The sequence below is a fragment of the Acidovorax sp. GW821-FHT10A04 genome (assembly GCF_059415825.1).
The window spans coordinates 53,722-106,273 of the sequence record NZ_JBWKNZ010000010.1; the positions used below are offsets into that span (position 1 = coordinate 53,722).

Genomic DNA, 52,552 nt, shown 5'->3' on the forward strand with positions numbered 1-52,552 from the left:
AGGGCAGACGGATCCCGGGGAGGCAGATCTTTTTGCGGTTCGCTGCCTGCCTCACCAGACCTTGACGCAATGCCCCGTGAGCACGAACGGCCCCGATGGCGCCCCCCCGGCCTGCACCGGCGCGGGCTCGAAGCTCACGGCCAGCTGCGATACCGTGAAGAACAGCTTTTCCGACGTGTCGGGCAGAGCGATGCGGGCCGAGCCACTGGCCGGCACCACGCCGACCGCGAAGGGGGCGCCGCCGTCCTTGGGCAGGGCCCACAGCTGGGCCACCTGCCCGGCGGGCACGGCCAGCGGCTGCAGCAGCTTCACCGTGAGCTGGCGCCCCTGGCGGCGCGAGCTGGCCACCAGCGTGGGCTTGCCGCCGCCATCGAGCAGCAGGCCCACATAGCTGGCGGGCAGCGCATCGGCCCGGGGCTCCAGACCCAGCATGCCCGGTGCCACGCGCACCAGCACCGCGCACAGCAGCAGGCCGGCCAGCGCGCCCGCGATGGTGCGCCCCGACAGCACGCCCAGCAGGGCCTGCACCGCACGCTGCCAGGCCGATGCTGCTGCCGACGAATGTGCTGGCTGGGGCGTGCCGAACAGGCGCTGCTCGATCTTCTGCCAGGTCGCCTCGGGCGGCTGCTGGGGCACAGTGGACAGGTCCAGCACCGCCAGGCGCTGGCGCCAGGCATCGACGGCCTGCACTGCGGCGGGCGATGATTGCAGCACGCGCTCGAAGCGGCGCCGCGCGCGGCCGGCCAGCGTGCCCAGCGCGTACTCGCGGGCCAGCCGGTCCAGGCGTTCGGGCAACAGGTAGTTCATGGCTGCGTCACCCCCGCGGCTTCGAGGCAGGCCCTGAGCTGCTCCAGCCCGCGCCGCACCCAGCCCTTGGCCGTGCCCAGCGGGGCATTGAGCGCCTGGGCAATCTCGGTGTGCACCATGCCCCGGTAGTAGGCCAGCGCCAGCGCCTGGCGCTGCGCGGCCGGCAGCGCACCCATGCAGCCGTCGATCTTCGCCTTCACCAGGCTGTCGTCCAGCAGCTGCTGGGGCCCGTGCGCGGCATCGGCCGCCAGGCCGTCCCGGGCGTCCTGGGCCTCGTCGCCCAGGTCGGTGGTCAGCGCCAGCTCGGCCTTGCGCGCGCGCAGCGCGTCGATGGCCTTGTTGCGCACGATGTTGATCATCCAGGTCATCGGCGCGCCCGCACCTGGCTTGTACGCGGCCGCGTTGTGCCAGATGTTCACGTAGGCTTCTTGCAGCACGTCGTCTGCCCAGTTCTCATTCCTCAATATACGCAGCGCCACCGCAAACAGACTCCCGCAGGTGGCCTGGTACAGGGATTTGAACGCGGCGCGGTCCTGTAGCGCGACGCGCGCCATCAGGGCGGGCAGGTGGGTGTCTGGGGCCATGGGTGGTGCGAGCGGTGGGTGTCCCGAATGCGGAGGGGGCCGCCCGCGCAGAATACCAGCGCGGCGCTAAGGGTTCGCCCTGGTGGCCCGGAGGGCCTGCTCTGAACCGCCAGGTCGGCCCTTGCCGGCCTACCAGGTCGACGGCACGAACCGGTTGCCCGCCGCCTTGTAGCGCTCGATGGCGGCATGCAGTTGTGCGTGCTGCTGGCAACCGCTGGCGCCACATTCTCCCGACAGCGTGGCCAGTCGCGCCTGCGCCTTGCCGAGCTGGCCTTTCACCAGGTACAGCTCGCCCGAATACTCCAGCGTGTTGCGGTGGCGCGGGTCGATGCGCAGCGCCTCGTCGTAGTGCCTGCCGGCCGCGGCCAGGTCCGGCGCCTTGCCGTGGCGCAGGGTGTAGCCCATCAGGTTGTGCCAATCGGCGCTGGCCGTGTCGTTGACACGCCGGAGTTCATCCAGCGCCGCGGACCACTGCAGCGACCGGGTGAAATAGCGTGCCTGGGCCAGCCTGTCCGCTGCCGGCGCCGGTGCCTGCGCAGCCGGCTGGCTCGCGGGGCGGGTGGGGGCGGGCGGTGGCGGTGGAGGTACTGGCGGCAGGTCTGCCGCATGGGCGGCAGTGGTGGCCGCCACCTGCACCAGCAGGGCAGCGGTGGTGGCAGACAGGGAAAGCAGCGTTCGTCCGGTCGAGGTGGTCATGGTGTCCCTTGGATTGGAGCCGCAGCCATGCAGCGGCGCGCCAGCATGCCCTGGTCCGCGGCTTTGTGCAATGGCCGCCCGCTTCAACCCGGGATGCGCGCGATGACCTTGATCTCGAAGTCGAACCCCGCCAGCCAGTTGACCCCGACCGCCGTCCAGTTGGGGTAAGGGGCGCTCGGAAAGATGTCGTTCTTCACGGCCATCATGGTCTCGAACTGGTTTTGCGGATCGGTGTGGAAGGTGGTCACGTCCACGATGTCGTCCAGGGTGCAGCCGCCGGCCTGGAGGGTGGCCTGCAGGTTGGCGAAGGCCAGGCGCACCTGGGCCTCGAAATCGGGCTCGGGCGAGCCGTCGCCGCGGCTGCCGACCTGACCGGACACGAACAGCAGATCGCCGGACTGGATGGCTGCCGAATACCGGTGGTTGGCATACAGATCGTGGCGATCGGCAGGAAAAATGGGTTTGCGCTGGCTCATTGGGGGCTCCATGGGTTGGTTGATGGAGCCACTGTAGTCCTGGCGATTGTTTGGATAAAGCCACCATCTCCTGCATCACTGTTTGTAAAATGCAGACAATCCAAGGAGAACTTGCATGGACAGGTTTGACGGCATGCGGGCCTTTGTGCGGGTGGTCGAGTCGGGCAGCTTCACCCGGGCGGCCGACAACCTGGGCTGGAGCCGCACCACGGTGACCCAGCTGGTGCAGCAGCTGGAGGCGCGGCTGCAGCTCAAGCTGCTGCACCGCACCACGCGCCGGGTCAACGTCACCACCGATGGCGCCGCGTACTACGAGCGGGTGGTGCGCCTGCTGGCCGAGCTCGACGACATCGAGGGCAACCTGCCCGGTGCCCCCACGGCACCGCGCGGCCTGCTGCGCGTGGACGTGCCCAGCCCCCTGGCCAACATCCTGCTGGTGCCGGCGCTGCCCGCGTTCCATGCGCGCTACCCCGACATCCAGCTCGACATGGGCGCCAGCGACCGCAAGGTCGACCTGATCGGCGAGAACGTCGACTGCGTGGTGCGCGGCGGCGAGATCCGCGACCAGGGCCTGGTAGCGCGCCAGGTCGGTGACCTGCAGCTGGGCGTGTATGCCGCGCCGGCCTACCTGGCACAGGCCGGCACGCCCCGGCACCCCGATGAACTGCGCGACCCGCGCCACCGCATCGTGCGCTACCGGTGGGACGGGGACCTGCCTTATGCCATGCGCAAGGGCCGCGAGACGGCCCAGGTCGGCGGGCGCTACATGCTTGCCATCGACGACGGCAACGCCTACCTTACCGCGGGGCTTTCGGGGCTGGGCGCGCTCTGGCTGCCCGATTACATGGCCCGGCAGCATGTGGCCAGCGGCGCGCTGGTGCCGCTGTTCACGGACTGGCGCATCGATGCCATGCCGCTCTATGTGGCCTACCCGCCCAACCGCTATGTGAGCAAGCAGCTGCGGGTGTTCATCGACTGGGTCGTGGAGCTGATGGCGGTGCATGCGCCGCGCCAGCAGCAGCCGTTGGCGTGACCGGCAGCCGCACCTTTTCAACGCCAGTCGTCATCCGGTTTTTCCAGGCGGCCGATCGGCCGTCCGTGCCTCGCCGCATGCCCGGATGGTCCCGTTGGCCTGGCCCATCAAAAAGATCTTGAACAGGTTCTAAGCCTTGGGAGCCAGTTGCTGGAACAGGAAGCTGTAGAGCAAGGCCTCTCTTCGCGCGTGGATGTTGGGGTCGGTCCGCCCCGAGTGGCCGCCGGCGATCTCTTCATACAGCCACACCCTGGCATGGCCCAGCGCCCGCAGATGTGCCACCATCTTCCGTGCGTGCGCAGGGTGCACCCGGTCATCGTTGCGATTGCCCAGAAAGAGGATCGGGGGGTAGGCAACCGCCTCACTCGCGGGCTTGGCATTCTGGTAGGGCGACCAGCGTGCCAGCGATTCGCGATCGGCCGGCTTGTCTGGATCGCCGTATTCCTCCATCCAGGATGCGCCGGCAAACAGCCTCGAGAAGCCCAGCATGTCCGTCAGCGGCACCCTCGACACCACGGCGCCGAACAGTTCGGGGCGCTGCACCATCACCGCCGTGACCAGCGCTCCGCCATTGCTGGCACCGTAGATGCCCAGCCGCGCGGGCTGCGCGATGCCGCGTTGCGCCAGATCCGTAGCCACCGCGATGAAATCGTCGAAAGCGCGCTGCCGCCCTGCGCCCTTGGCGGCCAGTGCCCAGGCCGGCCCGAACTCGCCCCCGCCGCGGATATGCGCCATCACATAGACACCGCCGTACTGCAACCAGTTGATGCCCGGCATGCGCTGGTAGTCCAGCTCCAGCGCGATGCCGAAGCCGCCATAGCCGTACAGCAGCACGGGCGCGTCGGCGGCCGGCTGTGCGGGCCCGATCACCGTGTAGGGGACCATCGTCCCATCGCTCGAGCGGGCCTGCAGTTGGCGCACCACCATGCCATCGGCCTTGAATGCCTCAGCCTGGGTTTTCAGGGGGGCGGGCCACGACTGCGGCGCGGAGACATCCACCAAGGCCAGGGCCTGCGGGGTGACCGGCGCCTGGGTGGTCAGCCAGACCCGGTTGTCTTTTGCCCCCTGGTCGGCACGCACGTGCAAAACCCCCGCTTCGGGCGCAGGCAGCGGCTCCAACGCAAAAGCCTTGCCGTCCCAGCGCGCAAAGGTCAGGCGGGGGCGCATGTCCTCACCCGAGGCGATCACGATGCCGTCGCGCACCGCATCCGTCCAGGCCAGGCGCTTGCGCGGCTCACCTGCAAACAGCAGGTGCAGCTCACGGGTCGCCTCTGTGGCCTGTGGCAACGCCACGGCGATCAGGCTGCCTTCGCTGAACGTGCGGCCGCTCGTGGTCCAGGGCGTGCGCAGCAGCACCAGCAGCCAATCGCGCTCGATCCAGGCATCGGCGTCATCGGGCACGTCGATCTTGGCCAGCGTGCCGTCCAGGTGCAGCAGGTGCCGCTCCGTCTGGTGGAACTGCTTGCTTCGCCGCACCAGCGCCACGGGGGGCAGGCCGTCGCGCCCGCCCGACCGGACGGAGACCGACACATCCGAAGCCTGGCCGCGCAGAAGCTCGGGCGCGGCGGCCACAGGCGTGCCACGCTTCCAGCGCCGCGCCGTCATCGCGTAGCCGCTGCTGGTGGTGGTGCCCGGTCCAAAATCGGCCGCAACCAGCACCTCGTCGGCGCCGAACCAGCCAGCCGTCATCTTCGCCGCCGGAAGGTTGAAGCCACCCGCGACGAAGGCGCGGTTTTCCAGGTCGAACTCTCGCATCTCGACCTTGTCCTCGCCGCCCGAAGACAGAAAGATCAGCGCGCGTTGCGTCGGTGCATGCACGGCCATGCCGGTGTAGACCAGGTTCCGCGATTCGTCGCGCGCCAGGTCGTCGAAGTTGATCAGCACCCGCCAGGAAGGCCGCTCCTTCGAGAACTCTTCCAGCGAGGTGCGCCGCAAGATGCCGTGGGGCTGCCGCGCGCTGCGGTAAAAGTTGTAGAGGTGGTCACCGTGCCGGGTGGGATACTGGATATTCGCCGGATTCGAGAGGCTTGCCAGTACGTCTCTGCGGCGCCGTGCGAAATGCGACTGGCGCTCGATCAGCGCCATCGCTTCGCTGTTGCGTGCGTTGACCCACTCCAGTGCGCGCGCCGAATCGACATCCTCCAGCCATGCGTGCGGGTCCGTGGCAACGGCCTGCGCATGCACTGCTGCGCCCGATGCCAGCAACCCCCATCCCAACGGCCATGCGGCCAGATCCCTGCGCTTGATGTCCATCGCTCCTCCCTGTTGTGCCTGCATTGTGCATGCGTGCGTCCAGGGTCTTTCCCAGCGCCCGATGGCCTGGCTCGGCCTCGCATTTCACGCCGACAGGCGGCGGTCGAGGAACGCCGGAAGTGACACCTAGCTGCGGCTATGCCGATGCATTGAAGACCACTGAGGTTCGCGCCGAACCATCCAGCTGTAGCTGGCTCCATCGACTTCAACGAACCTTTGGACGGGGCGACGGGTTTGCATCGGACTTGTTGCCAGCAGCGCAGCAAAATCTCCCTGCTTACGCCTTTGCCCCCACTTGGGGATGGGGGCGGAGCAGGCGGCCGTACACAGAAGGAGCAAGCCACAGGGATGCGGGGCCCAGGATGACCAGCGATACCCCCAATGCGCCCAGGTACGAGCCCGTGAGGGCTCCCAGCAGCAGCACAATGGCCAGCTCAACCGCGATGCAAATGCATGCAGTCTGAAGTGCGGCAAGGGCTTTTTCTCGTCCGGTAGTGATAGTCATCGTGCGGTCCTGAACAATGCAGCCCCGCAAATGGCGGGGAGGGCATGGGTCTACGGTTGGTGCCGGCAACCCTGTGCCTCAGTCTAGGCCCATGGCAGATGCCATTCAGGAGAGTCGGGCATTGCCCTGCGTGTCACTCCCCAAGCCCGCCCTCAATGCCCCGCAGCCCCGTGCGCCGTCCAGCCCTTGGCCACGCACTCCGCGTCGAACTGTTTGGCCAAATCTGCCAGCGCAATCGACCCCAGCCGCGCGATCAGCAGTGCCTCGGCCTGGCGCAGGGCGTCGTCCAGCGCGGCATTGACCACGCGCTCCACCGCGCACTCGGGGTTGTCGCTGCCATTGCCGATGGCAAACAGGTGCGGCCCGCCCACGGCGTGGTGGATGTCGAGCAGCGTCACCTCTTGCAGGTCGCAGGCAATGGTCCAGCCGCCGCCATGGCCTTTTTCCGAGCGCACATAGCCTGCCTCGCGCAGGCCCGCCATCGTGCGGCGCACCACCACGGGGTTGGTGCCCAGCATGGTGGCGATCTGCTCGGAGGTGAAGGGCGCATCGTGCCGGGCCATGTGCAGCAGCACGTGGAGCATGCGGGAAAGGCGGCTGTCACTGCGCATGAAGGTGGGGTCCTTTTGTGGTCTTGAATCATTGTAAGTTGCATGAAATGCTTTGCGGGGCTATCATGAAACTTCAAAAGTATCGTGATTCGTGAAAGGAACCCAACATGCACTACGACGCCATCGTGATCGGCGGCAGCTATGCCGGCCTGGCCGCCGCAACCCAACTGGCGCGAGCGCGCCGGCGCATCCTGGTGGTGGACGGCGGCCAGCGCCGCAACCGCTTTGCCGAGCACTCGCACGGCTTTCTCACGCAGGACGGCACGCCCGCTGCCGACATCGCGGCCCAGGGGCGCGCGCAGCTCATGGCCTACCCGACCGTGCAGTGGCGCGAGGGCCAGGTGACCACGGCCGAGCGGGCAGGGCAGGGCTTTCGCATCGAGGTGGATGGTGCGGTTGAGGCCATCGAGGCCCGCCGCTTGGTGCTGGCCACCGGCGTCATCGACCACCTGCCCGAGGTGCCCGGCCTGGCCGAGCGCTGGGGCCGCCATGTGTTCCACTGCCCGTACTGCCATGGCTACGAGCTCAACCAGGGCCGGCTGGGTGCCCTGGGCGTGTCCCCGCTGTCCATGCATGTCGCGCTGATGCTGCCCGACTGGGGCCAGGCCACGCTGTTCCTCAACGGCGCCTTCGAGCCCGATGCCGATCAACTGGCCCAGCTGCAGGCGCGCGGCGTCGCGCTGGAGCGCGGGCTGATCGACCGCATCGAGGGCGCCATGGACATCGTGATGCGCGATGGCCGCCTGGTCCCGCAGGACGGCCTGTTCACCCTGAGCCGCGTGGAGGTGGCCAGCCCCGTGGCCGCGCAGCTGGGCTGCGAGTTCGAGGACGGCCCGCTGGGCCGCACCATCAAGACCGACTTCATGAAGGCCACCACCGTGCCCGGCGTGTATGCCTGCGGCGATGCGGCGCGCCAGGGCGGCTCGCTGCCGCTGGCGGTGGGCGACGGCACGATGGCCGGCGCGGCCACGCACCAATCGCTGATCTTTGGAGGGCACTGAAAACGCGCTCATGTATCCGAAAGAAACCAATTGGTTTTAATAAAACTAAATAGTAGAAATTATTACCAAGCGGTCATACAATCCGGTCGCGCCCATCTTGGCGTGTGAGTTCCATCCCTGGATTGAGGAATGAAATCATGAAAAAGACCCTGGTTGCCCTGGCCCTTACCGCAGGCGCCACCTTCAGCGCAATGGCGCAAGACATCGTCGACACCGCCGTGAAGGCCGGCAACTTCAAGACCCTGGTCGCTGCCGTACAGGCGGCCGGCCTGGTGGACACGCTCAAGGGCCCCGGCCCGTTCACCGTGTTTGCGCCCACCGATGAAGCCTTTGCCAAGATCCCCAAGGCCACGCTCGACGGCCTGCTCAAGGACAAGGCCGCGCTCACCAAGGTGCTCACCTACCACGTGGTGCCTGGCAAGGTCATGGCCAAGGACGTCAAGGCCGGCAAGGTCAAGACCGTGCAAGGCCAGGAGATCACCGTGGCCACCAGTGCAGGCGTGATGGTCGACCAGTCCAAGGTCATCGCCACCGACGTCAACGCCAGCAACGGCGTCATCCATGCCATCGATACGGTGCTGATGCCCAAGTAAGCGGCCCGTCGTTTGCGCGCCTGCCCGTGCACAGGCACCGGGCGGCGCCCATGCAAAAGGGGGCCTGCAAGGCAGACCCCCTCTCTTTTCATCCACTGTCTGACAGCGAGGAGAGATTCCCATGAACACTGCATTCAACCGCCGTACCGTCCTTCTGGCCGCCGCCCTGGGGGCCAGCACCAGCGTGCTCCAGGCCTGCGGGGGCAGCGACGACGAACCACAGCGCAACATCGTCGAGCTGGCGCAGAACACCCCGGAACTGAGCATCCTGGTCGAGGCCGTGGTGGCCGCGGGGCTGGCGCCCACGTTGAGCACGGGCAGCCTCACCGTCTTTGCACCCACCAACGCGGCCTTCGCTGCACTGCTGGCCGAGCTGGGGCTGAGCAAGGAGGCGTTGCTGGCCAACAAGCCCCTGCTCACCGCCGTGCTCACCTACCATGTGCTCGGCAGCCGGGTGGTGCGTGCCGATGTGCCCCTGGGCAAGGCCATCACCCCGGTGTCGGGTGGCTTCTTCAAGATCGAGTCTGCCAACGGCCTCAAGATCACCGATGGCCGAAACCGCGTCACCAGCATCACCAGCACCGATATCCAGGCCAGCAATGGCGTGGTGCACCTGGTAGACCGCGTGCTGCTGCCGGCGGACAAGGACATCGTGGCCACTGCCATGGCCGTGCCCGATTTCAGCATCCTGGTCGAGGCGGTGGCCGCCGCCGGCCTGGTGGCCACCCTGAAAGGGCCTGGCCCGTTCACCGTGTTCGCGCCCACCAATGCCGCCTTTGCGGCGCTGCTGGCCGAGCTGGGCCTGACCAAGGAGGCGCTGCTGGCCAACACCGCCTTGCTGACCCGCGTGCTCACCTACCATGTGGTGCCGGCACGGGTGCTGAAGGCCGAGGTGCCCGTCAACACCGCCATCGCCACCGTGCAGGGCCAGAGCTTCACGGTCAACCCCAGCCTCGTGATCACCGACCAGAGCCTGCGCACCAGCCGCATCATCGGCACCGATGTGTTTGCCAGCAATGGCGTGGTGCATACGGTGGACCGGGTGCTCTTGCCCAGGTAGCCCGGTCCTTCGTTCCTTCAGCGCCGCTCTCCAGAAGCCACGCCCCGCGGGCTTCTGGGGGCCGCGACAGCTTCCTTGCGTTCATTGTCCATGCCCTCCATCCCGTCCTCCTGGCTTCGCCGGGCTGCACTGGCCATCCTTGCCACCCTGGCACTCGCAGTGGTCCTGGCCGGCTGTTCCTCCACAAACCCGCCGGCGGGCATCACCCCCGTCACGCCTTTCGACCTGTCGCGCTACGAGGGCCGCTGGTACGAGGTGGCTCGGCTCGACCATTCTTTCGAGCGCGGCATGACCGACGTGAGCGCCACGTACCAGCGCCAGCCGGACGGCAGCGTGCGCGTCGTCAACCGGGGCTTTGACACCACCAAGGGCAGCCAGGGCGGCGAATGGCGCCAGGCCGTGGGCAAGGCGCTGTTCACGGGCGATGCACAGACCGCCTCGCTCAAGGTGTCGTTCTTCGGGCCGTTCTATGGCGGCTACCACGTCGCTGCGCTCGATGCCGACTACGGCTGGGCCCTGGTGGTAGGGCCCGATCGAAGCTACTGCTGGATCCTGTCGCGCAGCAGGCAACTGGCCCCGGGTGTGCGCGAGCAGCTCGTCGCCCGCGCCAGTGCGCTGGGCATCGATACCCAGGCGCTGATCTGGGTAAGCCAGCAACGCACCGACCCACAGCCATGAGTGCCACACTGTGGCCGGCCTGATGGCCCCGTGTCACCGATCGCCCCCCATGCGCATGCGCAAGAAGCACGACCTGCCGCAGAAAGTCTGCCTGCACTGCGGCCTGCCCTTCACCTGGCGCAAGAAATGGGAGAAGGTGTGGGACGAGGTGAAGTACTGCTCTGACCGCTGCCGCAACGGGCGCAAGCGATCCGGCGGCACGCCATGAGCACCAGCCCCACCGTGCTCCTCTGGTTGCGCCGCGACCTTCGCCTGCACGACCAGGGCGCGTTGGCCGCTGCCCTGGGCGGCGGCGCCACCCACCTGGTGCCCGTGCATTGCCAGCCCGTGGCCGACGAAACCACGCCCTGGGGCTTTGCGCGCCGGGGCCCGCACCGCCGTGCCTTCGAGGGCGCCGCACTGCGCGACCTGGCGGCCGGCATGGCCGGGCTGGGCAACCCGCTGCGGCAGTGCCAGGGCCAGCCCGCCGCCGTGCTGCCCGTGCTGGCCCGCGCCGTGGGCGCCACCACCGTGGTGTGTGAAGAAATTGCGGCCCCCCAAGAGCAGGCCGAGGTGGCCGCCCTGCGCGCAGCCGGCCTGCAGGTGCAGACCGTGTGGCACAGCAGCCTGCTGCAGCCGTGCGATCTGCCCTGGCCCGTCGGCGACCTGCCTGGCGTGTTCACCACCTTTCGGCAGACGGTGGAGCAGGCGGGCATCCAGCCGCCGCAGCCCTTGCCCGTACCCGCGGCCTTGCTGCCGCCGCCCGCAGCGCTGACCGATGCAGCGTGGCAAGAGGTGTTGCACACGACCGGTGCCGTGGGTGCTGCGCAAGGGCAGGGCGGGCATGATGCCGAGGCAGGCGAGGGCGCCGGATGCGACGTGCGCTCCTCCTTCCCCTACGGCACCCCCGCCTGCGATGGGGGCGAAACCGCCGCACTGGCCCATGTGCAGCAGTACCTGGCCAGCGGGCAACCCCACAGCTACAAGGCCACCCGCAACGGGCTCACGGGGTTGGGCTACTCCAGCAAGTTTTCGCCCTGGCTGGCCGCGGGCGCGCTCTCGGCCCGGCATGCCATGGCCGCGCTGCGCCGGTTCGAGGCCGCGCACGGAGCCAACGAGGGCACCTACTGGCTGTGGTTCGAACTGCTGTGGCGCGACTATTTCCGGCTGCTGCACCTGCAGCACGGGCGCACCCTGTACCGCGCGCGCGGCCTCTCGGCCCAGGCGCTGGCGCCCCACAACGCGGCCGGTTTTGCGCGCTGGTGCGCTGGGCAGACCGGCGAGCCGCTGGTGGACGCCGCCTTGCGCGAGCTGGCCGCCACCGGATACCTGAGCAACCGCCTGCGCCAGGTGGCAGCCAGCTACCTCATCCACGACCTGCAGGGCGACTGGCGCGCGGGCGCCGCCTGGTTCGAATCGCAACTGCTGGACTACGACCCCTACAGCAACCAGGGCAACTGGCTCTACATCGCCGGGCGCGGCACCGATCCGCGCGGCGGCCGCCGCTTCAACCCCGCCAAGCAGGCGCAAGAGCACGACGCCGACGGCAGCTACCGCCGCCTGTGGGGCACGGCATGAGCAGCCGCGAGCCCGCACCGGCCCACACCCTGCGCCTGGTGCTGGGCGACCAGCTCAACCCCGGGCACAGCTGGTTTGCCACGCGCGATGCCGGCGTGGTCTATGTGCTGATGGAGGTGCGGCAAGAGACCGATTACGTGCTCCACCACGCGCAAAAGATCCTCGCCATCTTTGCGGCCATGCGCGACCTGGCGCGCCACCTGCGCAGCGCCGGCCACCGCGTGCGCTACGTGGCCATCGACGACGCCAGCAACCGCCAGTCCCTGCCCGGCAACCTGGCCGCCCTCATGGCGCACTACGGCGCGCAGCGGTTTCAGTACCAGCACCCCGACGAGTGGCGGCTCGACGAGCAGTTGCGCCACTGGTGCGCAGAGCAGCCCTTTGCCACCCAGGCCGTGGGCAGCGAGCATTTCTACACCAGCCGTAGCGAGGTGGCCGAGGTGTTTGCGGGCCGAAAGCAGTGGCTCATGGAGCACTTCTACCGCCGCATGCGCCACCAGCATGGCGTGCTGATCGACGAGGCCGGCGAGCCCGAAGGCGGCCAGTGGAACTACGACCACGACAACCGAAAGCCCTGGCCCGGCACGCCCGCCACCCCGCCCGACGCGCGGCCCGTGCACGACCACAGCGCCCTGTGGGCCACCATCACGGCCGCCGGTGTGCAGAGCTTTGGCAACCCGCAGGCCGCGCAACTGCGCTGGCCGCTGAACCGGGCCGAGGCCCTGGCCGGGCTCGACCACTTCATCGCCACCACGCTGCCGCACTTTGGCGAGTACGAAGACGCCATGAGCACGCACAGCCCGCACCTGTTCCACTCGCTGCTGTCGTTCGCCCTCAACACCAAGATGCTGCACCCGCGCGAGGTGGTGCAGCGCGCCCAGGGCGCATGGCAGGCCGGCACTGCGCCGCTGGCGGCGGTGGAAGGCTTCATCCGCCAGATCCTGGGCTGGCGCGAGTACGTGCGCGGCATCTACTGGGCCCACATGCCCGGCTACGACGGGCGCAACGCCCTGGGCCACAGCACCCCACTGCCGCAGTGGTTCTGGAGCGGCGACACCCGCATGCGCTGCCTGCAGCATGCCGTGGGGCAGTCGCTCGATGGTGCCTACGCCCACCACATCCAGCGGCTCATGGTCATCGGCAACTTTGCCCTGCTGGCCGGTCTGGACCCTGCCGCCGTGCACCGCTGGTACCTGGGCGTGTACGTCGACGCCTTCGAGTGGGTGGAGTTGCCCAATACGGTGGGCATGAGCCAGTTTGCCGACGGCGGCTTGCTGGCCACCAAGCCCTATGTGAGCAGCGCCACCTACATCGACCGCATGGGCGATTACTGCAAGGGCTGCCACTACGACAAGAAGCTGAAAGTGGGGGAGCGCGCCTGCCCCTACAACGCCTTGTACTGGGACTTCTTTGCCCGCCACGAAGCCACCTTGGGCCGCAACTTCCGCCTGGGCACGGTGTACCGCCAGCTGCTAAAAATGCAGGGCCCGCAGCTGCAGGCGCTGCGTGGGCATGCCAGCCACCTGCGCAGCACGCTGGACAGCCTGTAGCGCGCAGCGATTCAGGTCGGCGCAGCGCCCCCGCAGACCTCCAGCACCAGTGCCCGCAGCCAGCGGTGCGCCGGGTCCGCATGCAGGCGCGGGTGCCACAGCAGCGACACGGTGATCTCGGGCACCGGCACGGGCAGGGCAAAGGTGTGCAGGCCCGCGCGCAGGCCGGCGGTGTGCCGCTCGGGCACGGTGGCGATCAGATCGGTGGCGCGGGCCAGCGCCAGCGCCGTGGCAAAGCCGCTCACGATGGTGGCGATGTCGCGCACCAGGCCCAGCGGGCCCATTACCTGCTCCACCGGCCCCTGGTCCAGTCCGCGGCGCGACACGGCGATGTGCCGGCCCGCGGCATAGCGCCTGGCCGTGATGCGGCCGCCCGCCAGCGGGTGGCCCATGCGCACCACGCCCACGAAGCGGTCGCGCAGCAGCGCCTGCACGCGCACCTCGGGCCCCATGGCGGGGCCGAGCACGCCGGTCTCCAGGTCCACCTCGCCATCGCGCAGCGGTGTGCTGTCCTTGTCGGGCTTTTGCACGAAGCGCAGGCGCACGCCGGGCGCCTCGGCCGCCACGCGGGCGATCAGCGCCGGGCCGAAGGTCTCGGCAAAGCCATCGCTGGTGCGCAGCGTGAAGACGTGCGTGAGCTGTGCCAGGTCCGGCGCCCGGGCCGGGCGCAGCACCGCCTCGGTGTCGTGCACCAGCTGGCCCACGCGCTCGCGCAGTTCCAGCGCCCGGGGTGTGGGCACCAGGCCGCGGCCGGCGCGCACCAGCAGCGGGTCGCCCACCGTCTCGCGCAGCCGCGCCAGCGCCCGGCTCATGGCCGAGGGGCTCAGGTGCAGGCGCTTGGCGGCGCGCGCCACATTGCCTTCGGTCAGCAGCACATCGAGGGTGACGAGCAGGTTCAGGTCGGGGCGGGACATACGCTCGCCATTATGGGTCGGCATGGCGTCTGGTGCACTGATTGAATGCAAATGCTGCGCCTTCCGCCATGGCTGGCAAATGCCTACGCTCACTGCATCGATCAGTTGTCTGCCGCTGCACCATGACCACCACCACTGCGAACCCGTCTTCATCTTCCGCCACGCCACGCGGCGTTCTGGCCAGCCTGTCGCTGGCCATGCTCCTGTCCTCACTGGGCACCAGCATCGCCAATGTGGGCCTGCCCACGCTGGCACAGGCCTTGGGCGCCACGTTCCAGCAGGTGCAGTGGGTGGTGCTGGCCTACCTGCTGGCCATCACCACCGCGGTGGTCGGCGTGGGGCGCCTGGGCGACCTGTGGGGCCGCAAGCGGCTGCTGCTAGCGGGCATTGCGCTGTTCACCGCGGCCTCGGCGCTGTGTGCCCTGGCGCCGTCGCTGGCCTGGCTGGTAGCGGCGCGCGCCGTGCAGGGCCTGGGTGCTGCCGTCATGATGGCGCTGGCCATGGCCCTGGTGGCCGACGCCGTGCCGCCAGGGCGCACCGGCAGCGCCATGGGCCTCCTGGGCACGATGTCGGCCGTGGGCACGGCGCTCGGCCCCACGCTGGGCGGGGCGCTGATCGCGGGCTGGGGCTGGCCGGCGCTGTTTGCCATCAACCTGCCGCTGGGCGGGGCCGCATGGTGGGCGGCGCGCCGCTACCTGCCTGCAGACAATGCCCGTACAGGCGTGCAGCGCCCGCGCTTCGACGTGGTGGGCATGCTGCTGCTGGCCGCCACGCTGGCCGCCTATGCGCTGGCCATGACCCTGGGCCGGGGCCGGTGGGGCGTGCTGAACGCGGCGCTGCTGGCAGGTGCCGGGCTGGGGCTGGCGCTGTTCATTGGCGCGCAGCGCCGGGCAGAGCAGCATGGCGCCGCACCGCTGGTTCCCCTGGCGCTGTTCCTCAACAGCCCGGCCCTGGGCGCCGGCTTTGCCATGGGCGCGCTGGTCACCACCGTGGTCATGGCCACGCTGGTGGTGGGCCCGTTCTACCTGTCGGGGGCGCTGGGGCTGGGTACTGCCCAGGTGGGGCTTGCCATGTCGTGCGGGCCGCTGGTCTCGGCGCTGGCGGGTGTGCCGGCCGGCCGGCTGGTGGACCGGTTGGGCACGCAGCGCACCACGCGGGCGGGGCTGATCGCCATGGCCGTGGGCTCGGCTGCGCTGGCGCTGCTGCCGGCAGGCCTGGGCGTGGCCGGCTATGTGCTGCCGCTGGCCGTTGTCACCGCCGGCTATGCGCTGTTCCAGGCCGCCAACAACACGGCCGTGATGGCCGCCACGGTGCAGCAGCCGCAGCAGCGCGGCGTGGTGTCCGGCCTGCTCAACCTGTCGCGCAACCTGGGGCTGGTCACCGGTGCATCGGCCATGGGTGCCGTGTTCGCCTGGGGCGCAGGCGGGCAGGGCGGTGCCATGGTGCAGCCCGGCGCGGTGGCGGCGGGCATGCAGGCCACCTTTGGCGTGGCGGCGGCGTTGGTGGTGGCGGCGCTGGGGATTGCGCTGGCGGCGCGGCCGTCTTTCCGCCCGGGGGCTGGCAGAACGGCGGAACCTCCTGCCGGGCAATGAGTCTGGTAGCGTGTCACCCTTTCATCGCATTGCATGAACCTCATCCAGCGCATTCCCGCCGTGATTGTTGCGGCCGCGGCCAGTGGCTGCACCATGGCGGCAGACACCTTGTCGGGCTGCATGGCGGTCGGGCCGGGCCGGTTTGATCTGCGCACGGCCCCGGACCAGATCTATTTTGTCGAGGTCAGCCGCGAGGTCATGGAGCAGATCAAGGCGCTGCAGGGCGATGCACCGTTGTGGGTGGCACCCGTTCGGGTCAAGGCGTCGGTGCGCAAGCACGACCAGGCCGGCCCCGCCGGCAAGTACGGGGCCATCGCCAAGGTCACCGAGCTGGCGGTATCGGGCGACAGCAGCCTGTGCAATTGAATGGACCTTGCCCGCATGGGCAGTGGACATTGCCCGCTTGGTATCCGGCGGCGGTGTGCGGTATGCTTTTTCGCATGACCGCCACACCCCTCCTGCCCACGCTCCGCTCCCTGGCCGCCGCTGCGGCGCTGCTGTGCTGCCTGCCGGTGGCTGCCCTGGCCCAGGCGACGGCCCCCGCAGCAGCAGCCGAGCCTGCCACCATCTACACCCACGGCGAGTTCCGCGCCGTCTCGCAGGAGCAGGGGAGCCGCGACACCTTTGCGCACATCAAGGTGGCGCCGGGCGTGAAGATTCCGTTTTCCACCATCACCTACCGGGTGCGCGATGCGGCACTGCTCAAGGGCCTGCAGCCCGGCACACGCGTGGAGTTCCGCGCCGAGCGGGTGGAGGGCGAGAACGTGCTGGTGGCCATCCGGCCGCGCCAGCCGTGATGGACCCAGACATCACCGCCCTGGTCGAGCAGGCCATCGATGCCCTGGGCAACCCCGAACTGTCCGCTGCTGAGATAGAGGCCGCCGTGCTGGCCCTTGCGGGCGGCGATGCCACGCTGGCACGCCGGCTCATCGACGTGGTGCCCGAAGGCTTTGGCCTGGTGCTGGTCTCGCACGTCGAGCCCGCCGCCACCCTGCAGCTGCCCACCGAATTCTCGGTGCAGGATGCGGCTGGCGAGTGGGTGGACTTTCCCCTCACCCGCGAGCCGGTCTTTGTCGCGGCCCTGCTGGCCGCACAGCGCATGTTCCATGCCGGCCCGCGCCTGAAATTCCAGACCGTCACCGACCGCAGCGGCCTGCTGCAGGCCGTGAACAACGCGCTCAACGGCGGCCAATCGCTCGAAGGCGCCACGCTGGGCGGGCCGCGTTTCGGGGGCATACCGGCAGCGACGTACGCGGCATCGGCCGACGGCCCGTGACAGGGTCTTCCCTACAAGGCGCCCGCAGCGGGTGGCGATGATGTACCTTTCGTCCACCACTTCCAGGTACCCCACGCCATGGACCTCGTGCTCTCCCCCCCGCCGGACGACGCCAGCATCCACACCGCGCTGTCCGACCCCCGGCGCCTGGACGCCGTGCAGCGCACGGGCCTGCTCGACAGCCCGCCCGAAGAGACCTTCGACCGCCTCACCAGCCTGGCATCGCGGCTGACCGGCGCGCCCGTGGTCTTCGTCTCGCTGCTCGACCGGGCGCGCGACTTCCACATGAGCACCACCGCCCTGGGGCCTGGCGTGGCCACGCCCGGCGGCAGCCGCGACCAGATGGGGCGCACCTTCTGCCACTACGTGGCTGCCTCCAGGCAGCCCCTGGTGATCGAAGACGCCACCCTGCTGCCCGTGTTCCGCGACCTGCCCGGCGTCAAGGCCAAGGGTGTGCGCGCCTATGCCGGCGTGCCGCTGCTCACGGAAGAGGGCGACGCCCTGGGCACCTTCTGCGCGCTCGACTTCGCGCCGCGGCACTGGACCGGGCAGGACATCGATGTGCTCACCGAGCTGGGCCAGTCCGCCCTGCGCGAGATCCGACTGCGCGTCGCCCTGCAGCATGCCGCCAACGTCAACCAGCAACTGGTCGGGCAGATCCAGCGCGTGGCCGAGCTCAACATGAAGCTCGAGGAGCTCGCCACCACCGACCCCCTCACGGGCCTGCGCAACCGCCGCGCCTTCGACGCCCACATGGCGCAGGAGCTGGCCATCGTGCAGCGCCGCGGCACGCCGCTGAGCCTGCTCATGCTCGACGTGGACCACTTCAAGCGCGTCAACGACACCCTGGGCCACGATGGCGGCGACCGCGTGCTGCAGGCCATCGCCGGCCACCTCAAGGCCTGCGCCCGCACGGTGGACGTGGTGGCCCGCGTGGGCGGCGAGGAGTTCGCCGTCATCCTGCCCAGCACCGGCGAGGCCGGCGCCCACGAGGTCGGCGAGCGCATGCGCCGGGCCGTGGAAGACGGCCCCTGGCCCGAGATGCCCGTGACCATCAGCGTCGGCACCGCCACGCTGGTGGAGGGCGAGGACGCCGAGCGCATCTATGGCCGCGCCGATGCCGCGCTGTATGCGGCCAAGCAGGCGGGGCGCAACCGGGTGCAGCAGGGCTGAGGTCAGCCGTCACCGGGAGGTGGGTGGCGGACGACGGCCGCCCTGGCCGTTCATCCCGCGTTCATCTTCTGCTCACGGCCTTTTCATGCGGCATTCAGGCCGCATCCATACCGCTTTGGTGAACTGTAGGTCCCCCAGGCAGCCATCCGGCCACTGGGGGAAACCAACCATTTCAACCAGAGAAAACCATGAAAACATCCATCTGCATCGCCGTCGCCAGCCTCCTGGTGGGCGCAGCCGTTGTGCCTGCCGCCGCCAAGGGCCCGGTCGTCAACCACGCCATCTCCGAAAGCGAAGTGCTCGCAGCCCAGCAGGCCTGGTGCAAGGCGCTGGTCGACATCAGCGCCACGGCAACCGCCAGCGGCCCGGTGGCGGCCAAGGCACTGGCCGAGAAGGTGATCGACGCGGCCTACGGCTACCAGATGGGGGCTGTGCTGTTCAAGCCGACCCTGGCCGCTGCACCCCAGACCTTCCGCACCACCCGCGAGGGCGCGCTGGCCTACTTCGTGGGCGGCAACCCGGCCTACCCCAAGGACACGGGTTTCGCCCTCAAGGGCTGGACCAAGTGCGAGATTACCAATGCCGCCGTGTTCATCGCCGGTGATTCGGCCAACACCATGGGCAACGTGATGTTCACCGACAAGGCCGGCAAGGTGACCACGGTGGACAAGACCTGGGCCTTCGTCAAGGACGATGCGGGCAAGCTGCGCATCGTGGTGCACCACTCGTCGCTGCCGTTCACCGGCAACTGATGGATGGATGGCTGGGCCGGGTACGTCACCCCCGCGCCCAGCCTGGCAGGCGCACCGCTGGCGCGACTGCCAGGCTCCATAATCCGAGCCTCCCGACCAGGCCTTTCGCCCCCATGTACCGCGCACGACTCTCTCTGGCCTTTGCCGCCCTGGTGGCCCTGGTCTGCATCCAGGCCGCCTTTGTGTACTGGGGCGCCAACCGCGTCAACGACTACGCCCAGCACAGCCGGCTGGCCAGCGACATCCAGGCCGAGCTGCTGGACCTGTCGGCCAACAAGCAGCGCTTGCGCGTGTGGGCCATGCAGCGCCTGATGGACACCGATGCCCAGCCCGAGCAGCGCGAGCGCCTGGTGGCCAGCATGGTCGCCAGTGCCGCCAACCTCGATGACCTGGTGCGGCGCGACCTGGCGCTGTGGACCGAGCTCGTGCACCGCGAAGGCGTAAGCATGCCCGCCGAGGTGCCCCAGCTCGTGGGGGTGACGGAGCTGCTGCGCGACAACATCCAGGCGGTGGAGGCGCGGCTGGCGCAGCTGGTGCCGCTGGAGCAGGGCGCCGACTTTCCGGCCCTGTGGGGCGAGCTCACCCAGGTGTTCGACATGGCGCGCGGGCGCGACCTGCGCGAGCTGATCAACGGTGCCATCGCACACCAGCGCGCAGCCGTGCCGGTAGCGCGCGCAGCCACCGAGCGCGGGCTCGACGTGCTGCGTGCGCAGGCCATCGGCATGGCCCTCATCACGCTGGCCGTGGCCGTGGTGCTGGCGCTGCACCTCAAGCGGCGCCTGCAGCGCCCGCTGGACCGGCTGCTCGAAGGCACGCAGGCCTTGCAGGCCGGGGCGCTGGACCACCGCGTGGCCACCGGCTCCAACGACGAATTCGACCGCGTGGCCCAGCATTTCAACGCCATGGCGGCCGAGCTGCAGCAGCACCGTGCGCGCGCCGATGCCGCGCGCCGCGGGCTGGAAGACGCCGTGCAGGCCCGCACCCAGGAGCTGAGCGCAGCGCACGACACCCTGCAGCGCCTGGACCAGCGCCGCCGCCAGCTGTTTGCCGACCTGGGCCACGAGCTGCGCACCCCCGCCACCTCGATCCGCGGCGAAGCCGAGATCGCGCTGCGCGGTGGCGACAAGCCGGCCGACGAATACCGCCAGACCCTGGCGCGCATCGTGGGCGGGGTGGACCAGCTCACCCGTGTCATCCACGACCTGCTTCTCATCGCCAAGGCCGAGGCCGACCAGTTGGTGATGCACCCGGCCCCGGTGGACCTGCGCGCCCTGCTGGGCGATGCCGCAGAGCAGGCCGCCGCCCTGGGCGCACCGCAGGGTGTGCAGGTGCAATGGCTGCTGGACGGTGCCGAAGGGGATGGCGATGGCAGCGGCGCACTGCCCACCGGCCAGGTCACCGTGCTGGCCGACGCCGATCGCCTGCGCCAGGCGCTGGTGATCGTGCTGGACAACGCGGTGCGCTATTCGGCGCGCGGCACCACCGTGCGCATCGGCCTGCAAGGCGTGGCCGGGGCGGATGGGGTGGGCGAGGTCGCGGTCGTGGTGCACGATGAAGGCATCGGCATCGACGCGGACGAACTGCCCCGCGTGTTCGAGCGCTTCGTGCGCGGGCGCCGGGCGCGCGCCCACCGGGCCGACGGCACGGGCATCGGCCTGTCCATCGCCCAGGGCATCGTGCAGGTGCACCAGGGCCGTATCACCATCGCCAGCGTGCCCCAGCAGGGCACGGTGGTGCGCATCGAACTGCCGCGGGTGATGGCACCGCCGCCGCAGGGTGCCCCGCAGGTGGGAGCACAGCAGGGAGCGCTGGCATGAACATGAACAAGCACATCCTGGTGGTGGAAGACGACGCACGCGTGGCCGACTTTCTGGTGCGCGGCCTCAAGGCCGAGGGCTACCGCGTGGAGCTGGCCCGCACCGGGCCCGAAGGCCTGGCCCTGGCGCGCAGCGCCGAGCCCGGCGTGCTGCTGCTCCTGGATCTGATGCTGCCGGGCCTGAGCGGGCTGGAGCTGTGCCAGACCCTGCGCGCCGAAGGCCGCCACATGCCCATGCTGATGCTCAGCGCGCTGAGCAACACCGAAGACAAGGTCAACGGCCTGCGCCTGGGCGCCGATGACTACCTCACCAAGCCCTTTGCCTTCGAGGAACTGCTGGCCCGCATCGAGGCCCTGCTGCGCCGGGGTCGCGAGCAACGCCCGCGCGCCAGCACCCTGCAGGTGGCCGACCTGGTGCTCGACCTGGAGCGCATGCAGGCCAGCCGCGCCGGCCAGCCCATCGCGCTCACCGCCCGCGAGCTGGCCTTTCTGGAGCTGCTGATCAGCGCCCCGGGCCGCGTGTACAGCCGCGAGCGCATCCTCTCCAACGTCTGGGGCACCAACGAAGATCCGCTGACCAACGTGGTCGACGTGTACGTGCGCCGCCTGCGCAGCAAGATCGACGAGGGCCACGCGCTGGCGCTCATCAAGACCGTGCGCGGCTTTGGCTACCGGCTGGACGCCACGGCGGATTGAACCCGGCCTTTGGCAGCCGGTCCAGGTGCGCAACGAGCCAGGCCGTCAGCCAGGGCGATGCGAAGATCGCCACCAGGTCGGCCCGCACGGTGAGCTTCATCGGGCTGCGCAGTGAGGCGGTGAACAGACCATAGACCAGGCCCACCGCACAGACCCCGAGGGCCGCAACGCACGCCGTGGCGGGCCTGCGCGCCGGGGCCACCGCCGCGCAGAGAAACACCGCCATCAGACCAGGCATCGACGCCCCGCCGATGTCCAGCAACACGCGTGCGACCAGCCGCAGGCTGCATTTCACACTGGGAGGGGCGCTGCCGCCCCATTCCAGCGGCGGTGAACAAGTCGCCGCGGAAACATAGGGGAATGTCGACCACAACCAGAAGGCAAGAAGGATGGCGCCCACGAACACGAAGGGCAGGGCACACCAGCGAAGCCAGGTTTTCAGATGGTTCATACAGTGGAGGGACAGCAAATGGCCCCCAGTGTTGGCCCGCACAGTGAGGCCAGTATGAAGTGCTGCCCCGCGCTATGCTCTGCACAGCACATGCCGCTGGCGGCCACTGCGATACCGCCCTTGCCCACCGCGGCTCCCTCCTTCTACCTTGCATGACACCAGACCACCCAACCGCACCCCAGGGAGCCGACTTCCCCTTCTACAACGGCCAGCCGGTGGCGCTGGGTGCACGCCAGTGGTGCTTCATCCTGCTGGCCTTGGCGGCAGCCTATGGTGCGCTGTACATCCCCGCCATGGTGGCGTGGCGCATGTCCGGCGGTTGGGCTGCCGCGATCCCGGCCATCGTGTTCCCGGCGCTGCCGCTGCTGGCGCTGCGCGCGGTGGCGGGGCCGCAATGGCAGGTGCTGTTTCGGAGCATGGGTTGGCGCGACGTGCGGCTGGCCATCGGCCTGGTGCTGCTCAGCATCACCGTCACGGTGGTGGTGGCCCTCGTCGTCTCGCGCCTGTTCGGCGCCGTGCCCAACCCCGTAATCAAGGCGCTGACCGGCATGGGCACGGCAGAAAAGCTGGTCTTCATGGCCAGCACCATCCCGCACCTCATCGGCGAAGAGATCCTCACCGTGCTGCCGTTCCTGGCCTTCCTCACCTGGCTGGCCGGCCCGGTGGGCTGGCTACGGCGTCGGGCCATCGTGGGCGCCTGGGTGTTGGCATCGGTGCTGTTCGGTGCCTTGCACCTGCCCACTTACGGGTGGAACGTGGCGCAGAGTCTGGTCATCATCAGCACCTCGCGCATGGTGCTGTGGCTGGCCTACCTGCGCACGAGGAACCTGTCTGTGGCTGCGCTGGCGCACATCCTCAACGACTGGTTGCTGCTGAGCTTCGTGCTGCTGCTGGGGGCGATCATCGGCTGAGCCATTGACGAGATCATGCCTGCCGCCTTTGTACGCAGCGCGAGACGCCCCACACCGCAAACCATGAAGACACCCCGAAAGCCACCTTGACGGCAAACACCAGGCTGGCGGGGCGCGCCCCATGGTCGCCGCCGACCAGAAACAGCAGTGCCAGAGCGCAGACCGCGATGGCTGCCGCACTGGCCGTGGCCGCCTTGCGCGCCGGGGCCACCACGGCACACAGTAGCACGGTGAGGGCACCCATGGCCGAGGCCCCGCCCATGTCCTTGAGAAGGTACACGGCCAGTGGCCAACTGCATTTCTTGTTGCCGCTGAGGCCGCCGTGCCACACCAGGTCAGGCGGGCAATGGGCCACGGCAATGGCCCCGAACGCCAGCCACAGCCAGATGCCAAGGCAGGCCGCGCCTATGAACACGAAGGGCAGGGAGAACCAGCGTAGCTGGTTGAGCAAGTAGGTCATTTTTTCAGGGTCGGCATGCGCACGACAAGGTGCCCACCAGTGTTGCCCGGCATGGTGAGGCCAGTGTGAAGTGCTGGCCACCGGTGCAGCGCCTGAAACACAAACCCAGCAGCCGGGGTTTACCGGCGCTGCGATATGCCTTCCAATGCGGCCCATGCCGCCCCTTGCACCTACCCGCATGATCCTTGCGCAGCCCCCTGCAGCCACGCCTGGCGACGCCGACTTCCCCTTCTACAACGGCCGGCCGCTCGCCCTGGGTGCGGGCCGCTGGTGCGTGCTGCTGCTGGGCGCCGCGCTGGGCTTTGCCGCGCTCTACCTGCCCATGCCTGCAGCCTGGGGGGGCTGGGGATCGATGGTGCCGGCCGTCCTGTTCCCCCTGGTGCCCTTGCTGGCGCTGCGGTTGGTGGCCGGGCCGCACTGGCAGGTGCTGTTCCGGCGCGTGGGCTGGCGCGACCTGGGCCTGGCCCTGGGCGTGGCGCTGCTCAATATCGCGGTGACCGTGTTGGTGGCCCTGCTGGTCAGCCGCCTGTTTGGCGAGGAGGCTTCCAACCCCGCGTTCGGTGCGCTCGGGCGCATGGACACGGGCGAGCGCGTGGCCTTTTTTGCGCGCACCATACCCCAGCTCGTCGGCGAGGAAATCATCACCGTATTGCCCTTCCTCGCCGTGCTCGCCGGGTTGTCGGGCCCGCTGGGCCTCAGCCGGGGCCAGGCCATCGTGGGGGCCTGGCTGGTGTCGGCGCTGATCTTCGGCTCCTTGCACCTGCCCACCTATGGCTGGAATGTGGCGCAGTGCCTGCTGGTGATTGGCTCGGCGCGGCTGGTGCTGTCGCTGGCCTACCTGCGCACCAAGAACCTCGCCGTGTCCGCCATGGCGCACATCGCCAATGACTGGCTGCTTTTTGCAGGCGGCCTGGTGCTGGGCACTGCCGTCGGCGCCTGAGCCGCCACCCTGGTACGCGGCATGCGGCCAAACTTGGCCCTGCAGCGCTCTCTTGTTCAGCGTTGCCTTACCATCCCATGCGACCTGCAGATTGCCTGCAGCGCAATGCATGCGCGCGCACTGGGCTGCAAACACAATGACAAGGAAAACAATGCGATGAGCGGCTATGACTATGACCTGTTTGTGATTGGTGGGGGCTCCGGCGGCGTGCGCGCCGGCCGTGTGGCCGCCTCGCTCGGCAAGCGGGTGGCCGTTGCCGAGGAGCACCGGTTTGGCGGCACCTGCGTCATCCGTGGCTGTGTGCCCAAGAAGCTGTTCGTTTACGCCTCGCAGTTCCACGAGCATTTCGAGGACGCTGCGGGCTATGGCTGGCAGGTGGGCACGCCCACGTTCGACTGGAAGGCGCTGATCGCCGCCAAGGACAAGGAGATCGCCCGGCTCGAAGGCCTGTACCGCCGCGGCCTGGACACCAACGGTGCCGAGATCATCGACAGCCGCGCCGAGCTGGTGGACGCGCACACCGTGCGCATCGTGGCCACCGGCAAGACGGTGACCGCAGAGCGCATCGTCATCGCCACGGGCGGCACGCCCAACCCGCATGCGGCGCTGCCGGGGCACGAACTGTGCATCAGCTCCAACGAGGCCTTCGACCTGGCCGCGCTGCCGCGCTCCATCCTGATCGCTGGCGGCGGCTACATCGCCGTCGAGTTCGCCAACATCTTCCACGGCCTGGGTGTGGAGGTCACGCTGATCTACCGCGGCAAGGAAATCCTCTCGCGCTTCGACCACGACATGCGCCAGGGCCTGCACAAGGCCATGGTGGACAAGGGCATCCGCATCCTGCTCACCGATGTCATCGAGAACGTGGCCCAGGTGGAGGGCGAGGGCGGCGGCCTCATCGCCACAACGAAGAACGGCGAGACCATCGCTGTCGATACCGTCATGCTGGCGCTCGGCCGCGACCCCAACACCCGCGGCCTGGGGCTGGAGGCGGCCGGCGTAGCGCTGGACGAGCGCGGCGCCATCGTTGTGGACGCCTACTCGCGCACCAATGTGCCGAGCATCTGGGCACTGGGCGACGTGACCAACCGCGTGCAGCTCACGCCCGTGGCGATCCACGAAGCCATGTGCTTCATCGCCACCGAGTACCGCGGCCAGCCCACCGCGCCTGACCACGATCTGATCGCCACCGCCGTGTTCTCGCAGCCCGAGATCGGCACCGTCGGCCTGTCGGAAGAAGAGGCCGCCCAACGCCATGCCGAGATCGAGGTCTACCGCGCCGAGTTCCGCCCCATGAAGGCCACACTCTCGGGCCGCGCCGAGAAGATGGTCATGAAGCTCGTGGTCGATGCCGCCAGCCGCAAGGTGCTGGGCGCCCACATCCTGGGCCACGACGCGGGCGAGATGGTGCAGATTTTGGGCATCTCGCTCAAGGCCGGCGCCACCAAGGACGATTTCGACCGCACCATGGCCGTGCACCCCACGGCGGCCGAAGAACTGGTGACCATGTATCAGCCGAGTTACCGCATCAGGAATGGCCAGCGCGTTGGATGAGGGCTGACAAGATGCATCAGGGCAACGCTGTTAGAGCGGGTCACAAAGCTCAGCGAAGCGGTTCTGGCTAGGCGCTGCGCCGCAGACAGTACGTTGGTACGGCAAGGCGCAGCAATGGCGCCAGAAGAGTTTTGTGAGCCGCTCTAGGCGTACTGGGCCAGGCCGTGGCCGAAGGACCAATTCTCCTTGGCCACCTCAACCAGGCTGATGAACACATCCTCGGGCCGCACGCCCGGGTTCTCGCCCAGCAGCTGGGTGATGCGCTGGTACAGCGCCTTCTTCTGCTCCAGCGTGCGGGTGTTGTTGGCGGTGATCTGGATGAACACCAGGCCATCGCTGCGCGCCACGCCCAGGTAGGTGGGGCTGTAGCGGAAGTTGGCGGCATCGTGCTCGGTGATGACCATGAACTCGTCGTCCTCGGGCACATTGAAGGTCTCGCGCATGGCGCGGTACAGGCTGTCGCAAAGGGCCCGGCGGTAGGCCTCGGGCTTGCCGGCGCGCAGGGCGATGTGGAGCAGGGGCATGGGGAGCGGTCCGTGAAAAGTGGAGGTGGCCCCATGCTAATCATGACCGTTTGTTATTGCAATTGATAGCAGTGATAATGGTTGAATATGGCAAAGGCCCCGCAGCTTCCAACGCAGCAACCACAGCACCGCCCGCTGGACCTGGATGCCATCGAAGCCTTCGTGCGCATTGCCGAGCTGGGCAGTTTTACCCGCGCGGCCGACGTCATGCAGACCACCCAGGCCGCGGTGAGTCTCAAACTCAAGCGCCTGGAAGACCGCCTGGGCTGTCGCCTCATTGAACGCACCCCGCGCCACGTGGAACTGTCGGCCCGCGGCGCCGCGTTTCTTGACTCCGCACGCGAACTGCTGGCCGTGCACCAGCGCACCTTGGCCACCTTTGCCGAACAGGCCGAGCGCGAGCGCATCGCCATCGGCATCAGCGACCACGTGGCCGGGCCCGACCTGCCTGCCCTCATCGCGCGCATGAACGCACACGACCCGGGCCTGGTGATCGAGATCCGCATCGGCTCCTCAGGCGACCTGCTGCAGGCCTACGACCGGCGCGAACTCGATGTGGCCATCCTGCGCTTCAGCGCGGGCCGCAGCGACGGCCAGGTGCTGGCCGAAGAAGCCTTTGGCTGGTACGTCGCCCCCACCTGGCAGCACCGCGCGGGCGAGCCCTTGCCCATCGTGACCCTGGCCGAGCCGTGTGGCGTGCGCGTGGTGGCCAGCCAGTTGCTCGACCAGGCCGGCGTGCCCTGGCGCGAGGCCTTTGTGGGGGGCGGGGTGGCGGCTGTGTCTGCTGCTGTGATCGCGGGGCTGGGTGTGGCGGCACTGGCGCCGCGCATGCTGCCGCTGGGGGCTGTGGATGTGGGCGCGCGGCTGGGCTTGCCGGCATTGCCGCGGCTGCCGGTGGTGCTGCATTCGCGGGTGCGGGGTGGGCGAGGGAGGGAGGCTGTGGGGGTGTTGGGGGCGGCGTTTGGGGGGTAGTGCCGTGCGGCCAGACATACAGCGCTCGGTTGAGTTCCTTCGCATCGGCCTTAACCTCCGCAATGGGCTGACGCACATCTGGATGACCCAGTGAATTTTCAACTAAGTCAGAGTTAGGACACATCATGAATTACGACGCTCTTCATGCCCAGCTTGGGCGCTTCGTGCTGAAGTTTCAAACGGTAGAGGCCGCCATGGTCGAATTGACCGTTCAAATTGTGGACGCAGACTCAGAGTACGTGGCGACTCTGGTCGCGGAGTTGGAATTCAATGCGAAGGCGCGCGCACTTGATGTCATCTACACACGCCATGCCCAGATTTTCGGCTTGTCTGATCAAACGCCGCACGCAGAGTTTCATAAGCTGATGGCTAGAATTCAGAAGCTCGCCGCGCGACGCAACGATCTTGTGCATTCGTTTTACAACCTTCTGATTACGGTTGATGGTAAAGAAGCACTGGCTCGCACCCCCACTAGATTGAAGCCAAGCGATGGTGTTCGGGTTCAAAACGGTGAAGACATACTGCCAGAAAAACTTGAGGCGGAGATTTCGGAAATGGGATCGATCCTGCAGGAATTGGAAAATTATCGGAGGGGTGCAATCGATATCATGTGTCCCGACCACTGAGCATCAAACTACCAATCGATAGGGCCCGCAATTGAAGAGGGCCGCTTTCCCACTAATACTGAGGTGCAGCTACGCATAAAGTCGGGTTTATTGTTTACTGCCGCAAACAGCTACAAGCAACAGGTCATGAAACCCCGCATTATGTACATCGAATCCAAGGCCGGCGGCCTCACCGGCCCTGCGCGCATTGGCAGGGTGCGTTTCTCCAAAACAGGCGCCACCCTGTACTACGCCGGGCAGTCCTTCCAGAGCCAAAAGGGCAGTGGCTTCAAGTCGAACTATTTCGACGAGGCAACGGGTGACCCGTACTGGATCTCCGGCCCGCGAAAGGATGGGCGCGATGCGCTGTATGCGACCCACATCGCGCCCGCTGTGGATGCCGACGTGCATGGTGAGTACTGGACCAAGGTCCGTGGCCTCGCAGTGCCTCCGCCGATGAAGAGTGGCGGGCTGGTTGTTTCCCTGCCGGACTCTCGGGCGGGTGCTGGCGTGGGGTGAGGCTGGTTCTTCAATCAATCCGACTCGGTTTGCGGGCGCTGCCAGAGCACACTGAGCTCTCCATCCACAAACCCCAGCGCCACGGCATCGCCCCGCTGCAGCAATGGCCTCAGCGTGGGCGACGCGAGGCAGGTGCGCAACAGTGCGTCCATGCGGGCCAGGCAGGCCTCCCAGCCGGGGCCGGAGAAGGCCTCGGGAATGTCCAGTTGCCGTTGGCGGGGCGACCAGGCCTCGTCGCAGGCCCAGTCCGGGTCGTCCTCGTCGAACCCGGCGGTGCCCACCAGCTCGACCGCGAATTTCACACCGTGCGCGGCGGCGGGCTCCAAAAGGTTGAAGGCGTAGGCCTTCACCTCGGGTGGCATGGCCCCGTCTGCCAGGGCATGGTGCAGCCAGGTGTGAAACTGTTCTTCAAAGGGCATGTGCTTGTTCGTCCGTCAATCCAGTAGAGAGACCGCCAATAGCCGCGACGATCGCTCCGGATCATCCGCATCCGTGACCATCAGCAGCCGCTTCTCCCCGTCCAGCGCAATCCCTTCGACTTTGGGCGCGCCTTCCAGCGCAACCATGCGCTGCAGCACGCCGTCCGCACCGACCCAGCCGATGGCCGATGCCACGCACTCGCCGTCGGCATAGCTGTCGTCCGTGTTCTCGGCCACGGCACTGAAGACCCATCCGCCGTCGCCATCACCATCGCCGCCGGGCAGCGCCGCGCCATCGGTAAAGCCCAGGGGCACGCCGTCCACCGTGCCCAGGTCGAACTGGGTGGTGCGCAGCGGCGCCGGTGGCTGCGCACAGGTGCCGGCCAGCCAGGCCTGCAGCGGGGCCAGCGGGTAGGTGATGCAGGCATTGCGCGCATCGCCCTTGTTGCCGCGCTGCAGCAGGTGCAACACGTTCTTGACGACAAAGGCGCCTTCGATGTTCAGGTCGGCAAACTCCGCGCGCAGGGGCGCGTAGAGGGCGGACAGGTCCGCCACCTGTGCAGCGCCATCGGGGCGTCCGGTGGCATCGAGCGCGATGACAAGGCCCCGTTGCCGATTGGGCTTGGACCCGGACCCCAGGGCCAGCAGCGCCCCGCTCGGGTGGGTGGGCGATGCGGGCAGCAAGGCCAGCGCTTCCAGGTCGGGCTTGCGCTTTTTGCGGGCCTTTGGCTCGGCTGGCAGGTCGCCTGGCAGGATGCGGTGCAACTGCACCAGGGGAGCTTGCGGCAGCGCGGCTGTGCCGGCAGGCAGCAGGCCCAGGTGGTGTTCGTCGTCGGCCACCAGGTACAGCCATGCGCCGGCCCGCACCAGGCCGCTAGCTGCGCTCAGGTGCGGCTGGCCACGCGGGTGGCTCGCGGGGTCGAGCAGCAGGTCCTGCAGGTGGGTGGGCGTGAGGGGCATGGCGAAGCCTGGTGGGGCAGGGCCAGGGGCAAGGCGGGTGCCTTGCTGCAGTCCAGGCACATCGGGCATGGCACCCGCCTGCTCGCAGCAGTCTATCGTTGTTCCGGCGCGCGCTGCATGTGGTGTCCTTGCCAGGGCGCTCCGTGAACGACCTCGCGGACCAGCAGGGGCACTGCCACCGATCCGCGAGGCCGGGGCCAAGCCACTTCAAAGCACCTGGTGGATGCGAAAGTCGATCTGCCCTGCCGACAGTTCGTTGTAGCCGATGAGGACCTGCTCGTTGAGCCACAGGTAGCGCTCGTCCGAGGTTTCGAACCTGGGCGTGGTCCTCAGGTAGGTTTCGCCGAACGCCAGGCGCTCGCCCTTGGCCAGCCGCGCGCGTCCGTCTGCCGGCAGCTTGGCGATGCCCTTGCTTTCAAACGCGATGAGCGCGCCGTCGTCGGTGCGCAGAGCACCGCGTATGTCGAGCCGGCTGATGCCGTCGGTGCCGACGAGGACCCAGTCGACGCTGCCGGGCAGGAACTCGCCGCGCAGCCGGGGCCCCTCCAGCCGGCCGCCCTTGCCGATGTAGGGGACCACCGTGCCCCGTGGCGTGGGGATGGCGCGGGGCGTCTCCAGGGCCACCCGCAGGTCGCACAGGTGCCGTACCGGAAGGGCGTCGAGCCGGGGCTGCTCGAAGAGGGGCAATGGGGAGTGAAGGGTGCTGTCCATGGGGCTCAGCTCATGGCCGCCTTGACCTGCGCATAGTCGAAGAAGGTGTCCTTGCGCGTGACCAGCCCGGTGCTGTCCACCTCAACGACGTCGAGCGCGTGGAAACCCCGGCGCTCCTTGCCCGGCGGCTGGAAGGTCAGGGTCCAGTCCAGCGTCCAGTGCTGCTCGCCCAGCAGCAGGCGGCGGGTTTCCACGCCGAAGCCGGGGTAGCGCTCGAAGACGCCGGCGAACTCCTGCAGCAGTGCGGCATGGCCGCGCGCCTGTGCCCCACGGCCATGCGCCTCGAAGGTCGAGTCTGGGGTGTGCAGGGCAACGATGGCCTGGGGGTCGTGGGAAAGCCAGGCCTGGGCATAGCGTTCGGCGATGGCAGCGAGATCCAGCGTGACAGGTTCAGACATGGGAAGCCTTTCGGTGTGGTTCGTTCGGTGGTGCGCGCGCAAATCCGGGTGGATGGCGCGGTGCGCGAGGCCGCTTGAACAGGGCCCCGCGCACAGCAGCAACTATACCTATGATTTTCATAGTGACAAGGGGTACAATGCCGGCAATGAGCAAGATGCCGAAAAAATCGTCCGCGGAGCAGGGGGCTCCGGACCCTGGTTCCAGCCCCGGTTCCACCCTGTGTCCGATCGCCCGCGCGCAAGGCGTGGTCGGTGACCGTTGGACCGTGCTGGTGCTGCGCGAGCTGTTCCTCGGCAACCGCCGCTTCGAGGAGATCCAGGCGCAAACGCAGGCCACGCCCCAGATGGTGGCCAGCCGCCTCAAGAAGCTCGAAGCGGACGGATTGATCGAGCGCAGGCCCTACAGTGAAAGGCCGCCGCGCCACGAGTACCACCTGACGCCGATGGGCATCGCCTTCCACCCGGTGTTCCTGGCGCTGCGCGCCTGGGGCGAGACATGGTTCAAGTCCCAGGACGAGGAAGTCGCCATCCGCTACACCCACATCCCCTGCGGGCAGGACCCCGGGCTGGGCCCCGACTGCCAGTCCTGCGGCAAGGTGATGCGCAGGGAGGAGCTTTCCGCGGCGCTGAGTGGCTCGTTCAAGGCAGAGCGCCAGGCGCGGCTGGACGCCTTCAAGGCCAGCCGGCCTTAGCGTGGCCACGGGCCATTGCCGCACCCGTTGCGGTGAGGCCGTCGCACCCCGGCCGCCGGTCCGAAGTGGGCTAGGATTCAGCGTCCGAGATCATCAAACCAAGGAGGAGGGTGCATGAAATTTCCAACAAGCATGGCATTCCTGGCAGTGGCGGCCGTGCTGGCCCTGCCGGCATGCAGTTCGACCGACGTCGTGCGCGCGCCGGTCGAGGCCACCATCGGCCAGCAACTGATCGACCTGAAAAGTGCCTTCAACAACGGCGCATTGAGCAGCCGGGAGTACGACAGCCAGCGCCGCCGGCTGATCGACAGCGTGAAGTGACTGAGAACAGCGCCATGAACAAGCACAACCACCATCGGATTGCCACCATCACCATCGTCTGCGCATGCCTGGCATCGCTGGCCGGCTGCGTGAGCAGCAGCACCTCGCGCGTGACCGTGCAGGAGGGCGTCAAGTTCTCCAAGGGCCGCGAGCTCGATGACCTGGTGAAGGCCTACGACGCCCAGGCCGTGACGCGCAGCGAGTACGAGGAGCTGCGCCAGGTGATCATGAAGCGCCCCAACTGAGCCGCCATGGCGAAGGCGAGGGTAAGGGCGATGCCATGAAACCCTCGGCACCGCCAGGCCGGGCCCTTCGCGACCTGGCGCGGCTCTCGCGCACCAGCGGGGCGCCAGGGTTTCTGCCTGAGCTGTGGCTGCTCGGGCCCATTGAGTACCAGTTGCACAAGACTCTGCGCAAGCTGGGGCTGCGCACGGGCAGGGACATCGCCAAGGTCAATATCTACGGGGTTGAGCATCCGGCCGCCTGGAGCGGCGAGGTGTTCGATGGCTGCACTGATGTGGAGATCGCTGCCGACTGGAACGCCATTGCCATGCTGCCTGCCCCCGAGCGGGCGATGGCGGCCCATGCCGCCTTGGTGGCGGGGCTGCAGACCGTGCTGGATGCCTGCGGGGTGGAGCATACCTACCTGCCGGCCTTACGGGCTTTGGCAGCCGATGGTTTTTGCCATGCAGTGAAGCTGGCCACGGTGAAGCAAGGCAGCGGCACATTGGCGCTGTGGCTGGAGTGGGATGGGGCGCTCGACCTGGCTCGGCTGGTGGTGCGCGGCAAGGCGGCCGCGCGCAAGGCTGCCACCGAGCAGTTGCTGGGCTGCGCCTGGCCTGACTTCGATGGCATCCGCCCGCAGGACGTGGCGGTGGGCGAGCGCGGTGGCATCACCATCGAGGTGTTTGCGGGTTTCATGCTGCCGGACCGGCTGTTGAAGGGCCGCCCTTACTTCGACATCCCTGGTGCGGTGAGGATGGTGGTTCCGGGGCGGGAGCGGATTTCGCTCAGCTTCACCCTGCCGCAGGCGGGGCCTGTATAGCCCATGGCCTGATCTGGTGGTAGCCAACCACACGCCAGCGTGCGCCGCCGACTGCCCTGAGGGGCCATCACCAATCTCTGCTGCGCAAAAGTAACAATTCGTTATACGATATCTCCAAACCGCCCGTCTCCACCGATCCAATTCCCGCCATGGGCACCGCCAGCGGGCCCCCCCGCACCCCTGAGGACGCCGCGCCCACCTTGCGCCTGCGGGTGTTGCTGCGCTTCGAGCCGGCGCAGGTCGAGCATGCGTTTGGCGAGCACTACCTGTCGTTCTACCACCGCTACGCCCAGGGCGCGTTGCTGCTGGGCCTGTTGCTGGTGCTGGGCGATTTCCTGGTCGACTGGATTGCCTACCCCACGGTGGCGGTCAATGCGCTGCGGCTGCAGGTGGCCGTGCCCATCCTGCTCGGGGGCCTGGCCTACACCTTCCTGCCGCAGGCGCGCCGGCACTGGCAGCCCGTGCTGGCCGGTTTCATCGTCGCGCTGTCGCTGTGCCTGTTCTGGATATTGCTGCGCATCGATGCGGCAGGCGGCGAGGGGCTGAACTCCTGGGTCGGCATCCTCAACTTCACCTTCCTGGAGTTCTACTGCTTCATCGTGCTGGGCCTGCAGTTCCGCTGGGCGCTGATGGCGGGCCTGGCCATCCTGGCGGCCTTTTGCGCCACGCTGTGGTGGCACCCCGGCCAGTCGCCGACCGAGGCGGCCTACTGGTCCTACCACGTGGTCACGCTGTTCCTGCTGGCGGTGGGGGTGGGCTGGTGGCGCGAGTTCATCGTGCGCAAGGACTATGCGGCCCAGTGGGCGCTCGAGCGAGCGCGCCTGGCGGCCGAGCAGCTGGCGCTGGTCAAAAGCGAGTTCCTGGCCACCATCAGCCACGAGATCCGCACGCCGCTCAATGGCGTGCTGGGCATGAACGAGCTGCTGCTCGGCAGCGGGCTGAGCCGCGAGCAGCGCGAGTGGGCCGGTGCGGTGCAGGCCTCGGGCCGGCACCTGCTGGCGCTGATCGACGACGTGCTGGACGTCTCGAAGATCGAGGCCGGGCAGCTGCAGCTGGAGCAGGCCGGTGTCGACCTGCGGCGCGAGATCGGTGCGGCGCAGGCCATGTTCGTGCAGCCCGCGCTGGCCAAGGGCCTCAACCTGCAGGCGCAGGTGAAGTGGCAGATGCCCGAGTGCCAATTGGTGGGCGACGCGCTGCGCCTGCGCCAGATCGTGGCCAACCTCATCGGCAACGCGATCAAGTTCACGGAACAGGGCAGCGTGAATGTGCAGGTGTGGGTGGCGCCGGCGCAGGTGGCCGGGCGCGCCCAGGTGGACATCGTGGTGCAGGACACGGGCATCGGCATACCGGCCGAGGCGCAGGAGCGCATCTTCGAGCGCTTTGCCCAGGCCGACGGATCGACCACGCGCCGCTTTGGCGGCACCGGCCTGGGGCTGGCGATCTGCCGCGACCTGGCCCGGGCCATGGGGGGCGACATCGCGGTGCAAAGCCAGCCGGGTGCCGGCTCGCGCTTCACGGTGCAGCTGGAGCTGCCGGTTGCCGGCGCATTGCCCGCCCGTACCGACAACGGTGGGGAGGGCGCTGCAGGCGCGGCTGCCGACGCCGTGCCGCGCCTGCAAGGCACCGTGCTGCTGGTGGAGGACCACCCGGTCAACCGCGCCGTGGCGGCGGGCATGCTGCGCAAGCTGGGCCTGGCCTGGCGCGAGGCGCACGACGGCGCGCAGGCCATCGAGCAGGTGCGCGCACACGATTTCGACGCCGTGCTCATGGATTGCCAGATGCCCGTGGTGGACGGCTATGCCGCCAGCCGCGCGATACGCGGCCTGCCCGATGGGCGCGGCGCCAGCCTGCCCATCATCGCGCTCACGGCCAATGCCGGCGCCGACGATGCCGCCCGCTGCCGCGCCAGCGGGATGGACGGCTTCATCGCCAAGCCCTACGGCATTGGCACCCTGGCCGCGGCGCTGGCGCCCTGGCTGCAGGTGGTGCCGGTGCCGCAGGCGCTGCCCGAAGCGCCCGTGGTGCCTGCCGACGACCGCAGCACAGCCATCGACGCGCGCGCGGTCGAGACCCTGCTGTACCTGGACGAGCAGGGCGGCACGGGGCTGTTGCGCGAGGTGGTGACAGGTTTTCTCGACGCCGCAGCGCAGGGGCTGGCCGCCATGGAGCAGGCGCTGGCCGATGGCCAACTGCCCCATGCCGCGCGCATTGCCCACGGCCTCAAGTCCTCGGCCGCCCACGCCGGCGCGCTGGAGATGGCCGAGGGCATGCGCAGCGTCGAGCGCCATGCGCTCGCCGATGATGCCCATGGGGTGCGCCAGGGCCTGGCGCACATGCACGATGCCCGCCGCCGCACCGTGGCTGCCCTGCATGCCGTGCTGGAGGCGCACCCATGAGCAAGGAGGCGCCGGCGCTGCCGGAAGAAGGGCTGCCGCCCGAACCGGGGCTGGTAGCGCTTGTCCGGGTGCTGATCGCCGACGACGACCCCGGCATGCGCGCCATGCTGCGGGCCGCCGTGCGCAAGCTCGGCTTCGAGCCCGTGCTGGCCGAGGACGGGGCCTCGGCGCTGCTCGCGTTCCGCCAATCGCCGTGCTCGCTGGTGCTGCTCGACGTGGAGATGCCGGGCCTCAACGGATATGAGCTGTGCGGCATCCTGCGCCACGAGGCCGGCCCGTTCGTGCCCATCGTGCTGGTCACGGGCAACGACGACGTGGCATCGGTCGAGAACGCCTATGCCGCCGGCGCGACGGACTTCATCTCCAAGCCCGTGAACTGGCCCATCCTGGGCCACCGGCTGCTGCACCTGCTCAGGAACTTCGGCATCCAGCGCGACCTGCAGCTGGCGCAGGCGCGCAACGCGGCCATCCTCGATGCGCTGCCCGACCTGCTGTTCGAGCTCGATGCCCAGGGCCGCTTCATCCAGTGCAATGTGCCCGCCAACGAGGAGCTGGCCCTGCACCACCGCGCGCTGATGGGGCGCACAGTGACCGAAGCCCTGTCGCCCAAGCTGCGCGAACTGGCCATGGCCGCCATTGCCGAGGCGCGGGCGCAGGGCCATGCCAGCCCGCGCAGCTACCGCCTGCACCTGCCCGGGGGCGAGCGCTGGTTCGAGCTGTCGGTGGCGCGCAAGGCGGCCGATGGCAGCCTGGAGGGGCAGGGGGGGCCCACCTATATCGCCCTGTCGCGCGACGTCACCGCGCGCAAGGACGCCGAGCGCCGCATCTCCGACCTGGCCGACTCGCTGCGCCAGGCCAATGCCGACCTGCGCCGGGCCAACGACCAGCTGCAGCGCCAGGCCTTTGAAGATCCGCTGAGCGGCCTGCCGAACCGCGCCCTGTTCAACCAGCGCCTGGGCCAGGCGCTGCAGCGCATTGCCGCGCAGGGCGGGGCCACGGGCGTGGAGGCAGGGGCGGAGGCGGGAGCGCCCTGCGAGCTGGGCGTGATGTTCATCGACCTCGACGGTTTCAAGCCCATCAACGACAGCTTCGGCCATGCCGCGGGCGACGGCGTGCTCAAGGAGGTGGCACGGCGCCTGCAGTCGGTGGTGCGGGGCGCCGAGCTGCTGGCCCGGCTGGGTGGGGACGAGTTCGTGGCGCTGATCGAGTCGCCCACGGCGGGCGAGGATGCCATGCGCGTGGGCAGCCGCATCATCGAGGTGCTGCGCCGCCCATATGCCGTGGGCCGCCACCGGGTGTCGCTGTCGTGCTCCATCGGCGTGGTGCTGCACCCCCGGCAGGAGCCCTCGGGCGACCGCCTGCTGGCCTGCGCCGACGCGGCCATGTACGAGGCCAAGCGCGCCGGCGGCAGCTGCTGTGTGCTGTACGAGAAATCCATGTCCGACGACGGCCCAGAAGAGGTGCTGATGCGCCAGGCGCTGCGCGAGTCGCTGGAGCGCGGCGACCTGGTGCTGCACTACCAGCCCAAGGTGGACTGCACCGAGGGCCGGGTGCATGGCCTGGAGGCCCTGCTGCGCTGGGAGCACGAAAAATTCGGCCAGGTCAGCCCCGAGATCTTCATCCCGCTGGCCGAGCGCTACGGCCTCATCGGCGCCATCGGCAATTGGGTCATCGACACCGCCTGCGCCCAGCTGGCGCAATGGCAGGCGCTGGGGCTGCGCTGCCGTATCTCCGTCAACCTGTCACCCCACCAGCTGCGCCAGCCCGACTTGGTGGAGCGCATCGGCCAGGCCCTGGCAGCGCACGGGCTGCGCCCCGCGCAGCTGTCGTGCGAGATCACCGAGTCGACCATGATGGAGCACTCCGCGCAGGAGCGCGCCATGCTCGAGCGCATTGCGGCCATGGGGGTGCGGCTGTCCATCGACGACTTCGGCACCGGCTACTCGTCGCTGGCGCAGCTGCGCCACATCCCTGCACGGCAGCTCAAGATCGACCGCAGCTTCGTCACCGACCTGGCCAGCAGCGAGCAGGCGCGCCATGTGGTGCAGGCCGTGATACAGCTGGCCCACGGCCTGGGCATGGAGGTCGTCGCCGAAGGGGTGGAAACGCAGGCGCAGATGGACGTGCTGGGCGCGCAGGGCTGCGACCTGGTGCAGGGCTTTCACATCGCGCGGCCCATGCCAGCGGCGGACGTGCCCGGCTGGATGCGCGACCGCGAGCACACGCCCAGCCTGTGGAGCCCGCTGGCGGGCCCGGCCGGCTGAACGCCTGTCCGTTTGGCCTGGCTCATGCAGCCAGGGCAGCCGCACATTGCGGCCCAGGTCCGACGGGGCCGAGAGCCGCAGGCTGCGCGTGGAACGCACGCCAGCGCTGTGCTGCTATGGCCGAAACCGGTGCTTGAGTGCGGCCATGGTGGCGTAGCTGCCTCGGACCCAGCCGAGGACTTCCTCGCCCTGGCGTGTGAATTCGATGGTCTCGCCGCCTGGGCGGGTGGTGATGGGCACGTCGTAGTAGCTTTCGAGAAAATCCAGCGCCTGCAACAGGCGCTCCCTGCCGAGGCCGGTGATCTGCTCCGCCTCGGGCCAGCGCACGCCCGAGTGCAGGCTGCCGATGGCATTGGCGGCGTCGAGCAGCGGCACCAGGTCCGCAAGCGGCGGGGCGGGCTTGTTGCCTGGGGCGGGCATCATCGCGGGCCGTTCGGCGCGTGCTTGAGGTCGCCGGTGGCGTCATTTCTCGTTGTCCCTGTCCTGCTTGTCCTTCTTCGCCTGGTCGTGGTGCCACTTGATGGCGAAGAACATGCCCGTGCCGAACACCAGCACCTTGAACGTGATGAAGACGATGGGGACCCAATCCATGTGCGTATTTCCTGGTTTCCTGGCTGTCGTTGGTCGAACAGCCCTTGCTTGTATGGACAATTGCAAAGAAAGATCCCGATAAAAGTTGGAAATTTCCATGCATGTTGTTATTGTATGGATTTATGAGGGATTTGTCTTGAGAAAAACAATACAAAGGAGCCATACAAAATGGAGAGCGCCCGCAAGCTCAAGAACCCCAACCGGGCATGGATCCGCCCCTTGACCGCGCAAGGAGGAGGCGCCCGCTACCAGCAGATCGTGCAGCAGATCGTCACGGCGGTGGACGACCTGGTGCTGCGCCCGGGCGACCGCCTGCCGCCGCAGCGGGAGCTGGCCACGGCACTGGGCGTGGACCTCACGACCGTGACCCGGGCCTACTCGGAGGTGCGGGCGCTGGGCCTGCTGGAGGCGCAGGGTGCGGGGGGCTCCTACGTCAGGCGCAAGGCATCGGGCCCGGACATGACGACGGTCGACCTGGGCATGAACATCCCGCCGCTGCTGGACGGCCCCTTCTTTGCCCAGCTGATGCGTGCCGGGATCGCGCAGGCGCAGGAACGCATGGGCAGCGGCGACCTGATGGGCTACCACGTGGGGGCCGGTGCGCCGGCGGACCGGCAGGCGGCCGCAGCATGGCTGCAGCCCATGCTGGGGGCGGTGGACCCGGGGCGCATCGTCATCTGCCCCGGGGGGCAATCGGCCTTGTGTGCGCTGTTGCTCACCTGCTCGCACCCCGGCGACGGCGTGCTCACCGAAGGGCTGACCTACCCGGGTCTGCTGGCCGCGGCGCAGGCGCTGGATCGGGCTATCGTTGCGGTGGCGGCCGATGCCGAGGGCATGTCGCCCGATGCGCTGGAGGACGCCTGCGCCCGTGGCGGTGCGCGCGTACTGTACCTCAACCCCACCATCCACAACCCGACCACGCGCACACTGTCGGCCAAGCGCCGCGCCGCATTGCATGCGGTGGCCAGCCGGTATGGGCTGGCCATCATCGAGGACGACCCGTACTGGCTCATCGCCGGCGATGCCCCGGCCCCGGTGGCTGCACAGTCGGGCGGACAGCACAGCGCTCCCGTCTACTACATCTCCACCCTGTCCAAGTGCTTGGCGCCGGGCCTGCGGACGGCCTTCATCGCCCTGCCGCAGGGGGCGGCGATCACCCCGGTGCTGGATGCCCTGCGCTCCATCAGCCTCATGCCGGTGTCGTGGATGACGGCGGTGGCGACCCATGCCATCGAGAGCGGCATGGCGCACGACATGCTCAAGCGGGTGCGCCACGAGCTGGCGCAGCGGCAGCGCCTGGCGGGCCGCTTGCTGCCCCAGGGCGTGCAGTGCCACCCGCATGGCCTGCACCTGTGGCTGCAGCTGCCGCCACTGGCCGACCCGTACCGGCTGATCCAGACCGCGCAGCAGCGTGGCGTGGGCGTTACCGATGCCGATGCCTTCCGCGCGGATGAGGCCGTGCACAAGGCCATGCGCATCTCGCTCGGGGGGGCCATGGGCCAGGAGCAACTGCGCCAGGCGCTCGAAAAGCTCTCGGCCATCCTGCAGGAGGAGCATCGCCCGGCCAGGGCAACGGGCATCGTGTAGGAGTATCTGCGCCAATCCATACAAATTGATGGTTTGTATGGGATTGACTGAACTGCTCAACGGCCTTCGGGTGCTCCCAGCGCCGCCGTGCGCGCCGCCACGAAATCCCGCAGCGCCCGCACCAGCGGCGTGAGCTGGCGGCGGCTGGGCGCCACCAGGAACAGGGGCGTGGGCTCGGTCGTCCAGCCCGGGCACAGCGCCTGCAGCCGGCCTGCGGCCAGGTCGGCCGCCACGTCGAGCCCGGCCTTGTAGGCGATGCCCTTGCCCAGCAGGGCCCAGCGGCGCACGGCGTCGCCGTCGTTCGATACGTTGACGCTGCGCACGCGCACGGTCACCTCGGCGCCGCCGTCGCCGGGCGTGAAGCGCCAGCGGTCATGCACCTCGTCACCGAGCATGAAGCACAGGCAGTCGTGCCCCGTGAGCTCGTGCGGTGTGGCCGGTGCACCGTGCCGTGCGAGGTAGGCGGGCGATGCGCACAGCACGCGGCGCACGCCGGGCGCCAGGGGCAGGGCGACCAGGCCCGAATCGGGCGGCTTGCCATAGCGAAAGGCCGCGTCCACCGGGTCGCTGTAGACATTGGCCACGCGGTCCGACAGCTGCAGGCGGATGTCCACCTGCGGGTGCTGCTCCTGGAACTCGTGCAGCCAGGGCAGCAGCACATTGCGCCCCAGGTCCGATGGGGCCGACAGCTGCAGCACGCCGCGCAGCGCCTGCCCGCCCGCGGCCAGTTGCTGGCCGGCCTGCTGCAGCGCGGCCAGCGCCGGGCGGCATTGCTCGAGGAACAGCTCGCCCTGCTGCGTGAGCCGCAGGCTGCGCGTGGAGCGCACGAAGAGCTGCACGCCCAGCTCGGCCTCCAGGCGTTTGAGGGCCGCGCTGGTGGCGGCGGGCGTCAGGTCCAGCGCGCGGGCGGTGGCCGACAGGCTGCCGTTGTCGGCCGTGCGCACAAAGATGTCCAGGTCTTGCAAGGCTTTCACGGATGAAGGGGCAGGGCGGTGGCGTTGATCTTCAATATTTTATTGAAAGTGGCTTCAATGCATGGGTGGTTTTTCAATCAACACGAAATGAAGACCATAGCGGCATGCAAACGGCAAACCGCCGATCCCACCTGGAGCCATCCGCATGACCGCCACTTCTTCATCCCCCTTGTTCCGCCCCCTGCAGCTGGGCCCGCTGGCCCTGCCCAGCCGCATCGTGATGGCGCCCATGACGCGCGCCCGCAGCAGCCAGCCGGGCGACGTGCCCAATGCGCTGATGGCCCAGTACTACGCCCAGCGCGCCAGCGCCGGCCTGATCGTGACCGAGGCCACGCAGATCTCGCGCCAGGGCCAGGGCTACAGCTTCACCCCCGGCATCTACAGCGATGCGCAGGTAGAGGGCTGGCGCCGCGTGACCGATGCAGTGCATGCCGAGGGCGGGCGCATGGTGCTGCAGCTGTGGCATGTAGGCCGCATGTCGCACGCCAGCTTCCATGCCGACGGGCTGCCCGTGGCGCCCTCGGCCATTGCGCCGCAGGCCCAGGTGTGGGTGGCGGGCGATGACGGCGTGGGCCGCATGGTCGACAGCCCCGTGCCGCGCGCGCTGAGCGTGCCGGACATCCAGGTCGTGGTCGGCGATTTCCGCCGTGCCGCCGCCAACGCCATGCGCGCCGGTTTCGACGGCGTGGAAATCCACGGCGCCAATGGCTACCTGGTGGACCAGTTCCTGCGCACCACCTCGAACCAGCGCACCGATGCCTACACCGGCGCCACGCTGGAGGGGCGCACGCGCTTTGCGCTGGAGGTGGCCGCCGCCGTGGCCAGCGAGGCCGGCGCCGAGCGCACGGGCATGCGGCTGGCGCCCTTCATCACCCAGCGTGGCATGGACTGCCCCGAGATCATTCCCACCATCCTGCACCTGGCGCGCCAGCTCGACGCCACCGGCTTGGCCTACCTGCACCTGGTGGAGGCCGACTGGGCCGATGCGCCACAGATCCCCGACACCTTCCGCAGCGCGCTGCGCCAGGCCTACCAGGGCCGCGTGATCGTGGCCGGCGGGTACGACGCCGCGCGTGCCAGCCAGGTGCTCAGCGACGGCTTTGCCGACCTGGTGGCCTTTGGCCGCCCCTTCATCGCCAACCCCGACCTGCCGCGGCGCCTGGCGGACGGCCTGCCGCTGGCTGCCTTCGATGCCAAGGCGCTGTTCGGCAGCGGTGCGCACGGCTACAGCGACTACGCACCGTACGAGGCGACCGCCGAGGCCATGGCCTGACCCCCCCTTGAAGTCGATTTTGTTGTTTACTCTCCCTTGACAGGACCCTCTCCATGAAAGCCGTCGGATACCAGAAGCCCCAGCCCATCGCCAACGCCGAGTCGCTGCTCGACATCACCCTGCCCGAGCCCGTGGCCACGGGCCATGACCTGCTGGTGGAGGTCAAGGCCATCTCCGTGAACCCGGTGGATACCAAAGTGCGCAGCAGCGGCGCCCCGGCCGAAGGCCAGCCTTACAAGGTGCTGGGCTGGGACGCCAGCGGCATCGTCAAGGCCGTGGGCCCCGACGTCACCCTGTTCCAGCCCGGCGACCGCGTGTGGTACGCCGGCTCCATCGCCCGCCCCGGCACCAATGCCGAGCTGCACCTGGTGGACGAGCGCATCGTGGGCCATGCGCCCAAGACGCTCGATTTTGCCCAGGCTGCCGCGCTGCCGCTCACGGCCATCACCGCGTGGGAGATGCTGTTCGACCGCCTGGGGGTGCAGCCCGGCAAGAAGCCCGAGGGCAAGTCGCTGCTGATCATCGGCGCATCGGGCGGCGTGGGCTCCATCCTCACGCAATTGGCCTCGCGCCTGACCAGCCTCACGGTGATCGGCACCGCATCGCGCCCCGAAACCCAGGCCTGGGTGAAGGAGCTGGGTGCCCACCACGTCATCGACCACAGCCAGCCGCTGGCACAGGAACTCAAGGCCATCGGCTTCCCCACGGTGGACTACATCGTCAGCCTGACGCAGACCGACGCCCACCTGGCGCAGATCGTCGAGGCCATCGCCCCGCAAGGAAAGTTCGGCCTCATCGACGACCCCAAGGCGCTGGACGTGATGCCCTTCAAGCGGAAGTCCGTCTCCATCCACTGGGAGCTGATGTTCACCCGCTCGCTGTTCGGCACCGCCGACATGGCCGGCCAGCACCAGCTGCTCAACGAGGTGGCCGCCCTGGTCGATGCCGGCCTGGTGCGCACCACTCTGGCCGAGCGCTTTGGCAGCATCAATGCCGAGAACCTGAAGAAGGCGCATGCCCTGCTCGAATCGGGCAAGGCGCGTGGCAAGGTGGTGCTGGAAGGGTGGAGGTGAGGCTGCGAACGGTTTTCGACTTTGCTTGAAGCAAAATCGTCGTACAACTTCACACAAGGCTGGTAACCTTCGCTCTCTTTTTTAAAGGCAGGCAATCCCCCATTGGGGTGAATGACCTGCCATTCACAGGGAGTGAATGCCATGGCCACCAGCAAGCCAGAGACGAAGCCGCCTGCGCGCAAGGCAACTGCAAAAGCAGCCGCAGCGGCGAAGTCTTCGCCTTCCACAACAACAAAAGCGCCCACCAAGGCGCCCGTGAAAAGAGCCCCGCCCCCCACGAAGAGCAGCACCAACAAGACGGCGGCCCTGGCCAAGCCCGCCGCTACGGCCACCCGCAGCGTGGCCGCTCCGGCCCCCAAGGCCGCCGCGGCCAAGAAAGCCGCAGCGCCCGCCAAGAAAGCACCCCCCGCCAGGAAGCCCGCCGCCGCGGCCCGGCCCGTGCTGTTGTCCGGCGACAACCCCCAGATCGCCAAGGCCGACGGCGACGCGCCCGTGCAGGCGTACATCGCCGCCATCCCCGACGACTGGCGCCGCGGCCTGTGCGCCCGGCTCGACGCGCTGGTCGAGGCCAACGTGCCCCAGGTCACCAAGGCCGTGCGCTGGAACTCGCCCTTCTACGGCATCGCGGGGCAGGGCTGGTTCCTGGGCTACCACGTGTTCGCCAAGTTCATCAAGGTGAGCTTCTTCAAGGGCGCATCGCTGAACCCCGCGCCCGAAGGCGGTTCGGGCGAGGATGCGCGCTGGATCAACATCCAGGAAGGTGGGCTGGACGAGGGGCAGATGGTCCAGTGGATCAAGCAGGCAGCGGCGCTGCCGGGGTGGGGCAAGAACTGAGCCTCGCGGACAGGCTTGGCAGATCTTTTGGGTTGAGCGCCAAAAACCAACAGGGGTGGGAGCCGCGCTCGCAGTGGTTCCATTTGCCATTTGGAGCCGGCTCGCCTATCCACTAAGCTCGCGCTCGTCTTACCAAACGCCTGTGCCTCTCTATGGATGAACCCGCAAACAACGAGATGAAAATTCAGTATGAACTCAAGTTTCGGGACGTACTTCTCTTCAGTGCTTCGTACCATTTCTTGAGCCCGATCACACAAGCCTTTTACTTGGTGTTTCCATGGATGACCTTCAACTCAGCGCGCAATGATGGTGAGTCATTCGGAGTTTCCGTTGCTGGCGCGGCACTCTTCTATCTAGCGGAATGGGCAGCGATTTTCGCCATCCTCGCGCTCGACTATTTTCGTCGCAGCGTCACTGTATTGACTGAGCATACGTTAGAGACCAGGCAAGATGAACTTGTCGAAACGACACCCTTCACCAAGTTGTTTGTGAAGTGGCCCGGTGTGAGCCGGGTGGTATCCAGGCCGGGGTTTGTTGGCGTCTACCTGGCGCACAACAAGGCGCATGTCATACCCAACAGGGCCTTTGCATCATCCGAGAAGCGCCGTGAGTTTGTCGCTTTCGTGCAGGAAAAAATCCGCGCTGCCAAGGTTTAAACAGAGGGGGCGGACGCGGCTCGGTAGATTTTCCCATCATCGCCACACCTTATGTTCCTGGCGGCGGTGAGGGCACGAAGGGTCAATCTCCATGTCCATGCACGACGTTGTTGGTGCACACCGCCATTCATCTAATCACCGCGCAGAACTGAAGGAAAGCTTCCAGTGCGGCTGCTTTTACTGCCTGCACATCTTCGAACCGATGGCCATTGTTGAATGGGTCGATGTGCCTGATGGAAAGGACCTCGATGCAGGCAATACGGCCATCTGTCCGTATTGCGGCGTTGATTCAGTCATCGGTTCTGCATCGGGTTTCCCGATCACCGCGCAGCTCCTGTTGGCCATGCAGGCGCGGTGGTTCAGGTCCAACACCGGCACGGTCTTGTCGTCCGAAAAGAATGAACAGGGCAGCTTGCCTATGCTGTAGCAGCTGCTGCCGTGATCGCTCCGCGTCATGGCGCAGCAGACGCCTCGCGCTCAAGCCGGGCGGTGACCAACGCAACCTCCTGCCTGACAAGGCCGAGCAGTTGCTCATGGCTGAACGGCTGCTCAATGAGCACGGTATTGTTGTTGTCCGACGAGGCACACAGCTGAATGCGCGCGGGCTCTCCTGCAGTATCGAAGAGGATGCGAAAGACGCGGGTGCTGCGCTGCGGGTGCCATTCGACGCGTTGGTAGAAGTAGCTGCGCGAGACATGGTTGTTGATGTGCTCGGGCACCAGGCCGGCAACGTCCAGCAGCACCGCATGCAGTTCCTGCCGGTTCATTCCGTTCATGCCTTGCCGGGAGGCACTTTCTTGCGCCCCTCCAGCCACTCGAAGATCCCCATGCCCGCCAGCATGGCCAGCACGAACACCACGGCCTTGGGCTCGCCGGCACCCAGCGAGACGATGGCGGGGCCAGGGCAAAAGCCTGCGATGCCCCAGCCCACGCCGAACACCAGGCTCCCGAGCACCAGGCGCCGGTCGATGTGGCGCGCGGTGGGCAGCTGCATGGGGCCGCCCAGCACGCTGGTGCTGCGCCTGCGGGCCAGGGCGAAGGCGAGCAGGCCCACCAGCACGGCGCCGCCCATCACCAGGGCGAGCGAGGGGTCCCAGGGCCCGGCCAGGTCGAGAAAGCCGAGCACCTTGCCCGGGTCGGTCATGCCCGAGATGATGAGGCCCAGGCCAAAGACCAGGCCGATGCCGAATTCGGAAATGCGTTTGAGCATTGCGGAGCTCCCTTATCAGTTATTCATTGCGCTGCCTGCCACCCGCGACGCGTGAAACTGGCGCGGCCGAGGCCAGTGCCCCCGTGCAAGGGCCGCCCCGCCGCACTGGGGGCGTCCCCCTCCCGACTCGCGCAGCGAGTCGAGAGAGGGGGAAGGCGCGAAGCGACTCAGGGGGTGCTTCATTTCAGCCCAGCACGTGGCGGATGAGGTAGACGGTGGCAAAGCCTGCCGCCATGAAGGCCAGCGTGGCCACCAGCGAGCGCGGCGACAGGCGCGAGATGCCACACACGCCGTGGCCGCTGGTGCAGCCCGAGCCATAGCGCGTGCCCACGCCCACCAGCAGCCCGGCCAGCACCACCATGCCCCAGCTGGCGTCGATGCGCGCCTCCGCCATGCCCACCGTCAGGCGGTAGAGCAGGGGCGCGGCCAGCAGGCCCAGCACGAAGGCCACGCGCCAGGCGATGTCCTTGCTGCGCGGATGCAGCAGCCCTCCGAGGATGCCGCTGATGCCCAGAATGCGGCCATGCAGCAGCACGAAGGCGGCGGCCGCCAGGCCCAGGACCAGGCCGCCCGCAAGGGCTGCCCAGGGGGTGAAATGGTTCCAGTCGATCTGCATCCGTTGCTTCCTCTTCTTTTGTTCAGATGGGCATGCGGTACCCAAAGAACTCATGGTCTTCGTTGTAGCCGCCCTGGCCGGCGCCCAGGTCCTTGAAGTCCTCGACGAACTCGATGGCCGCGATCCATTTGACCATCTTGAAGCCCAGTTCGTTCTCGCAGCGCAGGCGCAGCGGTGCGCCGTGCAGCACAGGCAGGGCGGCGCCGTTCATCTCGTAGGCCAGGATGCTCAGGTGGTGGCGCATGTTCGAGATCTTGTGCACGTCGTAGTAGCGCCCGCCGTCGCCGCCGTCTGCCAGCGAATAGAACACCGCATAGCGCGCGCTGGCATGGGGTTTGACCACGTCCATGAGGCTGCGCACGGGCACCCCGGCCCACTTGGCCACGCCGGACCAGCCCTGGATGCAGAAGTGCGTGGTGATCTGCTCCTGCCGCTCCATGGCCTGGAGCTCATCGAGGCTGAAGCTGGCGGGCTGCTCGACCAGGCCGCCCACGCGCAGCCGGTAGCCCTTGAAGCCATTGGCCACCAGGGCCTCGAATTCGGGCGAGGCGGGCAGGGTGCCGTTGGGCCAGAAGTGGGGCGAGATGTCGGCCTCGGTCAGCTGCGATCGGGGGTCCCACCCTTCGGCCAGGCCCTTGAGCCAGCCGACCAGGAAGCGCCCGGTCTTTTGCACCAGCCGGGCATGGCGCAGGGTGAAGGGCGAGGCCCATAGCCAGGCCAGCACCAGGATGGCCATGGCGGGCAGGAACAGCGTGAAGCCCGACCACGAGGCATCGTGCACGCCTGCGAACATGTGGTTGGTGTTTTCGCGCAGGCCGGTGATGAACACCATGACCCCGTGCGCCGCGATGAAGGCCACGAACCAGGTGAAGGACAGGAAGTGGATCGAGCGCGCCACCTGCCGGTTGAGCACCCGGCCCAGCCAGCCGAGCTTGTTGGAGAACGCCGGCCCCTGCAGGATGCCGGTGGCAATCGACACCGGCGCAGCAATGAACACGGTGACGAAATAGGTCAACTGCTGCAGGCTGTTGTAGCGCGTCCACCCCTGGTCCACGGGGAAGTTGAGCGAGGCGTACTGGATGGCGGTGGACACCGCGTTGGGCAGCACCTCCCAGGTCGTCGGCACGATGCGCAGCCACTGGTCGGTGGCAAACAGCAGCAGGTAGAAGGCGATGCCGTTGAGCGTCCACAGCAGGTTCACCGAAAAATGCCACCAGCGCGCCAGGCCGATGGTGTGGCGCAGCCCCGGTATGCCCAGCCACTGCGGCAGCGTGACCGCATCGTCCTTGGCGGTCCAGATGCGGTCTTTGGGCACCTCGTGCTGAAAGCGGAACCACTCGGTGCCTGGCGTGCTGTCGCGCCGCCAGTACAGGCGCGGGTGGTCCGCCAGGATCTGGATGCCCGCCCGGATGATGAACAGCATGAAGAACATGTTCAAGAAATGCTGCAGCCGCAGCCACCACGGAAAGCCCGATTCGACCCGCGGCGCGGCCTGGGCGACTCCCGGGTACTGCGCGATGAAGGCCTGCACCGCGGGCAACTCGCGCAGGCTTTGCGCCGTGGCCACGGCGGCCAGCAGCAGTGCGGCACCGATGGGCAGCGCCCACAGGGTGTTGAACCAGCGCTGCCCGATGCGGATGTGCGGCAGCATGCCCTGGCGCGGCGGCAGCCAGTGGCTCAGGCGAATGCGGTCGTCCGCCGCAGACAGTGACTGCGCCAGTGGGTCGTGGTCCGGCGCTGCGCCTGGCGCGCGTGGCGTGTTCTGCGCGGTGTCGTGCATGCGGCCCTTCCTCCCTTGCGCCGCAGAATAGCGCAATCCCGGGTAGGCCTGTCGACTCCGGCCAATGGCTCAGCCGCCGGCCTCCACCAAGGCCTTGCCCGCGGCGCGCAGCACCTTGCCCGCGCTGTCGCCCAGCAGCAGCGAGCCGCTGCTGAACGCGCCATCGACCAGCAGCGAGAGCTGCGAGGCCGTGACCTCAGGCTTTTTCAGCCCCATGCGCTTGCACAGGGCGGCCAGGCGCCGCTTTTGCTCCAGCCGGTGCGCGGCCGATATGGCGCGCGCCGGGTGGGCCGGGTCGGCAAACTCCGCCGCCACGTTGAGCTGCGGGCAGCCGCGGTAGCCGGGGCGGGCCACGCGCTCGCCCACCCAGGCAAGCAGGGCGTCGAGCTCGGCCGCCGCATCCGGGGCATGCGTATTGGCGGCCTCGTCCCATTGCTGCCAGAACTCCTTGTCCTCGCGCTCCAGGAAGGCGGCGACCAGGTCGTCCTTGGTGCGGTAGTAGCGGTACAGGCTGGTCTTGGCGATCTGTGCGCGCTCGATGATCAGGTCGATCCCCACGGCGCGCACGCCCTCGGCATAGAACAGCTGGCAGGCCGTGTCGAGGATGCGCTGCTGCACGTCGCCCGCCGGCGCTGGCGGTGCCGCGGCGGGGACGGCGGCTGGCGTACTGGCTGCGGTGGTCTTGCGGGCGGCGGTAGGGCTCATGCCGGCATTGTCCCATATTCCGTGTTGACACGATACAGACCTGTATGTAGCATCGCGCCACCTTCAACAAAACGTACAGGTCTGTATCGTGGCTGCAAACACCTCCCTCCCTCCCTCTTCTTCTTCACACGCGTCTGCCCGCCCCGTGCTGGTCTACGGCGCCGCCGGGCACACCGGGCGCTTCGTGGTGCAGGCGCTGCGCGAACAAGGCCATGCCGCGCTGCTGGCCGGGCGCGATCTGGGCAAGCTGCACGCCGCCTTCCCCGATGCGCCGGCGGACCAACTGCGCGTGCAGGGGCTCGACGGCGATGCCGCTGCCCTCGCGGCCCTGCTGGCCGAAAGTGCGCTGGTGGTGAATTGCGCCGGCCCGTTTGCCGACAGTGCGCCCCAGCTGCTGCAGGCCGCGCTGCAGGCCGGCGTGCACTATGTGGACGTGTCGGCCGAGCAGCCCACGGCGCGCGAGGTCTTCGGGCAGTGGGGCGAGCGCTTCAGCGCCTCCGGTCTGTGCGCTGCACCGGCCGTGGCCTTCTACGGCGCCGTGGGCGACCTGCTGGCCACCAGCGTCCTCGGTGACTGGCCCGATGCCGATGCCATCGAGGTGCACATCGCCCTGGACAGCTGGCACCCCACCGAGGGCACGCGCAAGACCGGCGTGCGCAATGCGGGCCGGCACGTGGTGTATGCCCATGGCCAGTTCCAGGCGCCGCCCGCCGTGGCCCCGCGCAAGACCTGGGCCTTTGCCGCGCCGTTCGGCGAGCAGGCCGTGGTGGGCTTCTCCAGCGCCGATGCCGTCACCATCGCCCACCACATCCGCGTGCCCGACGTGCCCGCCTGGATGAACGAGACCCCTCTCACCGAGCTGCGCGCCGCAGATACGCCTGCACCCGTGGCGGTGGACGCATCGGGCCGCTCGGCCCAGCGCTTCCTGGTCGAGGTGGTGGTGCGCCGCGGTGGCGAAGCGCGCCGCGCCAGCGCCGGCGGGCAGGACATCTACGCCATTACCGGCCCCCTGGCCGCGCAGGCCGTGGGGCGCATCCTGGCGGAGCGCGGGGGGCTCACCGGGGCCTTGTCGGCGGGGCAATTGGGCGATGCGCGGTCGTTTTTGCAGGCGCTGGCGCCCAGGTACCTGCAGCTGGATTTTGGCGGGTGATGGGCCATAGGGCGGCGATCGGAAATCGAATGCATCTGCCGTGCCAGCGTGTGCACGCACCAGGTTCTGTGGGCACCTTATTGGCCCCATCGGGATTGGGTTTTGCCGGCCCCGTGCGATCATTCCACGCGATGACCAACAACAGGAGTTGCAGAGTGAGCGAGATCGCCAAGGTGGAACCCCAGGCCGCACCGCAGGCCGCTTCGGGCCTGGACGGTGTCGAGTGCGTCGTGGCCGAGCCGCTGCGCTTCAAGGCCAAGCTGGCCATCGGCGAAAACGCCTATGCCTCGCTGCGCATGGTGAACCGGGGCCGCGAGCTCTGGGACGTGTTGGGCGCAGCCGGCGCCGGGGCGGCCGTCGCCAAGTCCAGCCTGGTGGCATCGGCATTCTTTGCGCCATCGGGCTTGGTGGGGGCGCTGGGCGTGGGCGCGGCGGCCACGCCGGTGGGCTGGGTGGCGCTGGCGGCGCTGGCCTCGGGCGGCGCCTGCTATGGTATGTACCGCTGGCTCGGCCATTCCAAGGGCAGCCGGGTCATCGAGATTCCGCGCTGTCTCAACACGCCGCTGGACACCCTGGGTCTGGCGCTGTTCGACCTGATCGCGCCGCTGTCGCTGCGGCTGGCTGCGGCGGCCGATGGCGTGGTGCCGCCGCCGCGGCACGCCTTCCTGGCCGCACACCTGGTGGACGAGTGGGGGCTGGATGATCGTTTTGTCGCGCAGGCCATGGCCGCGATCGAGCCCGGCCTGGCCGATGCCTCGCCCCAGGAGCTGGCGCGTGAACTGGCCGCCTTTCTGCATGCCAACCCGGACTGCAACCACCAGGTCATTGCGGCCGAGATGGGGACCTTTCTGGCGCAGATGCTGCAGGCCGGCGGGGCGGCGCTGGCCGAGCCCGAGCAGCAGTTGCTGGCCCAGGTGCAGCAGACCCTGCAGACCCCGCCGCCCGGCGAAGTGGCCAAGGTCTGGACCCGGGCCCGGGAGCATGCGGGCCACTATGGCGGCCAGGTGGCCGGTGCGGCCGGCAAGGCGGCGACATGGACCAAGGAACAGCTGCCAACCGTGCAGCAGATGGAGGAACTCAGAATGCGTGGTACCGAACTGCCCGGTCAGATTGCGGGTGCCGTGGGCAAGGCCGCCAGCTGGACCAAGGACCAGATGCCTACCGCCCAGCAGGTGGACGAGTTGAAGAAGCGCGGCGGCGAGCTGACGGGCCAGGCGGCCGAGACCTTGCGTAGCGCCACCCGTGCAGCGCAGGACGCGCTGCCCACCGCCGAACAAGTCCAGCAGGGCGCGCAGCGCACGGGCGCCTTGGCGCGCCAGGGGCTGGACAGGCTCCGGGAGAAACTCGGGCGTTGAGCCGGGGCACGGCGCAGTAGCAGGCCTCTTGCCATCAATACTGTATTTAAATACAGTTTTGGTTTTCAACGAAAGGCCAACCATGCTCCAAGGTAGCTGCTGCTGCGGGTCCGTCCGGTTCACGCTGTCCCGTCCGCCCACCATGATGGGCACTTGCCATTGCACGCGCTGCCGCAAGCTCGGCGCCAGCACCTTTGTGTTCGCCGAGCGCGAGGCGTTCACGCTGGTCTCGGGGGCCGATTGCATCACCACCTACGAGCCGCCGGCACCCTACCAGTACAAGCGCTGCTTCTGCGCGCGTTGCGGCACCTCGCTGGGCGAGGTCACGTCGGCCGGCAATGCCTTCCCTGTCGCTGCCAATTGCTTCGACAGCGAATTGGAGCTGGCCAACCAGTTCCATGAATTCGTCAAGGAGAAGCCGCACTGGGTGGGCATCTGCGATGGCGCTCGGCAGTTCGCGGAGCACCCCCACCAGTAGCTGCTGGCCGGGCCCTAGCTACCGCTCCTGCGCGGCCAGCCGCGAGCCCAGCCCGATCAGGATCACGCCCGAGATGCGCGACTGCCAGGCCATGAAGCCCCGGTTGCCCACCAGCCGGTCGCGCATGCGGTAGAGCACGGAGACCAGGGCCAGCTCGTACAGCGTGTCCATCACCGCCATGGTGGCGCCCAGGATGAGCATCTGCACCACCACCGAACCACGCGCCGGGTCCACAAACTGGGGCAGGAAGGCCAGGAAGAACAGCGCCACCTTGGGGTTGAGCGTGCCGGCCAGGATGGCCTGCGTGAGCGGCGCCTTGTTGGCGGGGCTGGAGGTTGCTTTCGCTGTGGATGGCTCCTTGCCAGATCGCGAGCGCAGCGCCTGGATGCCCAGGTAGATCAGGTAGGCCGCGCCGACATACTTCACCACCGCAAAGGCCAGCGCCGAGGTGGCCAGCAGCGCCGACAGCCCCAGCGCCGCGGCGGCTGCATGGATCAGTGTGCCC

61 protein-coding genes (1 of these 61 cut by a window edge) are annotated in these 52,552 nt (G+C 68.4%); 37 read left to right on the plus strand and 24 right to left on the minus strand.

Going from position 1 to position 52,552, the window contains the following annotated elements; translation table 11 throughout:
* Positions 1-51 precede the first annotated feature (51 nt).
* The 4 genes from AC07PF_RS20535 to AC07PF_RS20550 all read right to left on the minus strand — a co-directional run bounded on the left by AC07PF_RS20535 (position 52) and on the right by AC07PF_RS20550 (position 2,563).
* Positions 52-807 (minus strand): anti-sigma factor, encoded by a 756-nt coding sequence (locus AC07PF_RS20535; protein ID WP_494613061.1) that lies wholly within the window; start codon positions 805-807, stop codon positions 52-54.
* Positions 804-1,391 carry a sigma-70 family RNA polymerase sigma factor gene (locus AC07PF_RS20540; RefSeq protein ID WP_007848691.1) on the minus strand — a complete coding sequence of 196 codons (588 nt, stop codon included), beginning with the start codon at positions 1,389-1,391 and terminating at the stop codon, positions 804-806. Before AC07PF_RS20540 ends, AC07PF_RS20535 begins: the two co-directional genes overlap by 4 nt.
* 129 nt (positions 1,392-1,520) lie before the next feature.
* Entirely contained in the window at positions 1,521-2,087 is a 567-nt protein-coding gene (locus AC07PF_RS20545; protein ID WP_007848688.1) for a tetratricopeptide repeat protein, read from the minus strand.
* An 83-nt stretch (positions 2,088-2,170) separates the two neighbouring features.
* Positions 2,171-2,563, minus strand: a complete 393-nt coding sequence (locus tag AC07PF_RS20550; RefSeq protein ID WP_007848685.1) for a RidA family protein — start codon at positions 2,561-2,563, stop codon at positions 2,171-2,173.
* Between the two features lie 115 nt (positions 2,564-2,678).
* Here AC07PF_RS20550 and AC07PF_RS20555 point away from each other — a divergent pair, with 115 nt between their 5' ends.
* On the plus strand, positions 2,679-3,596 hold the full coding sequence (locus AC07PF_RS20555; RefSeq protein ID WP_494607750.1) for a LysR family transcriptional regulator: 918 nt from the start codon (positions 2,679-2,681) through the stop codon (positions 3,594-3,596).
* 129 nt (positions 3,597-3,725) lie between these two features.
* Here AC07PF_RS20555 and AC07PF_RS20560 read toward each other — a convergent pair whose 3' ends face one another.
* The 3 genes from AC07PF_RS20560 to AC07PF_RS20570 form a co-directional block, all read right to left on the minus strand.
* A complete protein-coding gene (locus AC07PF_RS20560) occupies positions 3,726-5,849 on the minus strand; it encodes a prolyl oligopeptidase family serine peptidase (protein WP_007848678.1) in 2,124 nt (707 codons plus the stop codon).
* Positions 5,850-6,126: 277 nt separating this feature from the next.
* Positions 6,127-6,354, minus strand: a complete 228-nt coding sequence (locus AC07PF_RS20565; protein ID WP_494613062.1) for a hypothetical protein — start codon at positions 6,352-6,354, stop codon at positions 6,127-6,129.
* A 152-nt stretch (positions 6,355-6,506) separates the two neighbouring features.
* A complete protein-coding gene (locus AC07PF_RS20570) occupies positions 6,507-6,965 on the minus strand; it encodes an Rrf2 family transcriptional regulator (protein WP_007848673.1) in 459 nt (152 codons plus the stop codon).
* 107 nt (positions 6,966-7,072) lie between these two features.
* Between AC07PF_RS20570 and AC07PF_RS20575 the strand changes: the two genes are divergently transcribed.
* From AC07PF_RS20575 to AC07PF_RS20605, 7 genes are all read left to right on the plus strand, one after another.
* The gene (locus AC07PF_RS20575; protein ID WP_007848670.1) at positions 7,073-7,966 is read left to right on the plus strand and encodes an NAD(P)/FAD-dependent oxidoreductase; all 894 of its coding nucleotides are present in this window, start codon (positions 7,073-7,075) and stop codon (positions 7,964-7,966) included.
* Positions 7,967-8,103: 137 nt separating this feature from the next.
* Positions 8,104-8,559: a fasciclin domain-containing protein gene (locus tag AC07PF_RS20580; RefSeq protein WP_007848666.1), complete on the plus strand. Its 456-nt coding sequence runs from the start codon at positions 8,104-8,106 to the stop codon at positions 8,557-8,559.
* Positions 8,560-8,680: 121 nt separating this feature from the next.
* Entirely contained in the window at positions 8,681-9,619 is a 939-nt protein-coding gene (locus AC07PF_RS20585; RefSeq protein ID WP_494613063.1) for a fasciclin domain-containing protein, read from the plus strand.
* A 90-nt stretch (positions 9,620-9,709) separates the two neighbouring features.
* Positions 9,710-10,297 (plus strand): lipocalin family protein, encoded by a 588-nt coding sequence (locus AC07PF_RS20590; RefSeq protein WP_494613064.1) that lies wholly within the window; start codon positions 9,710-9,712, stop codon positions 10,295-10,297.
* Positions 10,298-10,346: 49 nt separating this feature from the next.
* A complete protein-coding gene (locus AC07PF_RS20595) occupies positions 10,347-10,505 on the plus strand; it encodes a DUF2256 domain-containing protein (protein WP_494613065.1) in 159 nt (52 codons plus the stop codon).
* Positions 10,502-11,854: a DASH family cryptochrome gene (locus tag AC07PF_RS20600; RefSeq protein WP_494613066.1), complete on the plus strand. Its 1,353-nt coding sequence runs from the start codon at positions 10,502-10,504 to the stop codon at positions 11,852-11,854. Before AC07PF_RS20595 ends, AC07PF_RS20600 begins: the two co-directional genes overlap by 4 nt.
* Positions 11,851-13,404, plus strand: coding sequence for a cryptochrome/photolyase family protein (locus tag AC07PF_RS20605; protein WP_494613067.1), 1,554 nt, complete (start codon positions 11,851-11,853; stop codon positions 13,402-13,404). The genes AC07PF_RS20600 and AC07PF_RS20605 overlap by 4 nt, the downstream gene beginning before the upstream one ends.
* Positions 13,405-13,415: 11 nt before the next feature.
* Here AC07PF_RS20605 and AC07PF_RS20610 read toward each other — a convergent pair whose 3' ends face one another.
* The gene (locus tag AC07PF_RS20610) at positions 13,416-14,318 is read right to left on the minus strand and encodes a LysR family transcriptional regulator (RefSeq protein ID WP_494607765.1); all 903 of its coding nucleotides are present in this window, start codon (positions 14,316-14,318) and stop codon (positions 13,416-13,418) included.
* A 122-nt stretch (positions 14,319-14,440) separates the two neighbouring features.
* Here AC07PF_RS20610 and AC07PF_RS20615 point away from each other — a divergent pair, with 122 nt between their 5' ends.
* From AC07PF_RS20615 to AC07PF_RS20650, 8 genes are all read left to right on the plus strand, one after another.
* Complete coding sequence (locus tag AC07PF_RS20615; protein ID WP_494613068.1) at positions 14,441-15,910, plus strand: MFS transporter; 1,470 nt, start codon at positions 14,441-14,443, stop codon at positions 15,908-15,910.
* A 33-nt stretch (positions 15,911-15,943) separates the two neighbouring features.
* Complete coding sequence (locus tag AC07PF_RS20620; protein WP_494613069.1) at positions 15,944-16,276, plus strand: hypothetical protein; 333 nt, start codon at positions 15,944-15,946, stop codon at positions 16,274-16,276.
* A 74-nt stretch (positions 16,277-16,350) separates the two neighbouring features.
* Positions 16,351-16,707, plus strand: coding sequence for a copper-binding protein (locus tag AC07PF_RS20625; protein ID WP_494613070.1), 357 nt, complete (start codon positions 16,351-16,353; stop codon positions 16,705-16,707).
* Positions 16,704-17,186 carry a hypothetical protein gene (locus AC07PF_RS20630; RefSeq protein ID WP_494613071.1) on the plus strand — a complete coding sequence of 161 codons (483 nt, stop codon included), beginning with the start codon at positions 16,704-16,706 and terminating at the stop codon, positions 17,184-17,186. The genes AC07PF_RS20625 and AC07PF_RS20630 overlap by 4 nt, the downstream gene beginning before the upstream one ends.
* Before the next feature lie 78 nt (positions 17,187-17,264).
* Complete coding sequence (locus tag AC07PF_RS20635) at positions 17,265-18,359, plus strand: sensor domain-containing diguanylate cyclase (protein ID WP_494607772.1); 1,095 nt, start codon at positions 17,265-17,267, stop codon at positions 18,357-18,359.
* A 188-nt stretch (positions 18,360-18,547) separates the two neighbouring features.
* Positions 18,548-19,111 carry a metal-independent carbonic anhydrase family protein gene (locus tag AC07PF_RS20640; RefSeq protein WP_494613072.1) on the plus strand — a complete coding sequence of 188 codons (564 nt, stop codon included), beginning with the start codon at positions 18,548-18,550 and terminating at the stop codon, positions 19,109-19,111.
* Positions 19,112-19,224: 113 nt separating this feature from the next.
* Positions 19,225-20,928 carry a sensor histidine kinase gene (locus AC07PF_RS20645; RefSeq protein ID WP_494613073.1) on the plus strand — a complete coding sequence of 568 codons (1,704 nt, stop codon included), beginning with the start codon at positions 19,225-19,227 and terminating at the stop codon, positions 20,926-20,928.
* A 2-nt stretch (positions 20,929-20,930) separates the two neighbouring features.
* Entirely contained in the window at positions 20,931-21,623 is a 693-nt protein-coding gene (locus AC07PF_RS20650; RefSeq protein ID WP_035201983.1) for a response regulator transcription factor, read from the plus strand.
* On the opposite strand, the gene AC07PF_RS20655 is transcribed toward AC07PF_RS20650, so the two are convergent.
* Complete coding sequence (locus AC07PF_RS20655; RefSeq protein ID WP_494613074.1) at positions 21,574-22,074, minus strand: hypothetical protein; 501 nt, start codon at positions 22,072-22,074, stop codon at positions 21,574-21,576. The two genes, AC07PF_RS20650 and AC07PF_RS20655, sit on opposite strands and share 50 nt — an antisense overlap.
* A gap of 152 nt (positions 22,075-22,226) precedes the next feature.
* On the opposite strand from AC07PF_RS20655, the gene AC07PF_RS20660 reads away from it, so the two are divergent.
* Positions 22,227-22,985, plus strand: a complete 759-nt coding sequence (locus tag AC07PF_RS20660; RefSeq protein WP_494613075.1) for a CPBP family intramembrane glutamic endopeptidase — start codon at positions 22,227-22,229, stop codon at positions 22,983-22,985.
* Between the two features lie 13 nt (positions 22,986-22,998).
* On the opposite strand, the gene AC07PF_RS20665 is transcribed toward AC07PF_RS20660, so the two are convergent.
* Positions 22,999-23,445 carry a hypothetical protein gene (locus AC07PF_RS20665; RefSeq protein ID WP_007848628.1) on the minus strand — a complete coding sequence of 149 codons (447 nt, stop codon included), beginning with the start codon at positions 23,443-23,445 and terminating at the stop codon, positions 22,999-23,001.
* 178 nt (positions 23,446-23,623) lie between these two features.
* Between AC07PF_RS20665 and AC07PF_RS20670 the strand changes: the two genes are divergently transcribed.
* Both AC07PF_RS20670 and gor read left to right on the plus strand, forming a co-directional pair.
* On the plus strand, positions 23,624-24,385 hold the full coding sequence (locus tag AC07PF_RS20670; RefSeq protein ID WP_494613076.1) for a CPBP family glutamic-type intramembrane protease: 762 nt from the start codon (positions 23,624-23,626) through the stop codon (positions 24,383-24,385).
* Positions 24,386-24,541: 156 nt separating this feature from the next.
* On the plus strand, positions 24,542-25,939 hold the full coding sequence (gene gor, locus AC07PF_RS20675) for a glutathione-disulfide reductase (RefSeq protein WP_494613077.1): 1,398 nt from the start codon (positions 24,542-24,544) through the stop codon (positions 25,937-25,939).
* Between the two features lie 143 nt (positions 25,940-26,082).
* Here the strand turns inward: gor and AC07PF_RS20680 are convergent, their stop codons facing one another.
* Positions 26,083-26,463, minus strand: coding sequence for a tautomerase family protein (locus AC07PF_RS20680; RefSeq protein ID WP_494613078.1), 381 nt, complete (start codon positions 26,461-26,463; stop codon positions 26,083-26,085).
* 87 nt (positions 26,464-26,550) lie between these two features.
* On the opposite strand from AC07PF_RS20680, the gene AC07PF_RS20685 reads away from it, so the two are divergent.
* From AC07PF_RS20685 to AC07PF_RS20695, 3 genes are all read left to right on the plus strand, one after another.
* Positions 26,551-27,435, plus strand: a complete 885-nt coding sequence (locus AC07PF_RS20685) for a LysR family transcriptional regulator (RefSeq protein ID WP_494613079.1) — start codon at positions 26,551-26,553, stop codon at positions 27,433-27,435.
* Positions 27,436-27,560: 125 nt separating this feature from the next.
* Entirely contained in the window at positions 27,561-28,061 is a 501-nt protein-coding gene (locus AC07PF_RS20690; RefSeq protein WP_494613080.1) for a hypothetical protein, read from the plus strand.
* Between the two features lie 141 nt (positions 28,062-28,202).
* Positions 28,203-28,559, plus strand: coding sequence for a 1-deoxy-D-xylulose-5-phosphate synthase (locus AC07PF_RS20695; protein ID WP_494613081.1), 357 nt, complete (start codon positions 28,203-28,205; stop codon positions 28,557-28,559).
* Positions 28,560-28,573: 14 nt separating this feature from the next.
* Here AC07PF_RS20695 and AC07PF_RS20700 read toward each other — a convergent pair whose 3' ends face one another.
* The 4 genes from AC07PF_RS20700 to AC07PF_RS20715 form a co-directional block, all read right to left on the minus strand.
* Entirely contained in the window at positions 28,574-28,978 is a 405-nt protein-coding gene (locus tag AC07PF_RS20700; protein ID WP_494613082.1) for a hypothetical protein, read from the minus strand.
* A 15-nt stretch (positions 28,979-28,993) separates the two neighbouring features.
* A complete protein-coding gene (locus tag AC07PF_RS20705; RefSeq protein ID WP_494613083.1) occupies positions 28,994-29,938 on the minus strand; it encodes a DUF6929 family protein in 945 nt (314 codons plus the stop codon).
* 207 nt (positions 29,939-30,145) lie between these two features.
* Positions 30,146-30,649 (minus strand): DUF3237 domain-containing protein, encoded by a 504-nt coding sequence (locus AC07PF_RS20710; protein ID WP_494613084.1) that lies wholly within the window; start codon positions 30,647-30,649, stop codon positions 30,146-30,148.
* Positions 30,650-30,654: 5 nt separating this feature from the next.
* Positions 30,655-31,047 carry a nuclear transport factor 2 family protein gene (locus AC07PF_RS20715; RefSeq protein ID WP_494613085.1) on the minus strand — a complete coding sequence of 131 codons (393 nt, stop codon included), beginning with the start codon at positions 31,045-31,047 and terminating at the stop codon, positions 30,655-30,657.
* Positions 31,048-31,292: 245 nt separating this feature from the next.
* On the opposite strand from AC07PF_RS20715, the gene AC07PF_RS20720 reads away from it, so the two are divergent.
* From AC07PF_RS20720 to AC07PF_RS20745, 6 genes are all read left to right on the plus strand, one after another.
* Positions 31,293-31,739 (plus strand): winged helix-turn-helix transcriptional regulator, encoded by a 447-nt coding sequence (locus AC07PF_RS20720; protein WP_494613086.1) that lies wholly within the window; start codon positions 31,293-31,295, stop codon positions 31,737-31,739.
* A 114-nt stretch (positions 31,740-31,853) separates the two neighbouring features.
* On the plus strand, positions 31,854-32,060 hold the full coding sequence (locus tag AC07PF_RS20725; RefSeq protein WP_494613087.1) for a hypothetical protein: 207 nt from the start codon (positions 31,854-31,856) through the stop codon (positions 32,058-32,060).
* A gap of 14 nt (positions 32,061-32,074) precedes the next feature.
* The gene (locus AC07PF_RS20730; protein WP_007848607.1) at positions 32,075-32,305 is read left to right on the plus strand and encodes a hypothetical protein; all 231 of its coding nucleotides are present in this window, start codon (positions 32,075-32,077) and stop codon (positions 32,303-32,305) included.
* A gap of 35 nt (positions 32,306-32,340) precedes the next feature.
* Positions 32,341-33,105 (plus strand): hypothetical protein, encoded by a 765-nt coding sequence (locus tag AC07PF_RS20735; RefSeq protein WP_494613088.1) that lies wholly within the window; start codon positions 32,341-32,343, stop codon positions 33,103-33,105.
* Positions 33,106-33,254: 149 nt separating this feature from the next.
* Entirely contained in the window at positions 33,255-35,501 is a 2,247-nt protein-coding gene (locus tag AC07PF_RS20740) for an ATP-binding protein (protein WP_494613089.1), read from the plus strand.
* On the plus strand, positions 35,498-37,765 hold the full coding sequence (locus tag AC07PF_RS20745; protein WP_494613091.1) for a putative bifunctional diguanylate cyclase/phosphodiesterase: 2,268 nt from the start codon (positions 35,498-35,500) through the stop codon (positions 37,763-37,765). Before AC07PF_RS20740 ends, AC07PF_RS20745 begins: the two co-directional genes overlap by 4 nt.
* A 114-nt stretch (positions 37,766-37,879) precedes the next feature.
* On the opposite strand, the gene AC07PF_RS20750 is transcribed toward AC07PF_RS20745, so the two are convergent.
* Positions 37,880-38,188 (minus strand): hypothetical protein, encoded by a 309-nt coding sequence (locus tag AC07PF_RS20750; protein WP_494613092.1) that lies wholly within the window; start codon positions 38,186-38,188, stop codon positions 37,880-37,882.
* A gap of 39 nt (positions 38,189-38,227) precedes the next feature.
* On the minus strand, positions 38,228-38,356 hold the full coding sequence (locus tag AC07PF_RS20755; protein ID WP_007848592.1) for a hypothetical protein: 129 nt from the start codon (positions 38,354-38,356) through the stop codon (positions 38,228-38,230).
* A 168-nt stretch (positions 38,357-38,524) separates the two neighbouring features.
* Between AC07PF_RS20755 and AC07PF_RS20760 the strand changes: the two genes are divergently transcribed.
* Complete coding sequence (locus AC07PF_RS20760) at positions 38,525-39,943, plus strand: aminotransferase-like domain-containing protein (RefSeq protein WP_494613093.1); 1,419 nt, start codon at positions 38,525-38,527, stop codon at positions 39,941-39,943.
* Positions 39,944-39,999: 56 nt separating this feature from the next.
* On the opposite strand, the gene AC07PF_RS20765 is transcribed toward AC07PF_RS20760, so the two are convergent.
* On the minus strand, positions 40,000-40,917 hold the full coding sequence (locus tag AC07PF_RS20765) for a LysR family transcriptional regulator (protein WP_494613094.1): 918 nt from the start codon (positions 40,915-40,917) through the stop codon (positions 40,000-40,002).
* A 145-nt stretch (positions 40,918-41,062) separates the two neighbouring features.
* On the opposite strand from AC07PF_RS20765, the gene AC07PF_RS20770 reads away from it, so the two are divergent.
* The 5 genes from AC07PF_RS20770 (at position 41,063) to AC07PF_RS20790 (ending at position 45,180) form a co-directional block, all read left to right on the plus strand.
* Positions 41,063-42,190, plus strand: a complete 1,128-nt coding sequence (locus AC07PF_RS20770) for an alkene reductase (protein WP_494613095.1) — start codon at positions 41,063-41,065, stop codon at positions 42,188-42,190.
* A gap of 53 nt (positions 42,191-42,243) precedes the next feature.
* Positions 42,244-43,263, plus strand: coding sequence for a zinc-binding alcohol dehydrogenase family protein (locus AC07PF_RS20775; protein ID WP_494613096.1), 1,020 nt, complete (start codon positions 42,244-42,246; stop codon positions 43,261-43,263).
* A 255-nt stretch (positions 43,264-43,518) separates the two neighbouring features.
* Positions 43,519-44,097: a DUF1801 domain-containing protein gene (locus AC07PF_RS20780; RefSeq protein ID WP_494613097.1), complete on the plus strand. Its 579-nt coding sequence runs from the start codon at positions 43,519-43,521 to the stop codon at positions 44,095-44,097.
* 176 nt (positions 44,098-44,273) lie between these two features.
* A complete protein-coding gene (locus AC07PF_RS20785; protein ID WP_494613098.1) occupies positions 44,274-44,753 on the plus strand; it encodes a YcxB family protein in 480 nt (159 codons plus the stop codon).
* A gap of 91 nt (positions 44,754-44,844) precedes the next feature.
* Entirely contained in the window at positions 44,845-45,180 is a 336-nt protein-coding gene (locus tag AC07PF_RS20790) for a cytoplasmic protein (protein WP_494613099.1), read from the plus strand.
* Between the two features lie 25 nt (positions 45,181-45,205).
* Here the strand turns inward: AC07PF_RS20790 and AC07PF_RS20795 are convergent, their stop codons facing one another.
* From AC07PF_RS20795 to AC07PF_RS20815, 5 genes are all read right to left on the minus strand, one after another.
* A complete protein-coding gene (locus AC07PF_RS20795; protein ID WP_494613100.1) occupies positions 45,206-45,520 on the minus strand; it encodes a hypothetical protein in 315 nt (104 codons plus the stop codon).
* A 5-nt stretch (positions 45,521-45,525) separates the two neighbouring features.
* On the minus strand, positions 45,526-45,963 hold the full coding sequence (locus AC07PF_RS20800) for a DUF6691 family protein (protein ID WP_494613101.1): 438 nt from the start codon (positions 45,961-45,963) through the stop codon (positions 45,526-45,528).
* Positions 45,964-46,147: 184 nt separating this feature from the next.
* Positions 46,148-46,579, minus strand: a complete 432-nt coding sequence (locus AC07PF_RS20805; protein WP_494613102.1) for a YeeE/YedE family protein — start codon at positions 46,577-46,579, stop codon at positions 46,148-46,150.
* A gap of 22 nt (positions 46,580-46,601) precedes the next feature.
* A complete protein-coding gene (locus AC07PF_RS20810; protein WP_494613103.1) occupies positions 46,602-48,359 on the minus strand; it encodes a molybdopterin-dependent oxidoreductase in 1,758 nt (585 codons plus the stop codon).
* A 69-nt stretch (positions 48,360-48,428) separates the two neighbouring features.
* Positions 48,429-49,064: a TetR/AcrR family transcriptional regulator gene (locus AC07PF_RS20815; protein WP_494613104.1), complete on the minus strand. Its 636-nt coding sequence runs from the start codon at positions 49,062-49,064 to the stop codon at positions 48,429-48,431.
* 88 nt (positions 49,065-49,152) lie between these two features.
* Here AC07PF_RS20815 and AC07PF_RS20820 point away from each other — a divergent pair, with 88 nt between their 5' ends.
* From AC07PF_RS20820 to AC07PF_RS20830, 3 genes are all read left to right on the plus strand, one after another.
* Positions 49,153-50,214, plus strand: coding sequence for a saccharopine dehydrogenase NADP-binding domain-containing protein (locus tag AC07PF_RS20820; protein ID WP_494613105.1), 1,062 nt, complete (start codon positions 49,153-49,155; stop codon positions 50,212-50,214).
* Between the two features lie 155 nt (positions 50,215-50,369).
* Positions 50,370-51,569, plus strand: coding sequence for a hypothetical protein (locus AC07PF_RS20825; protein ID WP_494613106.1), 1,200 nt, complete (start codon positions 50,370-50,372; stop codon positions 51,567-51,569).
* Between the two features lie 82 nt (positions 51,570-51,651).
* Positions 51,652-52,047, plus strand: coding sequence for a GFA family protein (locus AC07PF_RS20830; protein WP_494613107.1), 396 nt, complete (start codon positions 51,652-51,654; stop codon positions 52,045-52,047).
* Positions 52,048-52,065: 18 nt separating this feature from the next.
* Here the strand turns inward: AC07PF_RS20830 and AC07PF_RS20835 are convergent, their stop codons facing one another.
* A protein-coding gene (locus AC07PF_RS20835; protein ID WP_494613108.1) for a LysE family translocator crosses the window boundary here: on the minus strand, positions 52,066-52,552 show its 3' portion. Its footprint extends 149 nt past the window's final position; the window shows 487 of its 636 coding nt (coding positions 150-636); its start codon lies beyond the right edge, outside the window — the gene reads right to left on this strand; the stop codon is at positions 52,066-52,068.

What these genes read in the sequence shown, in the direction of transcription:
- AC07PF_RS20560 (WP_007848678.1), bottom strand. Translation starts at nt 5,849, where the DNA reads ATGGACATCAAGCGCAGGGATCTGGCCGCATGGCCGTTGGGATGGGGG.
- AC07PF_RS20580 (WP_007848666.1), top strand. Translation starts at nt 8,104, where the DNA reads ATGAAAAAGACCCTGGTTGCCCTGGCCCTTACCGCAGGCGCCACCTTC.
- AC07PF_RS20555 (WP_494607750.1), top strand. Translation starts at nt 2,679, where the DNA reads ATGGACAGGTTTGACGGCATGCGGGCCTTTGTGCGGGTGGTCGAGTCG.
- AC07PF_RS20795 (WP_494613100.1), bottom strand. Translation starts at nt 45,520, where the DNA reads ATGAACCGGCAGGAACTGCATGCGGTGCTGCTGGACGTTGCCGGCCTG.
- AC07PF_RS20550 (WP_007848685.1), bottom strand. Translation starts at nt 2,563, where the DNA reads ATGAGCCAGCGCAAACCCATTTTTCCTGCCGATCGCCACGATCTGTAT.
- AC07PF_RS20690 (WP_494613080.1), top strand. Translation starts at nt 27,561, where the DNA reads ATGAATTACGACGCTCTTCATGCCCAGCTTGGGCGCTTCGTGCTGAAG.
- AC07PF_RS20715 (WP_494613085.1), bottom strand. Translation starts at nt 31,047, where the DNA reads ATGTCTGAACCTGTCACGCTGGATCTCGCTGCCATCGCCGAACGCTAT.
- AC07PF_RS20545 (WP_007848688.1), bottom strand. Translation starts at nt 2,087, where the DNA reads ATGACCACCTCGACCGGACGAACGCTGCTTTCCCTGTCTGCCACCACC.
- AC07PF_RS20745 (WP_494613091.1), top strand. Translation starts at nt 35,498, where the DNA reads ATGAGCAAGGAGGCGCCGGCGCTGCCGGAAGAAGGGCTGCCGCCCGAA.
- AC07PF_RS20620 (WP_494613069.1), top strand. Translation starts at nt 15,944, where the DNA reads ATGAACCTCATCCAGCGCATTCCCGCCGTGATTGTTGCGGCCGCGGCC.
- AC07PF_RS20565 (WP_494613062.1), bottom strand. Translation starts at nt 6,354, where the DNA reads ATGACTATCACTACCGGACGAGAAAAAGCCCTTGCCGCACTTCAGACT.
- AC07PF_RS20575 (WP_007848670.1), top strand. Translation starts at nt 7,073, where the DNA reads ATGCACTACGACGCCATCGTGATCGGCGGCAGCTATGCCGGCCTGGCC.
- AC07PF_RS20740 (WP_494613089.1), top strand. Translation starts at nt 33,255, where the DNA reads ATGGGCACCGCCAGCGGGCCCCCCCGCACCCCTGAGGACGCCGCGCCC.
- gor (WP_494613077.1), top strand. Translation starts at nt 24,542, where the DNA reads ATGAGCGGCTATGACTATGACCTGTTTGTGATTGGTGGGGGCTCCGGC.
- AC07PF_RS20640 (WP_494613072.1), top strand. Translation starts at nt 18,548, where the DNA reads ATGAAAACATCCATCTGCATCGCCGTCGCCAGCCTCCTGGTGGGCGCA.
- AC07PF_RS20600 (WP_494613066.1), top strand. Translation starts at nt 10,502, where the DNA reads ATGAGCACCAGCCCCACCGTGCTCCTCTGGTTGCGCCGCGACCTTCGC.
- AC07PF_RS20695 (WP_494613081.1), top strand. Translation starts at nt 28,203, where the DNA reads ATGTACATCGAATCCAAGGCCGGCGGCCTCACCGGCCCTGCGCGCATT.
- AC07PF_RS20775 (WP_494613096.1), top strand. Translation starts at nt 42,244, where the DNA reads ATGAAAGCCGTCGGATACCAGAAGCCCCAGCCCATCGCCAACGCCGAG.
- AC07PF_RS20725 (WP_494613087.1), top strand. Translation starts at nt 31,854, where the DNA reads ATGAAATTTCCAACAAGCATGGCATTCCTGGCAGTGGCGGCCGTGCTG.
- AC07PF_RS20735 (WP_494613088.1), top strand. Translation starts at nt 32,341, where the DNA reads ATGAAACCCTCGGCACCGCCAGGCCGGGCCCTTCGCGACCTGGCGCGG.
- AC07PF_RS20810 (WP_494613103.1), bottom strand. Translation starts at nt 48,359, where the DNA reads ATGCACGACACCGCGCAGAACACGCCACGCGCGCCAGGCGCAGCGCCG.
- AC07PF_RS20650 (WP_035201983.1), top strand. Translation starts at nt 20,931, where the DNA reads ATGAACAAGCACATCCTGGTGGTGGAAGACGACGCACGCGTGGCCGAC.
- AC07PF_RS20660 (WP_494613075.1), top strand. Translation starts at nt 22,227, where the DNA reads ATGACACCAGACCACCCAACCGCACCCCAGGGAGCCGACTTCCCCTTC.
- AC07PF_RS20535 (WP_494613061.1), bottom strand. Translation starts at nt 807, where the DNA reads ATGAACTACCTGTTGCCCGAACGCCTGGACCGGCTGGCCCGCGAGTAC.
- AC07PF_RS20590 (WP_494613064.1), top strand. Translation starts at nt 9,710, where the DNA reads ATGCCCTCCATCCCGTCCTCCTGGCTTCGCCGGGCTGCACTGGCCATC.
- AC07PF_RS20770 (WP_494613095.1), top strand. Translation starts at nt 41,063, where the DNA reads ATGACCGCCACTTCTTCATCCCCCTTGTTCCGCCCCCTGCAGCTGGGC.
- AC07PF_RS20755 (WP_007848592.1), bottom strand. Translation starts at nt 38,356, where the DNA reads ATGGATTGGGTCCCCATCGTCTTCATCACGTTCAAGGTGCTGGTGTTC.
- AC07PF_RS20800 (WP_494613101.1), bottom strand. Translation starts at nt 45,963, where the DNA reads ATGCTCAAACGCATTTCCGAATTCGGCATCGGCCTGGTCTTTGGCCTG.
- AC07PF_RS20805 (WP_494613102.1), bottom strand. Translation starts at nt 46,579, where the DNA reads ATGCAGATCGACTGGAACCATTTCACCCCCTGGGCAGCCCTTGCGGGC.
- AC07PF_RS20705 (WP_494613083.1), bottom strand. Translation starts at nt 29,938, where the DNA reads ATGCCCCTCACGCCCACCCACCTGCAGGACCTGCTGCTCGACCCCGCG.
- AC07PF_RS20815 (WP_494613104.1), bottom strand. Translation starts at nt 49,064, where the DNA reads ATGAGCCCTACCGCCGCCCGCAAGACCACCGCAGCCAGTACGCCAGCC.
- AC07PF_RS20670 (WP_494613076.1), top strand. Translation starts at nt 23,624, where the DNA reads ATGATCCTTGCGCAGCCCCCTGCAGCCACGCCTGGCGACGCCGACTTC.
- AC07PF_RS20540 (WP_007848691.1), bottom strand. Translation starts at nt 1,391, where the DNA reads ATGGCCCCAGACACCCACCTGCCCGCCCTGATGGCGCGCGTCGCGCTA.
- AC07PF_RS20585 (WP_494613063.1), top strand. Translation starts at nt 8,681, where the DNA reads ATGAACACTGCATTCAACCGCCGTACCGTCCTTCTGGCCGCCGCCCTG.
- AC07PF_RS20830 (WP_494613107.1), top strand. Translation starts at nt 51,652, where the DNA reads ATGCTCCAAGGTAGCTGCTGCTGCGGGTCCGTCCGGTTCACGCTGTCC.
- AC07PF_RS20625 (WP_494613070.1), top strand. Translation starts at nt 16,351, where the DNA reads ATGACCGCCACACCCCTCCTGCCCACGCTCCGCTCCCTGGCCGCCGCT.
- AC07PF_RS20790 (WP_494613099.1), top strand. Translation starts at nt 44,845, where the DNA reads ATGTCCATGCACGACGTTGTTGGTGCACACCGCCATTCATCTAATCAC.
- AC07PF_RS20605 (WP_494613067.1), top strand. Translation starts at nt 11,851, where the DNA reads ATGAGCAGCCGCGAGCCCGCACCGGCCCACACCCTGCGCCTGGTGCTG.
- AC07PF_RS20655 (WP_494613074.1), bottom strand. Translation starts at nt 22,074, where the DNA reads ATGAACCATCTGAAAACCTGGCTTCGCTGGTGTGCCCTGCCCTTCGTG.
- AC07PF_RS20635 (WP_494607772.1), top strand. Translation starts at nt 17,265, where the DNA reads ATGGACCTCGTGCTCTCCCCCCCGCCGGACGACGCCAGCATCCACACC.
- AC07PF_RS20595 (WP_494613065.1), top strand. Translation starts at nt 10,347, where the DNA reads ATGCGCATGCGCAAGAAGCACGACCTGCCGCAGAAAGTCTGCCTGCAC.
- AC07PF_RS20610 (WP_494607765.1), bottom strand. Translation starts at nt 14,318, where the DNA reads ATGTCCCGCCCCGACCTGAACCTGCTCGTCACCCTCGATGTGCTGCTG.
- AC07PF_RS20760 (WP_494613093.1), top strand. Translation starts at nt 38,525, where the DNA reads ATGGAGAGCGCCCGCAAGCTCAAGAACCCCAACCGGGCATGGATCCGC.
- AC07PF_RS20750 (WP_494613092.1), bottom strand. Translation starts at nt 38,188, where the DNA reads ATGATGCCCGCCCCAGGCAACAAGCCCGCCCCGCCGCTTGCGGACCTG.
- AC07PF_RS20700 (WP_494613082.1), bottom strand. Translation starts at nt 28,978, where the DNA reads ATGCCCTTTGAAGAACAGTTTCACACCTGGCTGCACCATGCCCTGGCA.
- AC07PF_RS20680 (WP_494613078.1), bottom strand. Translation starts at nt 26,463, where the DNA reads ATGCCCCTGCTCCACATCGCCCTGCGCGCCGGCAAGCCCGAGGCCTAC.
- AC07PF_RS20785 (WP_494613098.1), top strand. Translation starts at nt 44,274, where the DNA reads ATGAAAATTCAGTATGAACTCAAGTTTCGGGACGTACTTCTCTTCAGT.
- AC07PF_RS20645 (WP_494613073.1), top strand. Translation starts at nt 19,225, where the DNA reads ATGTACCGCGCACGACTCTCTCTGGCCTTTGCCGCCCTGGTGGCCCTG.
- AC07PF_RS20570 (WP_007848673.1), bottom strand. Translation starts at nt 6,965, where the DNA reads ATGCGCAGTGACAGCCGCCTTTCCCGCATGCTCCACGTGCTGCTGCAC.
- AC07PF_RS20730 (WP_007848607.1), top strand. Translation starts at nt 32,075, where the DNA reads ATGAACAAGCACAACCACCATCGGATTGCCACCATCACCATCGTCTGC.
- AC07PF_RS20710 (WP_494613084.1), bottom strand. Translation starts at nt 30,649, where the DNA reads ATGGACAGCACCCTTCACTCCCCATTGCCCCTCTTCGAGCAGCCCCGG.
- AC07PF_RS20685 (WP_494613079.1), top strand. Translation starts at nt 26,551, where the DNA reads ATGGCAAAGGCCCCGCAGCTTCCAACGCAGCAACCACAGCACCGCCCG.
- AC07PF_RS20615 (WP_494613068.1), top strand. Translation starts at nt 14,441, where the DNA reads ATGACCACCACCACTGCGAACCCGTCTTCATCTTCCGCCACGCCACGC.
- AC07PF_RS20665 (WP_007848628.1), bottom strand. Translation starts at nt 23,445, where the DNA reads ATGACCTACTTGCTCAACCAGCTACGCTGGTTCTCCCTGCCCTTCGTG.